Source organism: Thermococcus sp. 21S7 (assembly GCF_012027615.1).
Taxonomy (GTDB): Archaea; Methanobacteriota_B; Thermococci; order Thermococcales; family Thermococcaceae; genus Thermococcus.
Genome location: NZ_SNUT01000009.1, coordinates 1 through 56,053, shown reverse-complemented (window position 1 = coordinate 56,053; position 56,053 = coordinate 1). Strand labels below are relative to the sequence as shown.

The following is a 56,053-nucleotide window of genomic DNA, read 5'->3' as shown; positions in this document are numbered from 1 at the left end:
AAGCTCAGCGGCTTTCTCTTAAAAACTTCTTCATCGACCGGTTCAAAAATATTGGAAGTTGGAGGGGAATCAGTGCCACGTAACGGTTCTGTGGGTGACCTTCCCGGCCAGAGCATCTTTGAGAGCCCGCTCCATTATTTCAAGGCCCCTCTCGGCGAGCTCTTCGGTTATCACGAGCGGCGGCGTTATCCTTATCACGTTTCCAAACATGCCGTAGCTGGGCAGAATGAGGCCGAGCTCGAAGGCGCGCCAGCACACCTTCCCGGTCAGCTCCGGGTCAGGCTTTCCGTCGGGTTTGACTATCTCCGCCCCTATCATCAGACCCTTTCCGCGGACGTCTCCGATTACCTCGTAATCTTCCTGCATCTCCCGCAGGCGTTTCTGAATGAACCCCCCGACGCGCAGGGCGTTTTGGAGGAGGTTCTCCTCCTCGATTATCCTCAGCGTAGCGTATGCTGCTGCTGAAATCACGGGGTTTGCGGCGGGGGTTAGGAGCGCGGAGCCGCTCGTCAGGCCTTTCATCAGCTCTCCCCTCCCGATAACCCCACTCAGCCCCATACCGCTGGCGACGCCCTTGCCGAAGGCCAGGAGATCAGGCTCAACGCCGAACCATTCGCTGGCGAACCACTTCCCGGTTCTTCCAATCCCCGTCTGCACCTCGTCCATCGCCAGGAGTATTCCGTGCTCGTCGAGGAGCCGCTTGAGTTCGATGAAGAAGTTCTCCGGCGGAACGACTATTCCCCCGTCGCCCTGGATGGGTTCAGCTATGAGAACGGCCGTCTCGTCGGGAGGGAGCACGTGGGCGAAGATGTAGCCCTCAAGGTAGTCGAGGAAGCGGTTTATCAGCTCGTCCGGCTCGTCGTAGCCGTTTATTCCCCAGACGTTTCTGTACGGGTTTGGATAGGGCACCCAGACAACGTTGGGAATCAGGGGGGACAGACCGCGCTTCTGGGAGCTCTGGAAGGCCGCTATTGAAGTGGCGCCGTAGGTCTGACCGTGGTAGGCGCCGATGAACGCTATCATCCACGGCCTTCTCGTGGCGAATCTCGCCACCTGCATGGTCAAATCCATCGCGTCGCTCCCGCTCATGCCGAAGAGCATCAGCGGTTCCTCCACGGGAGCCTTCTCCGCGAGTATCTCGGCGACCTCTATCGCGCGCTTGCTGTAGGTGTATCCAATCATCGAGTGCTGTATCTTCTCCACCTGCTCCTGAACCTCCCTCACGAGCTTCGGATGCGCGTAGCCGGTCGAGGCGGCCGCGGCTCCCGCTAAAAAGTCTATGAAGACGTTTCCGTCAACGTCCTCTATCAGCGCACCGTAGCCCCTTTCCGGAACCACGGGGAAGAGCTTGACCCCAAGGCCCGGCGAGATAACTTTTTCTTCCCTCTCAATGAGCTCCCTCGCCTTTGGTCCCGGGGGTTTGACCAGGATTTTCGGGTACTCAGAAGTCATTTTCATCGCCTCGAAGGGGTAAAAAGTTGAAAAAACGAGAGGTCACGGGTTGGCCGAGACGAACTCGTCCGTCTTCTTCTTGACGTACCATGAGAGGACGAGCAGGCCTATCAGGTTCGGTATCGCCATGAGTCCGTTCATCATGTCCGAGAAGTTCCAGACCGTTTCCAGCTTGGTCACCGAACCCACGTAGATGAAGACGACGAAGAGCAGGTTGTAGATTAGGTGCAGCTTCGGATAGAGCTTGGCGAACTTCTCGGGGTCCTGTTCGAGCCACTTGGCGAGGTACATGACGTTCTGCCTGCCGTAGAAGGACCAGGCGAGTATCGTCGAGTAGGCGAAGAGCACGATGCCTATGGCGACCATTATCTCGCCCGCGTGTCCGAAGGCAGCCGCGAAAGCCGCCTGGGTGAGCGGTGCACCGTTGAGGTCGGGGTTGAGGTAGGCCTCCGTGACGACTATCGAGACGCCGGTGAGGGTACAGATGATGAGGGTGTCTATGAACGGACCGAGCATCGCGACGTGGGCCTGCCTGGAGGGGTGGTCGGTCTTGGCCGCGGCGTGGGCGAGCGTTGCGGTACCGAGACCTGCCTCGTTGGAGAACAGACCCCTCTTGACACCCCAGAGGATGACCTGGCCGATCGCACCGCCTGCCACGGCCTTTCCTGTGAAGGCGTCGTTGATGATGAGTGCGATGGCACTTGGGAGCTTCCCTGCGAACTTTATCCAGACGCCTATGGCGAAGAGGAAGTATATTATTGCCATGAACGGCACGAGCATCTCCGCGACTTCACCGATCCTCTTGATACCGCCTATGACGACTACGAACGTCAGCACCGCCAGAACCAGACCCGTAACCCACATCGGGATGTCGAAGGCCGTTTTCAGGGCGTCGGCAACGGAGTTCGACTGCGTCATGTTGCCTATTCCGAAGGCCGCTATGGAGGCGAAGAGCGCAAAGAGTATCGCCAGCACCTTTCCGAGCGTTGGATATGCGTCATCTTTGAGCAGGAAGAGGCCGAGGATGCCGAAGAGTATCGCGACTATTATTGCCCCCACCTGGGTGGCGCCGGCCAGCTTGGTGGCGTCGTAGCCGACGAAGAGGGCAAAGAGCAGTGTGAAAATCGCCGCTATGTATTTACCCGTCTTTGGTATGTTTTCCATGGCAAAGCCCTTTTCGAGGAAGTTGAAGGTTCCTCCTATCATCGTTCCGTCGGGAAGGGTGTCCCTGAAGGCAACTCCAAGGAGTCCCTCCGAGTACCTCGTGGCCATTCCCACGAGTGCCGTTATCCACATCCAGAACAGGGCTCCGGGGCCACCGAAATGGATTGCCGTTGCAACACCGGCTATGTTTCCGATACCGACGGTTCCTGATATAGTTGCCATTAACGCCTGGAACGGGGTGATGTCACCCTCACCGGTCTTTTTCCTGCCCTCGAAGAGGGTGAACTTGATGGACCAGCCCAAGCGCCTGAACTGTATCACTTTCAGAAACGCTGTCAGGAGAATACCGGTGCCCAGCAGCAACACTATCATGGGTATGCCCCAGACTTCCCCATCGAGCCAGTTTATAAAGTCCACGATGGCGCTCATCTTTAACACCTCTAAACCTACACATGTGTACTGGTGGTCTTTTACCGCGTATACTGCACATGGCATTACTAGCCAGTACATTTATGTGCTTTATCCTTTTTAAAGTTTGACTTTGAGATTAATAAAAGAAAAGTGTTTCATTTTTGAAAAACCTTCGCGGGCAAAGGCTTATGAGCTTGAACGCGTTAATGGTTGGGGATGATGAGTCTGGAGCCCCCTGATTGGTGATGACGTTTCGCGGGGCTGACCGAGATGATACGAAAGCGCCTCTGCCGCGAGTACCTGGAGGAAATCGAGCGCCTTGAACGCTCCATACGGGAGCTGGAGGACGAAATAACGGAACTCCGCATGCAGCTGAACCTCAAGGTGGACGAGGCCAACCGTCTGGCGATAGAGAACGCAAGCCTTAGGCACAAAGTTGAGTTGATGGAAAAACGCGAGAAAAGACTCGTTGAGTTCCTTCGAAAGCTCAGGATTCCCTTCGTAATCATTGATGAGGATAGGTTCGAGGACGTTGAGCTCGACCTTGAACGGGATTCGAAGGAATAAGGGAAACTTTAATTAGTCCCGCTTCCGTTTCTACTTCAGTTTAAAGAGGTGAGGATTATGAGCATGGACATGACGACCAGAATGTTTAAGGAGGAAGGATGGATCAGAAAGCAGTGTCCCAAGTGCGGGAAGTTCTTCTGGACGCTCGACCCGGACAGGGAGACCTGCGGCGACCCGCCCTGTGACGAGTACGCCTTCATAGGAAAGCCCGGGATACCGAAGAAGTACACCCTTGAGGAGATGCGCGAGAAGTTCCTGAGCTTCTTCGAGAGACACGGCCACGGAAGGGTGAAGCGCTATCCAGTTCTGCCGCGCTGGAGGGACGACGTTCTCCTCGTTGGTGCAAGCATAATGGACTTCCAGCCCTGGGTCATCAGCGGTGAGGCCGATCCTCCCGCGAATCCGCTCACGATAAGCCAGCCCTCGATAAGGTTCACCGACATAGACAACGTTGGAATAACCGGCAGACACTTCACCATCTTCGAGATGATGGCCCACCACGCCTTCAACTACCCCGGCAAGCCGGTATACTGGATGGACGAGACGGTCGAGCTGGCATTCGAGTTTTTCACGAAAGACCTCGGAATGAAGGCCGAGGACATAACCTTCAAGGAGAACCCGTGGGCAGGCGGAGGAAACGCGGGCCCGGCCTTCGAGGTGCTCTACCGCGGTCTTGAGGTTGCAACCCTCGTCTTCATGCAGTACAAGAAGGCCCCGGAGAACGCCGATCCGAGCCAGGTCGTCGAGATAAAGGGCGACCGCTACGTGCCGATGGAGACGAGGGTAGTTGACACCGGCTACGGCCTTGAGAGACTCGTCTGGATGAGCCAGGGAACGCCAACGGCCTACGACGCAGTTCTCGGCTACGTCGTCGAGCCGCTGAAGAGGGCGGCCGGGATAGAGAAGATAGACGAGAGAATTCTCATGGAGAACTCCCGCCTCGCTGGAATGTTCGACATCGAGGACATGGGCGACCTCAAGGTTCTCCGCCAGGAGGTCGCGAGACGCGTTGGAATCAGCGTTGAGGAGCTTGAGAAGGCCGTGAGACCCTACGAGCTGGTCTACGCGATAGCCGACCACACGAAGGCACTGACGTTCATGCTGGCCGACGGCGTCATTCCGTCCAACGTCAAGGCAGGCTACCTTGCGAGGCTCCTGATAAGGAAGAGCATAAGGCACCTCCGCGAGCTCGGGCTGGAGATGCCGCTGAGCGAGGTAGTTGCGATGCACATCAAGGAGCTTTACAGGACTTTCCCGGAGTTCGGGGAGATGGAGGATGTAATCATCGATATAGTCAACGTCGAGGAGAAGCGCTACCGGGAGACCCTTAAGCGCGGAAGCGACCTCGTGAGGCGCGAGATTTCCAAGCTTAAAAAGTCCGGGGGGGACGAGATACCCCTGGAGAAGCTCATCCTGTTCTACGAGAGCCACGGCTTAACCCCTGAAATAGTCGCGGAAGTCGCCAGGGGCGAGGGGATTAAAGTTCACATTCCCGACAACTTCTACACCCTCGTCGCCAAGGACGCCGAGAAGACCGCGAAGGAAGAGGCCGCCAAATACGTCGTTGACTTTGAGCTCGTCAAGGAACTCCCGGACACGAGGACGCTCTACTACGAAGACCCGTTCATGAGGGAGTTCGATGCCGAGGTTCTCAAGGTCATAGACGGCTGGGTGGTGCTCAACCAGACCGCCTTCTACCCGGAGGGCGGAGGCCAGCCGTGCGACCTCGGTGAACTCGAAGTTGATGGGGAGAGGGTCGAGGTCAGGAACGTTCAGAAGATAGGGAAGGTCATCCTCCACAGGGTCGAGAGGCCTGAGCTATTCAGGCCCGGCGCGAAGGTTCACGGAAGGATCGACTGGAACAGGAGAATCCAGCACATGCGCCACCACACCGGAACCCACGTCCTCATGGGAGCGCTCGTTAGGGTTCTCGGAAAGCACGTCTGGCAGGCCGGTTCACAGCTCCACACCGACTGGGCCAGGCTCGACATAAGCCACTACAAGCGCATAAGTGAGGAGGAACTCAGGGAGATTGAGAGGCTCGCCAACAGGGCAGTCATGGAGAACAGGAAGGTGACCTGGGAGTGGCTTCCGAGAACCGAGGCCGAGATGAAGTACGGGTTCAGGCTGTACCAGGGTGGCGTCGTTCCAGGAAGGACGATTAGAGTCCTCAAGATAGAGGACTGGGACGTCCAGGCCTGCGGTGGAACGCACCTGCCGAACACCGGTTTGGTCGGCCCGATCAAGATTCTGAGAACCGAGCGCATACAGGACGGCGTTGAGCGTATAATCTTCGCCGCCGGAGAGGCCGCGGTTGACTGGATGCAGGAGACCGAGAGGCTCCTCAAGAGAACCGCCGAGACCTTCCGCGTTCCGGTCGAGAAGGTGCCGGAGACGGCTGGGAGGTTCTTCAACGAGTGGAAGGAGGCTAAGAAAGAGGTCGAGAAGCTGAGGAAAGAACTCGCCAAGCTCCTCGTCTACGAGCTTGAGAGCAAGGTCGAGAAGGTTGGCGACGTCGAGTTCATCGGTGCCGTGGTCGAGGGCGCGATGGACGACCTCCGCGAAGCTGCCAACCGGCTCAGGAAGGAGAGGAGGGTTATAGTCCTCGTCAGCAGGGAGGGCCACTTCGTCGTTGCCGTTGGCGACGGCCTCGACTTCAAAGCTGGAGAGCTGGCGAGAATAATAACCTCGGTCGCCGGCGGTGGCGGCGGCGGAAGGAAGGAGCTCGCCCAGGGCAGAATCAAGAACCCGCTGAAGGCAGAGGAGGCGGTAGAGGCGGTCAGGAGAAGGCTCGGCTGAGGGTTAGGTTTTTAAATTTTCCTTTCCTTCTAACTCCCAATGGGAACGAACGGCTGGCTGGTGAGGGTTCACCTGCGCAGGCTTGGAAAAGTCCTCATCGTCCTTTCCGCCATCTCGCTCGCCTACTCCAGGTTGTCTCCCTCAACGACGCCGGCGATGACCCTTGCGCTGTTTATTCTAATCGCGGCGTTTCCCCTCGCCGCTGTGACGTTCCGAAACGCGGTAATCGAGCTGAAAAACCCCGTTTCAAGACTGGACTATGCCATCTCAGTTCTAATCGCGTTTTCAATTGCCCTTTCCATTCCCCTCCTCTTCGCCCTCCCCTCCAGGAACTTCGGGAACGCCGTCCTCCTCGTTCTCTCCGCGGTCCCCGCGGCCCTGCTGTTCGCGGTACTGGGGATGGGGATAAAAGCTTCCCTCGTCCCTCCCCTCTTCTTTGTCCTAACGTCCGTTCACCTGATGGGTTCCGGGCGGTGGTTTCCCGCGCTCTGGAATCCGCTGGCGTCTTCATACTACGGGGTTGGCCCTTCCGCGCTGACGCTGGCTATCTACACTCTCGCATACCTCCACGCAGTCAAAAGGAAGGAATGGAGGTCCTGAGATGTGGCTGTTCGAGCTCAAACTCAAAGAATACACCCACGCGAAGACGCTCTACGGCGTGCTGCTGGTGTCGGTGCTCTACACGGTGACTTTCTTCAGCGACCCGGATAAGGTGCTCACCCCCGAGATGGTCATCGGCAACTACACATTCTTCATGGCCATCTTCGGCGGAATCCTGGTCGCTTTCCATGCCATGGACGTTCCAAGGAACCCGGTGGTTCTGGCAAAGCCCTCGCACAGGGTTTCCCTCCTACTCCAGCACTTTGGGGGGGTTGCTTTCCTCTCCGTTCTCTTCACGCTTCTCCCGCTCCCAGTGGGCTGGCACTACTATCCCCATGCGGGAACGCTCATCCAGTCCTCCCTGCTGACTGTCCTCTTCCTGCTGTCAGTTTCGGCGCTTTGCCTGATTCCGGGGATGTTTCTGCGCGATGAGCTCAGGGTTCCCCTCAGTTTGGGCGCTGTTTTCGCGCTTTTGGCGCTCGCCGTGCGCCTTGACAATCCGGGGCTGGTCGAAAAGCTCCTCCTTCCCCCTCTTCCTCTGGGGAAGGCGCTTTCTGCTGGAAGCGTAGCCGGAATCGATGTTCTCCTCTCCCTGCTCTCCATCTCGCTCTACCTGCTCCTGGCGGTGATGGTCTTCGAGAGGATAGACCTGAGGTGATGGGGTTGCCATTCCTGCGCCTTGAGATACTTCGTTTCCGTGGAAAGCTTGCGCTCCTGCCCGTCCTGGGGCTTGGAACGGCGCTGGCCTTTGGGGAGCTGTCCCCGGTGATTCCATACTTCCTGGTCGGTTTCCTGTTCTCAGCCGTGTTTCCCGGGGGCATGGAAAGCGTGCTCGGGCTCCTCCTGCCAAAACCCTTTAAGCGCTCCCGTCTCTTTCTCCGGCTCCTGCTTTTGGACGTTCTCACAGGCATCGTCATCGTAATCCCCTTCGTCATCATCAGCCGGTCATCAGCCCTCTACTCGCTTTTTGCCCTTCCATTCCTCCCGCTCGGATACCTGCTCGCTCTGGTTCTGAGGAACCCGAGGAAAACCCTCGCGGTCGGGGTAATCCTTTTCCTCCTGCTCACTTTCGTCCCCCCGGGAATCGTTCAGATGGAGGCCCAGGAGAACGCTCAGGAAGCACTCGGCATCCACAGCCTTGGGGACTACGAGGCCAAAAAAGCCGAGTACCACACGCTCGTCGAGAACCTTGAGCGGCGCTACACGACCTACGTCTTCTTCTCCCCCGGCGCCCAGCTTGAGCTCTTCGCGCGCGATCTGGAAGCGGATAACGGCGGGGACGCCCTTTTCAGGCTCTTCATCACCGCCGCCTTCTCCCTTGTCCTCACGTTGATGGCGCTGGCCATCTTCCTACGTGTTGAGCCTGGGGGACTTTTGAGGCCGTCCCCTCCGTCCCTCTACCTTTCCGCCCTCCCCTGGTGGTTCAGGAAGGAGCTGGCCAATCTCTGGGCCTCAAGGACGTTTTTGGCCCTCCTCCCCCTGATGCTCCTTCCAGTTGAGGGAACTCTCAAGGCCTTCGGCCTGCTCTTCCTCATGCCCCTGGCATCGCTTGAGGTGCTCTCCGAGAGCCCGCTCCTGATGCTGAGCAAGCCGGTGGGAAGGGACTACCTTCTCCTGCGGTTCCTTGTGGTCTCGGCAGTTTTTGCCATCTCGGTTCCTTTCGTGGGGGCCTCCTTTGGAGTGGCCCTCTTTTTAGCCTCGCTGGTCTTTCTCATCGGCCTGTTCACGAGAAGGGGGGCTTTGGTGGCTGTTCCCCTCCTCGCACTCCTCTTTGCCCCTGCCATTGGTTCCGTTATGGCCTCCCTAACGTTGACCGCCCTCTCGATGATTCCGCTTTCCGTGTCCCGGTTCAGGCTTTTGAGGATGGACCTCCGCGGTTGGGGCTGACATTTTTCTTTTTCCAAGCCTTACGTTTTTCTTTTGGAAGCCTCGTCGTTCGCGGCAGGGATGCAATAAACAACTCAACAGTCCTCAAGCAGTAAAGTACAGAATATTTAAACCCTGAAACCGGGGTTTGGTTGTGAATGAGGCTTTCACTTCTCAATCCTGCCCTCTCTGTGGCCAACGCCATCCTAATGCTCGTTTTGTTAGAGGTTTGTTTGAGTGCCACAGAGAGGGCGTTGTTATGAATGCAGACCTTGTTGGTGCTTTCAACATTTTGAGGAAGGTTGCGAAAACCATAACCCCTAGCCTTCCTGCTCTTGCGGGAGGTAGGGGTAATTGGCCGAAGGCCCGGCCAGAGGGGTTCGAAGAACCCGAATTTGAGAGGGTTCTTATGAAGACCCCTCAAACCTTCCCGCCCTGAAGGGCGAGGGTTCCAACGAGGAACCCCCTAACCCAGGGGCGGGGAGGAGGTCAGCCTTCAGGGCGGAGATTAGCTTTTATATCGGAATCATCCAACACATTCGGTGGTTCAAAATCAAAGTCAAAACCCTCACCAGGGAATTAGTCACTCTCGCAACGGATCTTGGCCTGGAGGCGGTTCCGGAGTATAGAACCGGTGATGGGACCAGGATAGATGTGGCCGTCCTGAAAGATGGAGAAAAACTCCTGGCCATCGAGCTTGAGAACTCCTACAAGTGGATACGGCAGAGAATAGTCTACAACATTGTTAAGGCGTCAAGGGCAGGGTTTCCGGAGCTATGGATTGTCTATCCTTTCCAAGCACCCTCACTGGGTTGGATAGAAGAATATGCCGAGGAATTGGACGTTTCTATTTCGATATTAAAACCGGAAGAATTGAAAAGAGCTTTAGCATGTTTTTAAGTCACTCTTTCTTCTTGTACCTCACTATTATCGTGTCCTCGGCGTGCCAGATGGGGGTCTTGTCCCCGCGTATCGTGATAACCGCTTCACCGTTTTCATAGATGAGCTTTCTCGTGAGCTCCTTGGGAAGCTGGAAGTGAACGTAAACTTCATCGGGTAGGCTGCCTTTTTCAACGGTTATCTTGAACTCGTCCTTTCCCCTGTAGACCTGATCCCCATAGCGCACCATGTAGCTCGTCCCTTCCGGGAACTCTATACTCAGCTCAAATGAGTTAACCTTGGGATTGATGTCCATCGAGAACAGTCCGAATCCGTCTTTGGTAATGTACGTTACGCTCTGGTTGTTTGTGTAGAACACCTCTTTGTACTCTATGCTCGCGGGTGGTATCTGGGCAGTGGTCAGGGCGTATGCAACAAGGGCTATTGTGATTGTGGCCATTATGAGCAGACCCTTGCTCATTCAGTATCCCCCTTTTCCGCCTTTGCTTTAATTTGGGCGCCAATCTTTATTAATCCTTTGTGTAGGTGTTTACATCTTTCTTTTGAAAGGCTCGCCCTTCAGGGAGGGGAGATGTCAGAGTCCCGTCGGCTCGTCTATAAAGAAAACATCCACCCCGAACTTTTCTTTTACGACAGTCATCAGGGCCCTAACCCCGAGAGTCTCGGTCTTGTAGTGGCCGGCAACGAGGACGCTCTGGGGCAGGTCGATGGCCGTCAGATAATCCGCGTGGGTGAATTCACCCGTTACGAGCAGGTCGATTCCCTTTCTGTGCGCCTCCTCAAGTGCGAAGGCCCCGGCCCCGCTCACGGCACCGACCGTTTTTATCTCCCTCGCCCCGAACTCGTAGGTCTTCACGGTCGTTCCAAGCTTCTCGGCTATTACCTGTGCCACCTTCTCGATGGGCTGCGGCTCAGCGAACTCCCCATAGAATCCCACGCTCAGCCCCCGGTACTCGCCGAAGGGGCCCCTGGGCTCAATACCGAGGAGGCGGAGCAGCTCGACGTTGTTGCCGACCTCGGGGTGCGCATCCAGGGGCAGATGGGCGGCGTAGAGGTTTATCCCGCTCTCCATGAGGGCCTTCAGGCGCCTGTAGTGTATCCCGGTGATGTAGCCGAGGCCGCCCCATATCATGCCGTGGTGGACGATGAGCATGTCTGCCCTGGCCTTTGCGGCCCTCTCGATTGTTCTTAGTGTTGTATCGACCGCAAACGCTACCCTCTCGACCTCCGCCTTCCCCTCCACCTGGAGGCCGTTGCTCGACTTGTCGGGGTAAGCCTGAACGTTGAGGTATTCGTCAAGGAAGGCAACGAGCTCGTTGCGGTTCATAACTTTCCCTCCAGCAGGTTTTTGATGTCTTCCTCGTTAAGGGCTATAACGTTTTCCGGGACGTTCTTTAGCTTTCTCCCGATTACAAGATAGTAACTCTCCCCTCTCCATCCAGTTAGTTCTACCTTTCTTTTCAGCTCTTCAACGAGTTTTTCAGTGTTTATCGCCTTCTTCCTCCATTTGCACTCGCCAAAGAGTGCCCTTTTCCTCTCGGCGTCGAGTGCGACGATATCGATCTCGTATACCCTTCTCTTGCCTTCTTCTCTGTAGTACCCCCAGTGCCTCCCAATCTTTGAGACTTCGAGGGGGATGATGCCTCTTTCTTCGGCGAGTCTCACAAGCTCCCTGCAGGCAAAGTCGAACCTCTGACCAACGTAGTCTGGAAGTTTGTGGAGGACATCTTCCCAAAGCTTTTCCCTGTTCACCTCGTACTCGCTGAGCCTTGGCTGGATGAATCGAAACCAGAAGTTGAGGTAGGGATGTTTTATGTGGAGGACTCCCCCCTTTCCGAGAACTGCCCTGTCGTAGTCAACAAGCTTGAAATAGCCGACAAGTTCGTGTAGTTGCCTCGTTATGGATGTCTCCTTTCTGTTCAGGTAGCCCGCAATTTCACTTGGCGATGTTGAACCGTTGGCTATGGCCTCTAAGATATCGTAATAAATCCCGGAGCGCTTGCCGAACTCAATTGAGAGGATTCTTGGAACTTCCTCCTCAAGCGGTGCTGAGTATGTGAAGATTAACTCTTCAAGGATTCTTTCCGCGCTCTCGCCTTCAAGTTCCTCATCTTCAACCGCCACCCAGTAGCGGGGAAAACCTCCGAAGACGGCGTAGAGCGTTATGAAGCTATCTAGGTTCTCTATTTCAAGCTCTTTGGCCATTAAATAACTTCCCCTGATGTTCAGCGGTTCAAGGCGAAGTTCTCGCTTAATCCTGCCGTAGAGGGGTTCTTTTGAGTCCTTAAAGAGTTTCTCCACCATGCCAATGGTTGAGCCTGTGAAGATCAATAGGATTGACCTATCCTCGTTCTCGTCTATACACCTCTGGAGTGTTGGATAGACGGCAGAATCAACAAACCTGAAGTCCTGGAATTCGTCAAAGGCTACAACCCCTTCAAATCTCTCGAAGAGCACCTCGAAGAAGTCACTCCAGCTCGTTATGGTTTCCCTCTTTGAGAGGATGCCCTTTTCCTTAAGAATCTCTGAGTACTCCCTGAGGAGTGAAACGGAGCTCTTACCCCGGTTCACGAAGAAGTAAATGTCGTTCTTGCCCAGGAATTCCCTTAAAAGCCTTGTTTTGCCTACCCGCCTGAGGCCGTAGATTGCGAGGGTGTAGAGTTTCCTCCGAGAGCGTTTTCTGGCCCTCTCAAGAACTTCCATCTCGCGCTCCCTGTCTACAAAGCGCATTCTATTCACCAACTGAATTATTCACTAAGTGAATATAAACTTTCCGGCAAACCCTTTTAAAACCGAGCCTCAACTCCAGCCGAGAGGTGTTGAGATGGGGGAGGGTGAGTTCAGGAAGGCCGTTGAAGAGCTCGCGAGGGCCGTCATGAACGGCGAGATAAAGGGCCGTGAGGAGCTCAACAGGTATAAGATAGCCGTATCCAGGAAGTATCATCTCTCAAAGATTCCCGGTAACTCGGACATCCTCAAGGCCATCCCGGAGGACAGGCGCGAGGAGTTCAGGGATCTGCTCAGGAGAAAGCCGACGAGAACGATAAGCGGCGTCGCTGTGGTCGCCATGATGACCAAGCCCTTCCCGTGTCCCCATGGGCGCTGCATCTACTGTCCCGGGGGACCGAGCGTCGGCTCCCCCCAGAGCTACACCGGAAAGGAACCCTCCGCCCTGAGGGCCGTTCAGAGCGCCTATCATCCCTACATCATCATGATGCGTAGGTTGAAGCAGCTCACCGACATAGGGCACGACGTGGACAAGGTGGAGGTCATAATCCAGGGCGGAACCTTCCCGGCCGTTGATTTGGACTACCAGGAGTGGTTCGTCAAGTGCGCCTTCAAGGCGATGAACGACTTCCCGCACTTTAAGGATATAGAGAACCTTGAGGAGAAGCTCGTCAGGCTGATAGTGAAGAAGGATAAGTCAGTCTTTGATGAGGACCCGGAGTTCAAGGAAGCCTGGGAGAAAACGCACGCAAAGCCCTACTACTACCTCGAAGACGAGCAGCGGAAGAACGAGAAGGCGAAGGTGAGGATGGTTGGCCTGACCATCGAGACCCGCCCGGACTGGGCCTTCGAGAGGCACATAGACAGGATGCTGAAGCTCGGAACCACGAGGGTTGAACTTGGAGTGCAGACCATATTCAACTTCATCCACGAGAGAACCAGAAGGGGGCACGGCGTCGGGGAGATAGTTAAAGCCACACAGCTCCTCCGCGATGCGGGACTTAAAATCAACTACCACATAATGCCCGGCCTGCCCGGAAGCAACTTTGAGCGCGACCTCTACACCTTCAGGGCGATTTTCGAGGACTCCCGCTTAAGACCGGACATGCTGAAGGTGTATCCCACCCTGGTTACGGCAGATGCGCCGCTCTACCGCTGGTGGAAGGAAGGGAAGTACCGCCCCTACCGCACGGAGGAGGCCGTTGAACTCCTCGTTGAGGCCTACAAGCTCTTCCCGAAGTGGGTCAGGGTGATGAGGATCCAGCGCGACATTCCGGTTCAGCTCATCGTTGACGGCGTCAAGCACTCCAACCTCGGTCAGCTCGTCTTCAACGAACTCGTGAAGAGGGGCATAAGACCGAGGGAGATTCGCTTTAGGGAAGTCGGCCACATGATGGAGAAGTTCGGAATCCAGCCCGAGGTAGAGCACATCAGGCTCCTCCGCGAGGACTACGATGCCGCCGGAGGAAGGGAGATTTTCCTCAGCTTCGAGGACGTTAAGAACGACATCCTAATCGGCTTCCTCCGCCTCAGGATTCCGAGCGAAAAAGCTCATCGGAAGGAGATAAACTGCTGTCCCTCGGCGATAGTCAGGGAGCTCCACATTTACGGGCCGCTCGTGCCGATAGGCGGAAAGCCGAAGTATGAGTGGCAGCACCGCGGTTATGGAAGGGAACTCCTTGCGGAGGCTGAGAGGATAGCGAGGGAGGAGTTTGATGTCAAGAAGATGCTCGTCATCAGCGGTGTCGGCGTCAGGAACTACTACCGGAAGTTCGGCTACCGGAAGAACGGACCGTACGTGGCAAAGCGGCTCGACAGGAAATATGCAAATTATAAAAAGAGTAAAGAGTTTGATGCCCACTTGAACACCTGAACTACCGCCTTCCGTACCTCCAGAGCACCATTCCGAGGATGAGGATGGCCCCTACGATTATTCCGATGCCGATGTACGTCTGACCGCTTCCCTTTTTTACGGTTACTCTAACGCTTGTTTCTTTGCTCCGTTGGTCACTGACGGCCTTTATGTTGAGTACATAGTCCCCGGCATCGACGTTCTCTGGGATTAAGACCTCCACGGTGAACTCGACTTCGTCGTTCCCCTTTAGTGTTGGAACCTTCTTAGGTTCCACCCTGACGCTCCAGCCCTTGGGAGCCTTCACCTCAAGTTTTACGTTAGTTAGGGGACTCGTGCCGGTGCTGTAAACTCTCACATTGGTTTCCGCTCTTCCACCCGCATCCGCCCGGAGGCTGTACTTCTCAAGACTTATCCCTATTCCGTAGCTTCCGGTGAGCGTGGCCGTTAGCCCCGCCCTTTTCTCCTCCCCGCTGCCGCTCGACTTGACGGTTAGAGTCGCCGTGTAGTTTCCGAGTTTAGCGTTGTCGGGTGGTATGAGGATAACGTAGAGCGTCTTCTCCTCCCCTGCCTTGACGTAGACACTTCCAACGCCCGTCCGTGAGTTTTGATCCTCAACTATCATCCCGCCCCAGTTCTCTGGAGTTGTGAGGCTCAGCGAGTAGGAGTCGTCTTCACTTCCGAGGTTTCTGATTACAACGGCGTACGTGAAGGTCTGGCCCAGAGGTTCACTCTTTGAGGGTTCTGGGGTTTCGAGGTCAAAGTAGTAGGGCAATCTGCGCATGTTCACCTTCACCTCGCTCTCCCGTCCGGCCTTGAGTCTGATCGTCTTTTCCACGGTTTTATACGCCTTCTTGGAGACTCTGAGTGTGTATTCTCCCTCCGGGGCTTCGAGGCTTGCGGTTCCGTCGGAAAGGCTCTTTGCCTCCGTCAAAACGCCTTCCGGCCCCACAAGCTCCACTAGGGCACCGGCTATGTAGCTTCCGCCCTCCTCGTCCAGCACCTTCACTGTGAGCGTTCCGTTCTCGCCCGCATGGGTTTTGCTGACGTGAACCCCGAGGGTTTCCTCCGAATCTCCCGCCCGCACCCTAACCTTGTAATCTCCTACCGGTGCATTGCTCGGTACGCTGATGACGAGCGTTACTTGGGCTTCCCCTTCGACGGTAACTGCTTTGATAGGTTCTCCGTTTGCAATGAACCTTGCGCTCCACCCCTCAGGCACTTCCGCCTTCAACTCCAGAACTTTGGCTCCAGGGGATGTCAGGTGGAGGGTAAAATGGACGTCTTCTCCTGCCTCCGTTTCTTTGATTGGATACGGACAGCTTATGGAAACTCCACCGCTCCTGACGATAACGGTAAGGCTCAGCTCGCTTTCCCCCGCTTTAAGAACGATGGGGAATTTACCGGTTCTCTGGCCTGCTGTGACGACAACGCTTATGGTGGCACTCTCTCCGTGCTTCAGGTAGACCCCGTTGATTTCGGAGTCTCCCCCCATTATTTTGACGTTCCATCCGAAAGGCGCCTCCGCGGATAATGGGATGAACGCGTCGTCTCCGGTGTTCCTGACGGTTACGGTGAAGACAACCTTCTTTCCCGGTTCCGTCACCTTACTCGGGAACTGGGTCTCAAGCTGGACGCTGCTGGGGGAGCGTTTGATGTTCAGGTTGGTTCCCCAGAATACAACGTGGACTGCTCCTTCCGATGTTTTCAGGCTCCCAACGGTCATGTTGATTCCACTGGCTATTTTCACGGTTTCACCAAAGGAGAGGATGCGAGTCGTTCCGTTTATTTTGAAGGCAACCTGTCCAGAGCCTGAGAAGTCGGTGAATTCCACGGTTATTCCATTGACGACCACACTCTGCCCTGTATGAAGCGTTATTCCTATCGTCGTTGCTGCTTCCAGGGGTATGGTCAGCAGAAGGAAAAGAAAAGCGAGTCCGGTGAGCTTTCTCATGCCCCTCACCTTATCTCAGCCCTTACGAACCCAAGGTATGCTGCGATGAAGGTTATTACCACGTACGCTATCAGGAAGGCTATCTCCCTCTTGGCGAACGAGAGGCTTTCTGCGAGGGTGTAGTTCGGCTCCTCCTCGGTAGTTCCATATCCCAGTACCGCTGAAAACATGTCCTCCAAGGAGCGTGCGTGCGGATTCAGTACGTACTGCGCTATCTGCTGGAAGCCCGAGGTAGGTGACAGGCTGTTGATTTTATCGATGGTTCCGAAGTACCTCTTGCTCCATTCCTGTATCCGTTCGTCGTACTCCTGCCAGAGCTTTTCCTGCGCCTGCAGTTCCTCCAAGGTTACGTTCCCGGAATAGTCCACGAACGCTTCCTGCGGGGGCTGGGGCTTTGGCCCAGCCACGTGGTCCGCCACTATGGGTGCTATTGCGTTGATGACTAAGGTTAGCACGAGGAAGAGCACCAGGGAGTACATAAGGGCATTTCCACTTGAGGATGACCTGGTGGAGAAAGCCACCGCCATGGCGAAGAACACCATGAGGTATATGTACGCGAAGAGGAAGTAGACCGCCAGCCGGATAACGGCGGTACCGTCCACTGTGATGCCCAGCCCCATGAGGGTTCCAAGGACTATGAGGAACGTCACAATGACCGCCACTGCCAGGGTCATAGCCCCGCCCAGGAGCTTGCCGAGAATCACCTGATCTCGGTAAACTGGATGGCTCATGAGCACCTTCAGCGTTCTGTTCTCCCTCTCCCTCGTTATTGCATCAAAGCCCAGCGCTAGGGCGAAGATACCTCCGATGAGGCTCAGGTAGTAGGTTACGCCCCCCATCACCTGGTATACCTTGAGGTTTTCTTTCCCTATCTCTATCGAAATTCCTTGCCACGTGGTCATCCCTACCTTAACCTGCACGAGGGCGAGCAGCGTAACACCGAGGAGGAACGCAAATAGCACAATAAATCTCTTGCTCGTCAGGTAGTCCCTGAACTCCTTTCCCGCTATTGCCCCTATCATTGCTCCTCACCTCCATAGACGAGCTCAAGAAATACCTCTTCGAGACTCGGCTCGTGCAGATGGATGTCTATGACCGTGTAGCCCTTGTTCGTGAGTTCCGTTATCAGTTCTTCCCTGACGTCTTTTGAGGTGTAAACCGTCAGACCGTTGGGCCCGGTCTTGCGCCACCCTATAAACTCAACGTTCAGGTCTGTGATGTCCAGGGGTTCTTTGGTTTCGACGGTTATCACCATCTTGTCCTCCATGAACTTCTTCTTTATCTCCTCCTGGCTTCCGCTGATCAGGAGCTTTCCCCTTGAGATTATTCCTATCTCGTCGCTGACCTCTTCGACTTCGCTGAGGATATGGGACGAGAAGAAAATCGTTTTTCCCTCTTTCCTGAGCCCCCGCAGGAGGTTCCTTATTTCCACCGCTCCCCGAGGGTCAAGGCCGCTCGTGGGTTCATCCAGGAAGAGCACTTCGGGGTCGTTCAGGAGTGCCTGCGCCAGGAGGAGGCGCTGCTTCATTCCGGTGGAGAAGCCGCCGACCTTCTTACCGGCCGCACTCTCCAGTCCCACGAGTTCAAGGAGCTCCTTCGCTCTCTTTTCGGCTTCGCCCCTTGGAATCCTGTAGAACTTGGCGAAATAGAGCAGGTTGTCCATGGCGCTCAGGTTTGGATAGAGGCCGCCCTCCGCGGGTACAAAACCGCTTATCCTCTTGACTTCAACTGGCTTTTCTTGAACGTTTATCCCTGCAACGTGGGCCGTTCCTTCTGTCGGCTCCAGTAACCCCAGGAGAAGGAGGATTGTTGTTGTTTTGCCGGCACCGTTTGGTCCAAGAAAACCGAAGACCCTTCCCTTCTTTACTGCTAGATTAAGATGATCGACGGCTACGGTACCGTCGTACACTTTGGTGAGGTTCTCAGTTTCAATAATATTCACACTAATCACCTCAAATAGTAGGTGGTGCACTTTAATATAAGCATTATGGTTCAGAATATAAAAAGTAACCAGTACATTCTTGAAGCAGCGCGTGGGTATATATCTAGGGGAGGTCGCTATGAAACTTTTTCTCTTCAGTAAAACTTTTAAGCACTGATGAACAATTATGGGCTGAGGTGAGCCGGAGTGGCGAAAGGCGGTAGGTCAAGGATATCCTACGAGACCACGTTTAGGGTGAAGGTTCTTATACTGGCGGTCATCTTTGGAATCGCTATATTCATGATAGTATATTATCCACTCATCTCCCACCAGGTCGATCCGTTTAAAGTGGAGTCCCCCAGGGGCCAGATACTGCTCGCCCAGAACTTCACCATCGCGGGAGTTACCTATACGAACGCCGTTCCGTTCACTGCCGAGAACAACGCCCTCGTCCTCGGGGGAAGTGATGAGCTGGACGATACCCTGACGATTGCGGTCTCCACACCGCAGTGGTGCGTTGACCTGTGGACCTGGGGAGGTTCGGCCAACGGCTGGGTGAAGAAGTACGATTGTGCGAGGGAGCTTCAGCTGAGTAAGTACGCCTTCAACAGGGTTCCAACCCACGAGGCCAAGGAGATAGCCCGCTGGAGCCTGGAGCCGGGATACGTCCTCGTTTTCCACAAGAACGGCCCGGTTCAGAGGTATGAGCTCGTCAACTTCACCGTGACCTACGGAGAAGAGACGGATTGGGGAGCGTTCAAAGTGTCTGTTAAAAGCTCGTGAGGTGGTTTTTATGAAACTCTCCTACGAAACCTCTTTTCGCCTTAAGGTTCTTCTCATAGCATCGCTCTTCGGGCTGGTTATATTCTACATAGTGTACTATCCGATAATATCCTACAACCCCGTGCCGTACGGCGTTGCCTCGCCCAAGGGACAGCTACTGATAATGAAGAACATAACGTTCGGCAGTATGGAATGGGAGAACGCCGTTGACCTGTACAACAACCTGGTTCTGAAAGGCGACGAGGACTACGGGGACTACGTTGTTCTTGACCTCAAGACCCCAGGCTGGTGCATGGACGTGGTCGTGTGGAGCGGAACTGCGTACATTAAGAAGGCGGAATGCGTTAGGAAGGTCACGATATCCAAGTACACCTTCCGCATACCCCCGGGTTCCTACTGGTACCTCGACGGCTCATATCACCTGATACTCTACAAGCCGGACGATGTTCCACGGAACTACGAGATGGTTAACTTCACCGTCACCTACGGCCCTGAGTCCGACTGGGGTGCCTTTAAGGCCGCGTATCCAAAGGACTGATGTTAAAAGAGGGAAAAAGAGAAGGTTTCGTTTTTCGCTTCTTTCGCTTTTCTGGCTCATGCCTGGGCCTCGGGCTTGTTCTTCATAGACCTTGCCCCGAGGGACAGTGCTACGAAGCTCGCACCTGCGACCATAAGCTCAATCGCCACGAAGAGGCCTATGACCCACGGACTCCACTCGGGCCAGTTGGCGAGTATCATGACCCCTATGAAGAAGTCGATGACGCCCGAGAAGATTACCACGCCCCCACCTTCGGTCTTGAAGCCCATGAGAACCTTGACGATACCGAAGATGAAGTACGCGCCGCCCAGTATGAACGTCAGTATCTGGGCCGATAGGAGGGGTTCCTCCAGCATTGCCGCTCCGGCTATTATGTAGAGCGCCGCCAGCACGAGCTGGAATATCCGCGTCCCCCCGCTCTCACCGCGGGTGAACAGTGCAACGGCTATCAGAATGACACCACCGATTATGAGGAAAACTCCAAAGACCGCGATGCTGGCAAGGGTCACGAACGGCAGTATGCCGAGACCGACGATACCGAGAACGAGCAGGACGATTCCCAGAACCAGATACCACTGCCAGTGCGCCATCAGGCTGGCCACCTGCTTCCTGGCCGTTTCCTCCCTGTACTCATCCGGGGTCATCGGCTTCTTCTCACCCTCGGCCCCGGAAGGTTTCTTAACTTCATCCATAGGTACTACCTCCAAAACGCTTTTTTGCAAATAAAGTATCCACTTCGAACTGATAAAAACCTTTCGTCGAATAGTTTTCGAAAATATTCCGATGCATTTTTAACCTTTCTCCTGAATGAAACTTCATGAGGTTCGAACCAAAACCATTCACCGAGCCGGTGCCCTTCAGGTGTCTCTACTGCCTCGACTGCTGCAGGGGGAGGCACATCTATCTAACTTTGAATGATATAGAGAGAATAGCGAAGACCGGTCACGACCCCCAGGACTTTGTGACGTTCTCGGTTGAGGGGGATAAGATACGCTTCGTCCTCGCGGTGAGGGAGTGGGACTTGGGCTGCGTCTTCCACGACCCGGAGACCGGAAAGTGCCGTGTTCACGATGTGAATCCGGTAATCTGCAGGATTTATCCCTTCATGGTCTCCCGCAAACCCCTCGGTGTCGAGGGCGAGAGGCCGCTCCGATACAAAGGTGAAACCCTCTGGCTCTACTACGATGCATCCTGCCCGGGAATAAACGCGGAGGAGCCGGAGGCGACTATAACCCCCGAGGAGATAGCGGAGCTCGGCCTCCAGTTCGAGGAGGAGTTTGAGAAGACTAACATGGAGGGCTTTGCAAGGCTACTCGATGGGCTCGAAAAGTAGATATACCATAGGCGGTTATTTGAAAACATGAGGAACTGGAAGCTCCCCCTCCTGCTTGGTTGCTTCATCGTTCAACTGGCCATCAATTTGTTTTTCTGTGGATTTCCTGTCGTGGTACTCTCGGCGGTAATTCCCAATTCCGTTTATTCTAGGATTGCTTGGAGCCTGCCCATCCTGATCATCGCGTACTTTCTTCTGGCGATGGCGGCGGTCTACTACCTGGGAATCTCCCCGAGGCCGAAAAGGGGCAGGCTACTCGGCTCGGCTTACTTTGCCCTTGGCGTCATGGGCTCGGCTCTGGCGTTACTTCAGTTCTCAGATACAGAAAATCCTCTGATTTCCGCGGCGTTTGCCCTCTGGCTCGTGTCGTCAATTGCTGGAGTTCCCGTTCTCTGGCTGGTGGAGGAGAAAGTCCCGGAGGGAGTTGCCGCCGCGATAATCGCTTTCCTGGGTATCTCGGCCTTCATCAGCGCAGCAACCGCCCAGTGGATGGTTACCGATTACTACATCCACGTCCACATGAACGACAGCATTCCTGAGAACGCCAGCGTTATAGTCGCGTACCCCGAAAACGCCAGCCCTCCCAGCGGGACGGGCTAAGCTTTTAAGCTCCGCACCAAGCATAGTGACATGAGTCAGGAACTCCGCTACCGCCGCGCCTCCTCATGGGAGTACGATTTAATCCTCCGCGAGGCCGAGAAGTACGGCGAGCTCAGGCACCACTTCTTTGCCGTGGTTGAGGGGAAGTTCCGCGACGTCTACGCGGTAAACGAAACTGTCTGGGCGGAGATTGAGCGAATGAAGGTCAGGCCCTACGCCTACGGGACCTTCGTGGGCACGATAAAGGTGGACAAAAACCTGGTCGAGAAGTTCTATCCCAACGTCGAGTTCTTCTACTTCGTTGACGTTGCGAAGAACTACGCAGTGCTGAGCCCGAAGGCGGGCTTTCTCTTCACGACGGGCAAGGACGTTCCCAGGAGCGGCGTGAGGAGGTACGACTGGAGGGGGACGAAGAAGCTCGTAATCTACGACGAGAACGGGATTATCCTTGGAATCGGAAGGATAAATCCCGAGAGCAGGGGAAAGTTCATCCTGAACGTCACGGACGTTGGGGAGTTCCTAAGGAGGCGGCGGTAGTCCTTCATCCGTCTTTTAGTGGTACTTTAATTGACACTTGGTGAAACTATTTTTGTTTACTGAAAAATCTTATATACCCCGGTATTTTATGGCATTATGAAAACCCTATTTGGGGTGGTACATACGAAGAAACTTGGGCAATTACGCTTGTCCCTCTGCCCCGTGAGTCTGGTTTCCATAGCCAGCGTGTCCGCGTGGACCTCAAAGACCGTCATTTCGTCGTCTGGATGCTGGAGAATGTACGACCACGATACGGATACCCCTCAGTGGAGCCAAGATGAGTGGGTCTGGGCCGGTGTCTCTGGATGGCTGAACATCTGCGACGGAAGGATAACCGTCGATACTTCAACCGTGAAACATGTTGCGTACTGGTCAGGCGTCAGGGTGGACAGGTCCAAGGTGCAGAGATATACTGGGGCTAATTTTTCGTTCACAAAGATACCCTACGAGAGGTATAATGGCGATACGGGGGAGGCTTTCGCGTTAATTCCACACTTCTACAAGCACTGACCTGGGTGACGTCGCGTGCGGGGTAAAATAACGCTTGCCCTCTGGGTTTTAATTTTTTATCTGGGGGCCACTACAGTATCGGCCGCTGCCCCAACCTGGCTCAAACCCGGAACCTACGTTACCTATGCGGTCATCGTTCCGAAGGACGCGAGGTTCGGGACAAACGACATCATGGTTAAGATTAATATGCTCAACGAGCGCTCCTTCGAGGCGCTCTATCCCTACCTCGTCAAGGCTGTAGGAAGAAACGTCTCGCGGGACGAGAACTACGTTACCGCCCTCTGGCCGATGGGGACGTCTTACCTCACCTTTAGGGTCCTCTCCGTGGAGGACGACACGGCCAAAATCCTCGTCAGGCTTGAGCTCCACGACGTGGCCGTTGAAAGGCCCGACCTCGCGAACGCGAGCGTGCTCGTGCTTTCCGAGGTTCTCACCCTCGACCTTAGAACCGGCACCTACGTTATAAACGGCACGCCCGTCGGCGGGCCGAGCTTCTTCGTAGACCCCTCTTCCCCTCCCGGGCCCGGCGCAGTCCTCCTGAACGTCACGGTTCCGGAAGGGGGAAACTGGGTGATGAGGGTCAAAAACCTGAGCTACTCCCGCTACCGGGGCTTTGAAGTCCTGACGCACCTGCGCACCTTCCATCCACCTTTCATCTACCTCGAATCCGACGTGATTAGGTTCAACCTCCACGGCCCGGACTACAGCTTCTCCGGGGGCACTTCTTTCTCGGCCCTCTACGACCCCTCAACCGGCCTGATGATAGCGTCCGACATGTTCTCAACCCCTCCCGAACTCGTTCTCATGGGCGTGGTTAGCTCCACGATGGAGGACGTGAACGCCTCGCGGGCCCTCCGCAAACTCCTCGCCGAGAATTCCCGGAAGCGCTGGCTCCAGGGCTGGAACCTCTACGCGACCAACGTGGAGTTCCGGGATGAGGGCCCCTTCAAGAGGCCCGGCAGTCCCCTCGTGTACTACTTTGCCCTTTCCGTCCTCACAGCCATCGCGGTTGGCATCAGGGACTTTCGGAGGTGGGTTCGATGAAAATCCTCCGCTGGGAGCTCGAAGACCCGCTCAACTTAGCTGTCTTCGCCTTCGGTTTCCTGCTCATCGGAACTTCCCTGTTCCTTAAGGGAATTCGGGTCTCAAATCACTTTATGGTGTCCCCGCCGAGCGAGGACTTCATAAGGGCTTTCTCCTACAGAACCATGGGCGTCAGCGTTCCCCTTCTCTCGGACGAAGTTTACACCGCCTTCATGCTGACGGCGGTTCTCCTGGCGTCGCTCGTCCTGCGGAACGACAGGGACACTCGCTTCGCCCTCTCGCTCTACTCCCTCCCCGTGGGAAGGAAGAGGCTCGTCCTCTCCAAGGTTCTGGCGGTTTTCGTAATGCTCTTCGTCGCATCTTTCGTCCCGTTCCTTCTGACGGTCATCTACATCTTCGGCGACACCGGGAACTTCTTTCTCACGGCCTTCTTCTCAAAGGGCCTGCTCCCTCTCTACCTGCTTTACTGGACACTGGCCGTTCTCTACGCGGTCGCGGTTTCCTCCTTTGTTGCCATGGGTTCCCCCAACACCTTCGTCTCGGTGATGGTCGGGCTCTCGGTTCTCTACCTGCCCCACTCGTTCGGAGTCTCTTCGTTGCCCCCGGCGGTTCTCAACTCGGCGATATTCCACGCGTACACTTCGGGCGTCTCTCTTTCCCACTGGTTCGGGGAACTCCTCTCGTCCGCTTTCCTCTCCTGCGTTCTTCTTCCCTTCCTCCTCATCGCCATGACTCTCTACCTCGCGGAAAGGAGGGACGTCAGATGAGGTTCATCAGGCTCATCCTCTTCCTCGTCGCGGCCTTCACGCTGGTGGCCCTCGCGGTTCAGCACGCCGAGCTCTCCAAGCCCTACTCCGACTTCGCGGTTGGGACCTCCTGCGCGGTCGTCCCGTCGGCGAGGGTTCTCGTCCTCAACATGAACGGCCAGGGAAACTACTCCGTGACGTTCTACGACCCAGTTGAGAACCGGGTCGTTTACTCCTCCACGCTCTCTGGCTACGGGAGAAAGGTCGTGAAGTTCAACCACTCGGGTCCCTACTGCGTCGTGGTCTCCTCCGAGGTGCCGGCTTCCGTGGCAATCTCCGGCCGGGAGAGCTACCCGTCTTCGAGGGCCCTCTCAATTGAGTACCTCGTAGGCGGCACCTCGGCGCTCCTCTTCGCCCTCCTGGGGGTGAGGAGATGATAATCCGCGCAAAACACCTCACGAAGCGCTTCGGCCACGTAACCGCGCTCGACTCGGTGAGCGTTGAAATCGGCGGGGGCGTAACCCTAATCCTCGGGCCCAACGGCGGGGGCAAGAGCACGTTCCTGAACCTCTGCGCCGGAACCTACAGGCCGACGGCCGGGACGGTCAGGGTGTTCGGCGGCGACCCGTGGGCCGATGAAGAAGTCAGGGCGAGGTTCGGCGTCTCCTTCGACCCGCCTGCCCTTCCGAGACATAGAACGGGCCGTGAGTGGCTTGAGTTCCTGGCCGAAATCCGCGGCGGCTCCATCTCGGAGGTCGTTGAGGCGTTCTCCCTCGGGGGCTTTATCGACAGGAGGATTTCAACCTACTCGGCCGGAATGGCGAAGCGCCTGAGCCTAGCCTCGGCATTCATCGGGGAGCCGGAGCTCGTCCTGCTGGATGAGCCGCTCGCGAACCTTGACTTTGACGCGATACCTGAAATCGCCGGTCTGCTGAGGCGGTTTGCCTCGGAAGGCCTGTCCCTCGTTGTGGTCTCCCACATATGGAAGCCCTTCGTCGAGTTCGCCGACAGGGCGGTTGTTATAGCTGGGGGGAAGGTGAAACAAGATGGCGACGTTGGGGAAGTTGTTTCTGCTCTCAATCTTATTTAGCGTGCTGTTCGTACCGCTGGCGTCCCCAACGCCCGTGCTCTTTGAGTTCAGCGGACGGGTAAGGGTTGGGGATTTAAACGCGACCGCTCCGGCCGTGCTGAACCTGAGCAACGGCAGATGGCCGGCTGAGCTGTCCATCGGAAACGTTACCCTCGTCTTCAACCTGAGCGTTGGCGGTACGCCCCTCGTGGTTGAGGTGAACGAGTCACTCCTGAACGAATCCCTGGGCGGCTTCTCGACCGCGACCGTTTTCTTAGAGGGAAGAGAAGTCCCCACCCCGGAATCCGAGGAAACTCCGTGCATGTCAGCTCCCAACTGGACCGAAGGGGAAGGTGTGACCTCAATGATGGGGCCATCAGAACCGGTCCCCATGGAAACGGTTCTCTTCGCCTCGTGCCGCGTGAGGGACTACCTCCTCCTTCCAAGCGGTCTTCCTGTAGCCGCTGAATACGCAGGAGTCACAAAGTACTGCCTCGTCAAAATTTCGGTGAGTAAAAGCGGCTGGAGTTCCTTCGGTGGCTGTTCTAGGGAGCCCATTGAAAACGCCGTGGCCCCAGTTCCAGTGAGGATACTCTCAAGGCCGGCCAACGCCACGGTTTACGTCAACGGCTTCCATCTTTTTGGGGAGTGGTTTACCCCGATGAGGCTCTACCTTCCCTTTACCCCCTGGCTGAACTCGTACAACATCTCTCTTGGCGCCAACGGCTATCCATTCGTCTCCGGCGTCGTGGTTTCCGCCGGGAGGAACATCACAGTCTTCGCGGATCTCCCCGCACTGTTGCGGGCGGTTTCGGTTCATCCTGAGGCCGGAACCCTCGAAGTCTCGACGAGGCCCTCCAACGCAAGTCTGGCGATTTTTGCGGGGAATCGGAAGGTTTTCTCATGTAGGAGTCCGCTCAGGCTGGCCCTTCCTGCGGGCACCTATATCGTCAGCGCTTCCCTCCCCAGCTACGGCGGCATTGTGAAGAATGTGACGGTTCCGGCCAACGGAAGCGTTTTGCTGAACCTGACCCTCAGCCCTCTGCCTGCCGAACTCAACGTGACCACCTCTCCCTCCGGGGCCATGGTGAGGGTTGGGAACTGGACGTGCACGTCCCCATGCTACTTAAACCTGACCTCTGGCGTCTACAACGTTTCGGCGGAATTCCAGGGATACCTTTCGAACTCCACGCTCGTTTCCCTCTCTCCAGGCGGCTCGGTCAGCGTTTTCCTCCGGCTCGTGAGGAAACCGGTACTTGAGGTCGTGACGTCCCCTCCGGGTGCGACCGTATCCGCGGGCGGGGAAACCTGCGTTACCCCCTGCAACCTCTCCCTGATGCCGGGAAACTACAGCGTGAGGGTTGAGAAGGAGGGCTACGAAGGGGCCTACCTAACGGTCTCCCTTCAACCTGGAAAAACGGTTCTCGTGAACCTTTCCCTGGAGGCAAAGCCGCAGTTTGTGTCGACTTTCGGCAGGGAGATAACCTCCACCTCTGAAACGGTGGGAAGGGGTCCAGCTAAAGGCTCCGGAGATATGAGCCGTGCCGCAATCCTGATCCTCTCAATCCTCGCGGTTTTGTTACTGCTGGGCATGTGGAAAAAGAGGTAAGGGTTCTATTTTCCATTCTTCCTTTCGAGCTTCTCCTCCCACGTGAGTATCATGTGGGTGAAGGTCTCGTCCTCCTCCTCTATTCCGCGCTTTATCTCGGAAACGTGGGCGTACTGAGCGCGGAGCTTGTCCAGGATGTAGTCAACGGCCTTTTCCGGGTCTGCGGTGGTTCCGCAGGTGTAGACGTCCAGAGCGGCGTAGCCCTTCTCCGGCCAGGTGTGTATCGAGATGTGGCTCTCTGCGACGATGACCATGCCGCTAACGCCAGTGGGCGAGAACTTAAAGAAATAGCTCGCCTTGACCTCCATTCTACCGACCTTGGCGGCTTCTAGGAATATCTTTCTTATCTTGTCAGCGTTACCGAGGATTTCGGGATCGCAACCTGCGGCCTCAACAACGTAGTGGAACCCGATCGTCTCTATCTCAGCCATGGCTCTCACCTCTTGTTGCTCCTATTACGAACCCTTTTTAAAGTTAAGCCCTGGAGTGGAGAGCTGTGAACGGGCCGTTTTGGCGTTGAACTGCTCTGAATTGGCCTGGAATGCATTGAGTGGCTGTATAATGGCCGTTATTGAAATTTTCTGAAAGTTCGTGGTGGATTCCCCTTAATCCCGATTTGAAGGCTTTTTCATGGATTAAAGCCCTTCTCCGCCTCGTTTAACCCTGCTCACCGATGGCCTTTTTTAAGCGTGAACCACTAATTTTAAAACTCATACCTCCAACTAACGACAAGTTTACGAAAACTCACGAAGGGGTGAAGGTATGTCGAAGTCTAAACCGAAGTCCAAGCCCTCCACTAATTCCGTGAGGGCAAAGAAACAGGAAAAGCTGAGCTTTCTAGCGCGGATGGAATACAAGCAGATGATAATGTACCCCCTTGCTGTCTTCGTGATAGCACTGATACTTCTCGCGGTCAACTTTCCAACGCTTGGAATAGACCTCCAGGGCGGTGTTGTGGTCACCGCCTACGGGGTGAATGCGAATCCTGATGAACTGGGTAAATACATAAGCGATAAAATAGGGGTGGACGTTAGGGTTGAGAGCTTCACCGGTGTGGAGACCAACGGCGTCAGGGTTTATGCCCCAACAGGCACCGATCCCCTTAATATAATCGACGTCATGAAGGAAAAGTATCCCAGCGCGGAATACACGCACAGTGAGGTGCAGCCGACCTTTGGAGAGATAGCCCAGCAGCAGGGAATAAGGGCCCTCGCCTTTGCGTTCCTCGCGATGGCCGTCGTGGTCTTCCTGTTCTTCAGAAACCTCGTGCCGTCACTCACGATAATATTCTCCGCACTCTCCGACATGACGATAGCCGTCGCCCTGATGGGTCTCTTTGGAATTGAACTGACAACTGCCACGATAGCGGCCCTGCTCATGCTCATAGGTTACACCGTCGACAGCAACATCCTCCTGACCACGAAGCTCCTCAGGAGAAAAGAGGACTCCGTGGAGAGGGCTTACCTCGCCGCGGTTTCAACGGGCTTTACGATGAGCACCACGACTCTGGGTGCCCTGCTGATCCTCTGGATAATCTCGACCTCGCAGACCATCGACAACATTGCCATAGTCCTCATCTTCGGTCTGCTCGCGGACTTCATGAACACGTGGGTTCTCAACGCGGGCGTGCTCAAGTGGTACCTCACCAGGGAAGCCCCCAGGGGTGGTAAGGCATGAAGAGAAGAACCAAAAAGCTCCTCCGGAACTGGAGGATAATCCTGCTCACGCTCTTCCTCATAGGCTCGATAGCGACCCTTGCGCTCAAACCGCTCACCTTCGGTATAGACATAAGCGGCGGTGTCGCGCTCGTTGCCCAGACGGAGCATCCCGTCGACACCAAGACCATGCAGCTCGTCGTCGATTCGCTGCAGAAGAGGCTGAACACCCTCGGTCTGAGGGACATAACTGTCGAGGCCCAGGGGAATCAGATAGTCCTCATCAAGGTTGCCAATGTCACGTCCCCGGAGGAGGCGAATCAGATAAAGAGCGTCATCGAGAGTCAGGGTGTCTTCTACATGGAGTTCGCGGGGACGGTCTTCGGAACCGGCAGCGACGTTGAGTACGTGGGCATCTACAAGATAGACCCCACCACCAACGGCTGGAGCGTTCCCTTCAGGATTTCAAAGAGCGCCGCCGAGAAGTTCGCCGAGCTGGCCTACGGCAAGAAGGGCTGGCCCGTTGACATGTTCCTCGACCCGCCCGTTAACTCCCTGATGGTTGTTCCTGAGAGCGTTTACAAGGCCATGAACAGCTCGGAGTTCAACGCCGAGGCTCCCGAGGCGCCGACTCTCCTTGAGAGGATCACCAGGGCGTTCAACATAAGCGTCGTCGCCTACGCCAACCAGAGCGCCGATGAGATAGCCAAGCTCGCCCGGGGCAAGGATAAGATAGTTCTCGTTGACGTTCCGGGGGAGCTTCAGACCGAGCTTGAGGGAATGAACCTCACGGTAAGGTACGTTCCAAGGGCCCAGGGTGAGAACGACCACGCGCTCATAATCAGGGTTCTCGGTCTCTACGGCCCGTACTCTCTCGGTGAAGGCCTCACCGTTGGCCAGCCGCAGCAGGACGTTCAGATAACCGGAAGCGCCCCGGACAGACTCACGGCCGAGCAGGAAGCCAGCACCATATACACCGTCCTCAAGAGCGGTTCGCTCCCCGTCAAGCTCACCGTCGTCGGCATGGAGTTCATCTCCCCGAGGCTCGGTGAGGGCTTCAGAACGCAGGCGCTCTACGCGGGCATAGGTGCTCTGATAACGGTTCTCCTCATCGTCTACTTCCACTACAGGAAGTGGAGGATAGCCATACCCGTTGCCTCCACCAGCCTCTTCGAGGCGATAATCATCCTGGGCTTCGCGGCGCTCATCAGATGGAACCTCGACCTTCCGAGCATAGCGGGCATCATCGCCGCCATAGGTACCGGTGTCGACCAGCAGATAGTCATAACCGACGAGCTCCTCGGTGGGGAGAAGACCACGAAGATAAGCAGGCGTTCCAGCGTGCTCAAGAGGATGGGAAGGGCGTTCTTCGTCATCTTCGCCTCGGCGGCAACGACGATAGCGGCCATGAGCTTCCTGCTGGTCTACTTCGTTGGAACGCTCAAGGGCTTCGCCTTCACGACGATACTGGGCGTGCTCATCGGAATCCTGATAACCAGGCCAGCCTACGCTGAGATAGCCAAATACCTCCTCGGTGAGGACTGATGTTCGTCGTTATCATGGGTGCCGGAAGGGTCGGCTACCTCGTGGCCAAGATGCTTGAGGAGGAGGGACACGACGTCACCATAATAGAGATGGACAAGGAGCGCGCCAAGGAGCTCTCCCTCCTCATCAACGGTCTGGTCATCGAGGGCGACGCCACCGACCCGAAAACGCTTGAGGAGGCCAACATAAAGCAGGCCGATGCCTTCGCCGCACTGACCGGCAAGGACGACGCGAATCTGCTCGCCTGCATCTTAGCGAAGCACCTCAACCCGAAGATTAAGACGTCGCTCAGGATAAGCAACCCGCAGAACAGGCGCATATTCGAGGAGGTCACCGACCTCAAGCGCTACTTCGACTTCGTGATTTCGCCTGAGGAGATAGCCGCGGAGTACATCAGCAGGAACATAGTCACGCCGGGCTTCGACCGCGTTTTATTCCCGAAGGAGGGCGCGGAGATAGTCCGCTTCAGCATAAACGGGGACAGCGAGATAGCCGGCAAGCTGGTCAAGGACCTGAAGCTGCCTAGGGACGCGCTCATGGTGGCGGTTTACGACGAGAAGGGCAACCTAATAATTCCGTCAGGGGATACAAAGCTTCCAGGGAGTGGACAGATAATAATCTTCGCCAAGAACAGCGTTCTCGACGACGTGAAGAAGCTCCTGGAAAAGAAAAAACCCAACAATGAAAGCTAATATGACATTTTTTTCAACTTTCATGTTCATTTTTGTTCTTTCTTCGTCAAATCCTAGGTTCATAGGCCAAAAACTATTTAAACCGACTTAAGGAAGCCAAAGGTGACGTGAGGTTTAACTGTTTTCGGGCTCATTGGGGGGCTAATCATGGAGGACGTCATCAAGCAGATTGTTGATGCAGAGAAGCAGGCCGAGGAGAGGATCGAGAGGGCCAAGGAGCAGGCCAAGGAGATAGTCCTCAAGGCCCGCGAAGAGGCCAAGCTTCTCGAAAAGAACATAGTTGAAGAGGCAGAGAAAAACGCCGAATCCCTCATCGAGAAGGCCCGTCTCAAGGGGGAAGAGGAAGCCAAAAGGATACTTGCTGAGGGGGACTCCGAGATCGAGGAGCTCAAGGTCAAGGCCACTAACAACTTCGAGAAAGCCATCTCTGCGGGAATAGCGCTCGTGAGAGGGAGCTGAAATGTTCAAGCCTGAAGAGATGGTCAAGATAGAGGTCATTACCCTCAACCGCTACAAAGACAGCCTTCTAACGTATCTCCACGAGAACGGTATTGTTGAAATAAGGGAGCTGGACGTCGAAATCGCCCAGAAAGATTCTCCCAACGAGTACCACAGGAAGGCCGCCTCGTACAGTATAACCATCTCAAGGCTCGTTGATTTTCTGAAGGCCTACCGGAAGTCCACCGGGGGCGGCATAAAGGAGTTCATCTTTCCAAAGGAGCGGGCGAGAAAGAAGTACCGGTACGAGGGAATCGAGAGGCTCATAAAGGACGTTGAGAACTTTCTCAGCGCCGTCGAACCGGAGATAAAGGCGGTTGAGGGCAAGATAACCTCCACCCAGACCGAAATCGAGAGAATAAAGGGCGACATAGCGATACTGGAGCTTCTCTCGGTGCTCAACCTCGACGTTTCATACCTCAAATCGACCGACATGCTGGAAATCGTCGTCGGAACCGTTGACAGGAACAAGTTTAAGTCCCTCGTTGAGGAGGTCACCCGGGCCACGGAGAACAGGGCGGTCGTGGTTTCCAAGGAGCTGAAGGACAAGGTTTTGGCGGTGTTCGTCTTCCTCAAAGCCGACTACGACAGGGCCAACCCGATTCTGGCCAAGTACTCCCTTGAGAGGCTGGAGGTTCCCGAGGGGGAGGGGACTCCAAGGGAGCTCATAGCCGTCTACGAGGAGAAGCTCCGGAGAAAGGAGGAGGAGCTTGAGAGCGCCAAGAAGGACGCGGAGATGCTGGCCGAGAAGTACTACGACGACGTCGTCTTCTATCAGGAACTCATGGAGAACGAGCGCGACAAGTCAACCGTGCTGCCGATGCTCGCCAGAACGAACATGACCTTCGCTCTGACCGGCTGGCTTCCAAGGAGCGACGTCCCCAGGGTCCTGGAGGGCATCAAGAGGGTAACCAACGGCACGGCCTACATCAACATCAGGGAGCCCACCGGGGAGGAGCTGGAGGAGATTCCGATAAAGCTCAAAAACCCCGGCTGGGCAAGACCCTTCGAGATGCTCACCGAAATGTACGGTGTCCCCAAGTACAACGAGATAGACCCGACGCCGATAATAACCTTCACCTACTCGTTCTTCTTCGGATTCATGCTCACCGACTTCATGTACGGTCTCATAATAGCGATAATAGCTGCCCTCCTCGTCAAGGGGCACAAGAAGTTCAACGACGGCACCTACAAGTTCGCCTACACCCTGCTGATAAGCTCGTTCTTCACCATGGCGATGGGAGTTATCTTCGGCAGCTACTTCGGCAACGCCCTTGACCTCGCGGGATTCACCGTTCCGCGCGTCTGGGACACCTTCCAGGACGCCCTCGTGGTGCTTCAGCTGGCCCTGGCGATAGGTATAGCCCACCTCTTCACCGGCTACACCGTCGGCTTCATAGTCAAGCTCAAGAACGGCGAGACCAAGGATGCGATACTCGACCAGCTCTCATGGATGCTCATAATACTCGGAATAACCTTCCTGTTCCTCGCCAGCAAGAACCCGTCCCTGGGCATGCCGGGCAAGGCGCTCTTCGGAGTCGGCCTGGTGCTCTTCATACTCAGCGAGCTCAAGAACGGTGCACTGGCGGTCCTCCTGGTCATCTCGGACTTCTTCGGCTTCGTGGGCAGCTGGCTCAGCTACGCGAGGCTCATGGCGCTCGCCCTAGCGACGGCAGGAATAGCAATGGTCGTCAACATACTGGCCCAGATGGTCTGGGGCGTGAGCATCGGCCCCGTTCCCATAGGCATACTCATTGGAATCATACTGTTTGCAGGCGGCCAGCTGTTTTCGGTCGCCATCAACGCCCTCGGAGCGTTCGTTCACTCGCTCCGTCTGCAGTACGTTGAATTTTTCGGAACGTTCTACTCAGGTGAAGGTAAACCCTTCCAGCCCTTTAGGGCAAAAAGAGAAGTTTCCGAGCTGGAGTTTGAAGCTTAAGGAGGTGCATGAAAGATGGACCCGATAGTTTACGTATCCCTCGGTGCGGCCCTTGCCGCAGGAATAGCTGGAGCCGCTTCGGCCTTTGGTGTCGGTATAGCCGGTGCCGCAGCGGCCGGAGTCGTCGCCGAGGATGAGAGGAACTTCAAGAACGCCCTCATCCTTGAGGGTCTGCCAATGACCCAGAGTATATACGGCCTCATTACCCTGTTCCTCATCCTGATGGTTTCAGGAATCCTCGGTGGCGGCTTCAAGTTCACCGACCCAAGCAACATGGACAACATCGTCAAGAGCGCCATCCTCCTCGGTGCAGGTCTCACCGTCGGCCTCACCGGTCTCTCGGCAATACCGCAGGGAATCATCGCCAGCGCGAGCATCGGTGCGGTTGCCAAGAACCCGAAGACCTTCACCCAGGGAATCATATTCTCCGCTATGGCGGAGACCATGGCCATCTTCGGTCTCGTCGGCGCTCTGATCATGATAGTCACCGGAGTCGGCTTCTGACTCCGTCCAAAACTTTCTTTATAGGCCAAGGAGGAAGGAGGATGGATGGAGCAGAGCTGATCATACAGGAGATAAACAGGGAAGCGGAGCAGAAGATACAGTACATACTCAGCGAGGCCCAGAAGGAGGCAGAGAAGATTAAGGAAGAGGCGAGAAAGAGGGCCGAGGCGAAAGCCGAGTGGATACTAAGGAAGGCCCAGACCCAGGCCGAGACTGAAAAACAGCGCATAATTGCCAACGCCAGGCTTGAGGTCAGGAAAAAGCGCCTTGAGGTGCAGGAGAAGCTCATCCAGGAGGTAATAACCGCCCTGAGGGAGAGACTCGCGGAGCTCCCCGAGGAGGAGTACTTCCCGATGCTCATCGACCTCACGGTTAAGGCCCTCGAAGAGCTCGGCGGGGAGGCGTGCCTTATACGCTCCAACGAAAAGACCCTGAGGCTCATTGAGGGCAAGCTCGATGAGTTCAGGGAAACCGTTGCGGCGAAACTCGGAAGGGACGTGGAGATAAGCCTCGGCGAGCCGATATCAACCATAGGCGGCGTCCTGGTTGAGACCCCCGACGGGGCGGTAAGGGTGGACAACACCTTCGAGTCAAGGATAGAGAGGTTTGAGGGCGAGCTCAGGGCAGAGATAGCCAAGGCTCTCTTCGGGTGAGGTTAATGGAAGCAGGAGCCGTAAGCGGAATCCTCAACACGACACTGGCTGTAGTATTCGTATGGGTGGGATACAAGACGGCCAGGATAGTCTGGAAATACACGCCCTACTCCTACCCCAACGCCAGGATAAAGGCGATGGAGGCGAAGCTCCTCACCGAGCAGCGCTTCAACGAGCTGGCCGAGAGCAGAACGCTGCAGAACTTCGTCGTCAGCCTGGAGGACACCGACTACAAGGACTACCTCACCGACGTTTCAACCTACACCGTCGAGGAGATAGAGAGAGCCTTAGAGAGGGCCCTCGCCGGAACCTACGAACTCATGATTAAGATTCTCCCGAAGAGGGTCAGCCCCTTCTTCAGGTTCATGCTTGAGGAGTGGGACGTCAGGAACATAGCCAGCGTGGTCAAGGCCAAGTTCGCCGGCGAGGTTGCGGGCGACTACGTCATGGATATCGGTCCAATGCTCCCCAAGGTAAAGGCAATGGCAGAGGCAAAGACCATGGAGGAGATACTCGTAATCCTTGAGGGCACCCCCTACGAGGAACCCTACCAGAGACTGCTCCTCGGGGAGATATCGCTCCAGGAGTTCGAAACCGAACTCTACAGGATGCACTACGGAAAGCTCCTCAGCTACGCCCTCTCGCGGAAGGAGGACGAGCGCGTTATCCTTGAGGAGTTCGTCAGACTCAAAATCGACAAGACCAACATACTCACCGTTCTCAGGGCAAAGGCCGCTGGAATGACCGCGGAAGAGATAAGGCCGCTGATAATCCCTGGCGGAAGCGTAAAGCTCGACCCGCTCCTCCACGTCGACGACCTGAGCATGGCTTTGGCCGAGCTGGACTCAACGAAGTACGGAAAGGTCATCAGGGACGTCAGGGAGGAAGTCGAGAGGGACCTCAGCGTCCTTGAGAGGGCCCTTGAGAGGCACATCCTTGAGAGGATGAACGAGCTCAACAGGTTCTACCCGCTCAGCGTCGCCGCACCGCTGAGCTACATCCTCCAGAGGGAGAGGGAACTCAGGAAGCTCAGGGCGATAGCGAAGCTCATCGAGGACGGCGTTCACCCTGAGAGGATAAAGGAACTCGCGGGTGATGTTGCATGAAGATAGCCGTGCTTGGCGATAAGGACACCGCGCTCGGCTTCAAGCTGGCCGGTGCCCATGAGGTTTATTCCTTCGACGACACCCCGCTTGATATGGAGAGGCTCCGGAACAAGCTGAAGGAGCTCGTCGAGAGGGACGACATCGGAATAATCCTGATAACCGAGAGATTCGTTGGGAAGGTTGAACTTCCGGAGGTTACCGTTCCAATCATCCTTCAGGTGCCGGACAAATCCGGCTCCAGGCTTGGTGAAGAGGCGATCAAGGAGATAGTTAGAAGGGCAATTGGTGTTGAGCTGAAGAGGTGAACCGAAATGGGAAGGATAATTCGTGTTACGGGTCCGCTCGTCGTTGCCGACGGAATGAAAGGCTCCAAGATGTACGAGGTCGTTCGTGTCGGCGAAATGGGGCTCATAGGAGAAATCATCCGCCTTGAGGGCGACAAGGCGGTCATCCAGGTCTACGAGGAAACCGCCGGCATAAGGCCCGGGGAGCCTGTTGAAGGAACCGGCGCCTCTCTGAGCGTTGAGCTCGGCCCCGGACTGCTCACCGCAATGTACGACGGTATCCAGAGGCCTCTTGAGGTTCTCAGGGAGCTGAGCGGCGACTTCATCGCGAGGGGTCTCACCGCCCCGGCCCTTCCGAGGGACAAGAAGTGGCACTTCACGCCCAAGGTCAAGGTCGGCGACAAGGTCGTTGGCGGCGACGTTCTCGGCGTCGTTCCCGAGACCAGCATCATCGAGCACCGCGTTCTCGTCCCGCCCTGGGTGGAGGGCGAGGTAGTAGAGATTGCTGAAGAGGGCGACTACACCATCGAGGAGGTCATAGCCAAGGTGAAGAAGCCGGACGGGAGCATCGAGGAGCTCAGGATGTACCACCGCTGGCCGGTTCGTGTCAAGAGGCCCTACAAGAGGAAGCTTCCGCCGGAGGTTCCGCTCATCACCGGCCAGAGGACGATAGACACCTTCTTCAGCCAGGCAAAGGGTGGAACCGCCGCAATCCCCGGCCCGTTCGGTTCAGGAAAGACCGTTACCCAGCACCAGCTGGCAAAGTGGAGTGACGCCCAGGTCGTCGTTTACATAGGCTGCGGCGAGCGCGGAAACGAGATGACCGACGTCCTTGAGGAGTTCCCCAAGCTCAAGGACCCGAAGACCGGAAAGCCGCTCATGGAGAGAACGGTTCTCATAGCCAACACCTCGAACATGCCGGTCGCGGCCCGTGAGGCCTCAATCTACACAGGAATCACCATCGCCGAGTACTTCAGGGACATGGGTTACGACGTGGCTCTGATGGCCGACTCGACGAGCAGGTGGGCGGAAGCGCTCCGTGAGATTTCCGGCCGTCTTGAGGAGATGCCCGGTGAGGAAGGTTACCCGGCCTACCTCGCGAGCAAGATAGCGGAGTTCTACGAGCGTGCTGGAAGAGTCGTTACCCTCGGAAGCGACGAGAGGATTGGAAGCGTCTCCGTCATCGGTGCCGTTTCGCCGCCCGGTGGAGACTTCAGCGAGCCGGTCGTTCAGAACACCCTCCGTGTCGTCAAGGTCTTCTGGGCGCTCGATGCAGACCTGGCTAGGAGGAGGCACTTCCCGGCCATCAACTGGCTGAGGAGCTACTCCCTCTACATCGACGCCATCCAGGACTGGTGGCACAAGAACGTCGACCCCGAGTGGAGGAAGATGCGCGACCAGGCCATGGCGCTCCTCCAGAAGGAGGCCGAACTTCAGGAAATCGTCCGTATCGTCGGTCCGGATGCACTGCCCGACAGGGAGAAGGCGGTGCTCATCGTCACCAGGATGATACGTGAGGACTTCCTCCAGCAGGACGCCTTCGACGAGGTCGACACCTACTGCCCGCCGAAGAAGCAGGTAACCATGATGCGCGTTATACTCAACTTCTACGACAGGACCATGGAGGCCGTTGAGAGGGGAGTTCCCGTCGACGAGATAGCCAAGCTCCCGGTCAAGGAGAAGATAGGACGTATGAAGTTCGAGCCCGACATCGAGAAAGTTGCCGCGCTCATAGACGAGACCAACGCTCAGTTTGAAGAGCTCTTTAAGAGGTACGGGGCGTGATAGCATGCCGGGAATGGAGTACTCAACCGTTAGCAAGATTTACGGGCCGCTCATGATCGTCCAGGGCGTCAAGGGCGTAGCCTACGGTGAGGTCGTTGAGATTGAGACCGAGAGCGGTGAGAAAAGGAAGGGACAGGTTCTTGAGGCCAGGGAAGACATGGCAATCGTCCAGGTCTTCGAGGGAACGCGCGATCTCGACATCAAAACGACACGCGTCCGCTTCACCGGCGAGACCCTCAAGGTCCCGGTCAGCATGGACATGCTCGGCAGAATCTTCAACGGTATTGGAAAGCCGATCGACGGGGGCCCGGACATAATCCCCGAGGACAGGCGCGACGTCCACGGTGCTCCCCTCAACCCGGTCGCCCGTGCTTATCCTAGGGACTTCATCCAGACCGGTGTCTCGGCCATAGACGGAATGAACACCCTCATCCGCGGTCAGAAGCTGCCCATCTTCAGCGGTTCCGGATTGCCGCACAACATGCTCGCGGCCCAGATAGCTAGGCAGGCCAAGGTCCTCGGTGAGGAGGAGCAGTTCGCCGTCGTCTTCGCGGCGATGGGTATCACCTACGAGGAAGCCAACTTCTTCAAGAAGAGCTTCGAGGAGACCGGTGCGATAGAGAGGGCAGTCCTTTTCCTCAACCTCGCCGACGACCCGGCCATTGAGCGTATCATCACCCCGCGCATGGCGCTGACGGTTGCCGAGTACCTCGCCTACGACTACGACATGCAGGTTCTGGTTATACTCACGGACATGACCAACTACGCGGAAGCTCTGCGTGAGATTTCCGCGGCGAGGGAAGAGGTTCCAGGAAGGCGCGGTTATCCCGGTTACATGTACACTGACTTGGCGACCATCTACGAGCGTGCCGGTCGTGTCAGGGGCAGGAAGGGTTCCATCACCCAGGTGCCCATCCTGACGATGCCCGACGACGACATCACCCACCCGATTCCGGATTTGACCGGCTACATCACCGAGGGCCAGATAGTCCTCAGCAGGGAGCTGCACAGGAAGGGTATCTACCCGCCGATAGACGTCCTTCCGTCGCTCAGCCGTCTGATGAAGGACGGTATCGGTAAGGGAATGACCAGGGACGACCACCCGCAGCTCAGCCAGCAGCTCTACGCGGCCTACGCCGAAGGAAGGTCTCTCAGGGACCTCGTTGCAGTCGTCGGTGAAGAAGCTTTGAGCGAGACCGACAGGAAGTACCTCAAGTTCGCGGACAGGTTCGAGAGGGAGTTCATCGCCCAGAGGTATGACGAAGACAGGAGCATCTTCGAGACCCTCGACCTCGGCTGGGAGCTCCTCGCCGAGCTGCCGGAGAGCGAGCTCAAGCGTGTCAGGAAGGAGTACATCCTCAAGTACCACCCCAAGTACAGGAAGAGGGAGGGCTGACCTCCCCTCAATCTTTAGGTGGTCGAGATGGCAGAGCTTCTCAACGTCAAGCCCACCCGTATGGAACTCCTGAACCTCAAGAGGCGCATTAAGCTGGCCAAGAAGGGCCACAAACTCCTCAAGGACAAGCAGGACGCCCTCGTCATGGAGTTCTTCACGATATACGACGAGGCCCTGAGCCTCCGCGAGGAGCTGGGCAGGAAGATGGCCGAGGCCTTTGCGGCCCTTCAGGCGGCGGAGATAGACGTCGGGACGCTGCGCCTCAGGGAGATAGGCCTCTCCGTGAAGCCCAACAGGGAGGTCGAGATAAGAAGGAGGAACGTGATGGGCGTTCCGGTTCCGCTCATCGAGGCCGAGTCCTTCAGGAGGAGCACAAACGAGCGCGGCTACGCATTCGTATCGAGCTCGGCCAAGGTGGACCTCGCCGCCGAAAAGTTCGAAGAGGTTCTCGACCTAGCGGTCCGCCTGGCGGAGGTGGAAGAGACCCTCAAGAGGCTCGCGAAGGAGATAGAGGTCACCAAGAGGCGCGTCAATGCCCTTGAGTACATAATCATTCCGCGCATGGAGGCGACGGTGAAGTTCATCAAGGGGCGCCTCGACGAGATGGAGCGCGAGAACTTCTTCAGGCTCAAGAGGGTCAAGGCTTTAATCGAGGCCAGGGGCGGTTCCTGAGCCCTTTGCATTCCATTTTTCCAGTCAGGCGTTTATGTAGGTGCTTGTGTAGGCAAATCGCTTAAATATTACCTCTTCGTAGTCTTCTCTCGGTGGTGGGGATGGGGGAGTACCTGATACAGCCCGGGCTCGACCCGTGGAAGGATCACGTCCTCTACCGCGATGATGAGCACCTCGTCGTCTACCTCGGAACCCAGGAGGGCGGAGAGGACGTTGACGTCAACAGCTACCTGATAGTCAGCAGGGGAAAGGGAATCCTAATAGACCCCGGTGGGTACAAAATCTTCTCAAAGGTCCTTGCCAATGTCTCAAAGTACGTCGATCCGAGGGATATCGAGTATGTCTACATCTGCCACCAGGACCCGGATGTGGCTGGAAGTTTACCCCTCTGGAGGGAGGTCAGCAATGCAAAAATAATAGTCCACTGGCTCTGGACACGATTCCTGCCCCACTTCGGTTTTGAGGACGCAAAGGCAATAACCCACGAACTGCCTGACGAAGGGGAGACGATGGCCTTCGGGGCAACGACGCTTGAGTTCATCCCGGCCCATTTCCTCCACAGTCCCGGGCACTTCACTATATACGACCACAGGAGCAAGTTCCTCTTCACTGGGGACATAGGAATAGCGCTCCTTGATGACCCATATATAGTGGTCGAGAACATTGAAAAGCACATACAGGCCATGAGACCGGTCCATGAGAGACTCATGCCGACGGGCAAGGCCATAAAGGCATGGCTCGACAGGGTCAGGTTTCTCGAAGTTGAGGCTATACTGCCCCAGCACGGGGCTATAATACCCAAGAGGTTCATACAGCGCTTCTATGACTTTCTTGAGAACCTCAAGTGCGGTGTTGACCTCTACCGCTGAGGTGATAGTATGAACGTCAGGAGCATCGAGAAAGCATCGAACGCCTTGGCGCAGTCAGTCCGTATAAAGACTTCCAGCAGAGAGTCCAGCAAAATCATAGACGAGCTGGCGGAGCAGATCAGCGGGCAGTTTCTTGATAACAACATGGTGATTATCGAGAACATCGAGAAGCTGTCCCAGGTGATGAAAGAACTTGAGAAGTTCCAGGAGGAGTTCCTCCCGTTCTTCCAGCGCTTTGAGGTTTTCGCTCAGGAATTCAACACCCTCGTTGAAAACTTGGAGTATGTTTCGCGAATAAGCGACTCGATAGCGAGTGTGGCCAAGCAAACAAACCTTGTTGCCCTGAACGCTTCGATAGAGGCCGCCCGTGCCGGTGAGGCGGGCAGAGGCTTCGCGGTAGTCGCGGACGAGATTCGAAAGATGGCCGTCCAGACGATGAACCTCGCCAAGGAAATCAAGGACTTCAATACCCGCGTCATGGGCCAGCTTGAAACCCTTCGCGATGCCCTGGCTGTGATGGACAGGATTAAGGAGGGAACCGATATACTTGGCAGGGACATTGAGGCAATGGTTGAGATAAGCTCGGTCCTCGATGAGATTTCGCGTGAGCAGGAGGATATAGTCAACGACATAAAGAGGCTCAAAGGAATCGCCCTGGCCTTGAGGAAATTCGCTGACATGCAGGATAAGTACAACAAGGAGCTGGCTTCCCTCCTTAGGATGATGGTCAGCGAGTATGCGAAGGAACAGATGGAATCCGAGTCGTGAGGTGTTTTCCATGACCAAGAGGTTGTATTACTCTGACCCATACATTAAGGAGACCACCGCGCGGGTGGTTGATGTTAAGAACCTCGGTAACGGTCTGGTCGAGGTGCTATTGGACAGGACGATTTTCTATCCGGAGGGCGGAGGTCAGCCTTCGGACAGGGGCCTGATAGAAGGAGACGGCTTCACGATAGAGGTCACGAAGGTCAAGGAGAGGGAGGAAATCTGGCACGAGGGAGTAATCGCGGGCAGGCTCCCGGAGAGGGGAGAGAAGGTCACACTTAAGATCGACTGGGACTGGAGATACGAGAACATGAAAAACCACACCGGCCAGCACATTCTCTCTGCCGTCCTTAAGGAACTCTACGACCTTGACACGACGGGCTTCCAGATTTTCGAGCACTACAACAAGATTGAAGTTAACGGCGGGCTCGACTGGGAGATGATTACTAAAGCTGAAATCGAGGCCAACAGAATAGTCTCCGAGGGAATCCCCGTAACCATCGAGGAGTTCAAGTACCTGCCGGATGACCTCGTCAAGACACTGAGGAAGCACGTGAGCAAGGTAACGGACAGGGTCAGGATAGTGAGCATAGGTAACGTTGACAAAACTCCCTGCGGAGGAACTCACGTGGGGAACACCTCCGAGATAGGCACAATAAAGATCCTCCGCTTCTACAAGAAGTCCAAGAACCTCTGGAGAATAGAGTTCGTGGCTGGCAATAGGGCATTAAAAACGCTTAACGAACTTTTGGAGGACTACTGGAAAGCTCTGGATGAAATGCCCAACAAGAACAGGCCCCTATTTGAGCGCGTTGGAGAGCTCAAGGCGGAGATGGATTCCCTTGAGGGAAGGCTTGACGAACTCAGGCGCGAACTCTGGCGCTGGAAGAAATTGGCTTTGATTGACAAGGCGGAGGAGGTAGGTCACTACAACGTCATCTCCCTAGTTGAGAAGTGGCCGATGAAGGATGCCCAGGCCTTTGCCGTCAACTTTGTGGAAGAGAACCCCGGATTGATACTCCTCCTAGCGAGCGAGGACTACGTTCTCTTCGCAAGGAACGAAGAGGTGGATGTGTCGATGAGGGACCTTCTCTCTAAAGTTATCGAGGAATTCGGCGGCAAAGGCGGTGGAACCGACAACCTTGCGAGGGGAAGAATCGAGGCCGAGCCAGAGGATGTACTAGATGTTGCAAGGGAAATTCTTCGCGAGATTATTGGGGCATGACATTGAGCGTCGAAACTTTTTATATCTTTCAGTTGTTAAATCTCCGGTGCTCCATGAGCCTGAAGAGGATAGTGCTCAGGTACATCATCGTAACCCTGTTCGTTGCCTCGTCCTCGGCTATGCAATTACTGAGGGCCGTCGTCCCCTACGCGCTCTCATACTCTACCCTGCTCTTCGCTCAGATGATAGCCGTGGTCTCGATACTCGGCCTTTTCCAGATAATTCCAGGCGTTAACTGGGCTCCTTCGTGGCCGAGGCCTTCACCCAGAACGCCATCTATTCCCTCTGGTGGTGGCCGATTTCACCCTCCATCGTCATAATCCTCGTCAGCATCGGACTAACGCTGCTCTCCAACGGCTCATCTGGTTCATCTGGTTAGGAACATCTCTTCCATGCTCAGGTTTATCAGCACGAAGGCCATGGCGAAGAGCGCCAGCGCCACCCCGATGGGTACCACTATCCACCACGCCATACTGAAGAGCTGGTTTTCGGTTATCATGCTCCCCAGCAGGGTTCCCCAGTTGAAGCCGGGTATCGCCTCGAAGAAGCCCAGCAGCGAAACGAGCGCGACGACCTTCGGCATAACTATTGAGAACTGGTAGACGCTGTAGGGCAGAACCGCCCTGGATACGTGGTGTTTCAGTATCCACCACCTCGAACCCCCGAGGCTCACCGCTGACTCCACGTACTCCTTGCTCAGTTCAGTCTCAACAAGCGCCCTGACGTTTCTCGCTATCTTTCCGAAGAGGAGAAATCCCATCAGGAGAACAAAGCTCCAGAAGGGCACCTCCAGGTGGCCGCCGTACGTGACTTCGGCGGTGACGGGAATCATCATGACCATCACGGGAACCAGTGGCAGTATGGTCGAGAGCTTCGTCAGACCGTCCGTTATCGCACCTGCAATGCCCGAGAGGGCGCTCAGGACTCCGAGCGTGGCCCCTATGGCAACCGTCGTCAGGCCGACGGCCACCACCATCTCCATGGTTTCTCTCAGCCCCCATATGAAGCCCTGCCAGATGTCCCTCCCGGTTGAATCCGTTCCCATGAGTCCGTAGACCTTCCCGAGCACCCGAACCTCCGGTTCGTCATCAGCGGTTATCTCAAGAACGTACGTGCCCTTTTCCAGACCCTCCTTGTCGGTGAATATCGGGGTGAGCCCTCCCCCAAAGATAAGGTCCGAGTCCGTATAGTTCAGTCCCTTTTCCCGGGCTATCCTCTGCATGGTTAAAAACATCATGCCCAGCCGTATACGCTCACCCGATAGCCCCCGGTACAGTGTGTACTCCCTGCCGTCCGGCAGGGTCAGGTTCACCGTGATTTCCTCGGGGAACTCCGTGTATATCATTATATCCTGGGGGGCATCGGAATAGTGGAAGTTGTACTCGTAGGTGTAAACGTTTCCGTCTATCCTTGAAGGGGTCAGGTTTTCGGTTGGGGGCAGGTTCTTCCCAAAGAGATTGACCCATTCGGGCGGCACGAGCTTGGGATTGTCCGCCCAGTACATCTTATTGTTCCAGTTGTCTATCGCCTCCTTGTTGGCCAGTTTTGGCCCCAGTGCCGCGGCCAAGAGGTAGAATATGAGTATTGCGGCGGCGATTCTTATTTTAATGGGCACCCTTCTCATCTGCGTCCCTCCCTTCCCACTCTGGGGTCGAGGTGTATGTAGAGCGACTCCATAACGACTGCGTTTATGAAGTAGAAGAGCAGCATCACGAATGCTGCGAAGAAAACCCCGTAGCTGCTGTAGTAGAACGTCACACCCTCCACACTGTGCCCTATCCTGAAGGAGTGCGCGAGTATCCAGCCCACGCCGTGGATGTTGAAGATAATCTCCACAACAAACGCGCTCATCAGAATCTCCAGAAAGTTGTACGTGGTGAACGTAAGGAACGCAGGCAGCGCCGTTCTCAGGAGTTTCCTCATTATCTTCCCGTCGGGCAGTCCCCTCGCCCTGTCGTACAGAACGTGTCCCTCCGTGCTCTCGAACTTGATGAGGTTCCTCACGTTAAAGGCGTACTCCCATATCATCGCCACCACGAGGGTTAGAACCGGGAGGAGAAGCCCCACGATATATGCCAGTGGAAGGGAGCCCCCGTTTATCAAGGCATCCCGCAGATGGCCTTCAAAGTCCATGGGAAGAAGCGACATCCTCCAGTACAGAGTGTAGAGGAGCACCACCGCTATGAACCAGGAGGGAATGGCCGAGAAGAGGGGCGTGAGCACGGATAACAGCCTGTCGGTCCATCCACCTCTGTAGCCCGCCCTCAGCCCGAGGTAGAGGCCGAAGGTCAGTATGAACAGCTCGGTAAAGATGACCAGCAGGAGGCTCTTCAGGATGTAGGTGTAGTACTCGTATCCGCCCCGGGTTTTAGCGTGAAGGTTGGTGAAAAAGTTGTAAACGACCCGAAGATGGTCCTTCATAAGCTCCTTTTTGCTGGATATTCCGAGGGCGTCCATCGCCATCTCTCTCGCCAGCTGTTCGAGGCTGACGTGCTTCTCTATGACTTTTTTGACGCTCTCCGGAAGGTGGTTAACCATATCTAGGTAGTCCCCATAGACATCGCTGTTGTAGAGGGTTGCGTTTATGTTGCCGATGACCGCCATGTAATCCAGGATTAGGACACCGATTATAAACAGAACCAAGTTCTTAACGATCACCTGAAGGTATAAATGCCATCTTCCGTGCATTGGTACCCCCCGTTTTACGTTGATGTAAACCTTTAAAAATCTAATGCAGGAGAGTGTTAACATTCCAACAATGGCACTGTGGAGAAGAACTCGGAAGAAAATCGTAACGATTAGTTCTGGATGAAACCGTAAAGTTTGGAGTTACGGGTCCTTATCAATGCCCAAACGTTCCATCACGAGCTTCCTCTGCCACTCAGGAACGCGCGGTTTCGCCGCTTCCCTCTCGGCTTTCTCCCTTTCCATGAGACCGTAGCGAACGAGGGCGGCTATTCTTCTGTGCTCGAAGCTGTGACCGTGCCTCTCCCAGTAGCGCTCCAGCGCCGGCCCGAGGACGAGGCAGTTGGTTGTGTAGCCGGGTAGCTCTGGGAACTCGAAGGGGAGCCCCTTGAGGATTTTAATCCTCTCGCTCTCCGGCATCAGAGAGAGGAGCCTTATCTGAATTATCCCTCCCTTCATAGGTCTGTAGGGATGATGGCCGAAGGGAAGCTCGTGGCCGGTTATGATGTGCTTATAGCCGTTTTTGAGTGCGTACTTTCTGAGCTTCTCCATGGTTCTCTTCGAGCAGCGCCTGCACGGGGATTCCGCCTTCAGAAGGGCCTCGCGGAATATGTCGGAGTAGTCGTAGCGCAGGACTTTGAACTGGACGCCGAGGTGCTCCGCTATTCGTCTCGCGTTCTCTACCGCTTCCCCCGCCATTAGCCCGTGGTCTATCATGACCGCCTCAAGCTCCGGAACCCTGTAGGCCTCTTTAGCCAGATAGAGGGCAACTACGCTGTCTTTGCCTCCGGAATAGGCAACGATTGCCCTATCAACACCCTCCATGAGTTCTTCAAGCTCCCTCCTTATCCTCCCGCGGTCGGGGGGATGCCTCCGATAGATTTGGCACTCCCTGCAGACTGGCTTTCCGTCTATGATGTCTATCTTTGCCGTTCTCTCGTCGTGGATGCAGAACGAGCACTTGAGCATGGTCAAAGGAACGGGTTGCCCCTTAAAAATGCTACCGTCCAAGTCTGGGCATCTTGGATTTGGCCTTCACCACTGTCTCGTCCGTCTTCGCCTTGCCCTTTTTCGTTGCAAAGAAGCCGATCGTCGCTATAGCGTTCTGGAGGAGTATTCCGCGGTTGTTTCTGGCTATTAACCAGCCGAAGAGAAGACCGAACGCCAGTCCCGCGAGCCAGAGCGAGAGAATGAACGTGTTGGCGCTCATACCGTTCGGGCTGAGTGTTACGGAGAAGGCCTTGTACGCCAGGGCGAAAGCCACTACGAAAACCGTTTCCAGCAGTATCGAAAGCTTGGTAGCCGTTCCAACGATGCCGAGTAGTCTGCTATCCTCGGTGTGCTCGTCTATGAGCCTCTGGTCGTGGAGGCCGTAGACGAGAGTTTTGGTTATGTTCGCCCCGCTTCTGAAGGCCAGGAATCCGAACAGCGCCGCCGTCCATGCGGCCCCCCAGAGCTTCCAGAATGCCCAGATACCTACGGCTATCCAGATCGGTGTGTAGAGTTTCGCAAGGCTCTTCTTTTCGTTTTCCGGGATATCCAGCTTCAGAACCTTTCTCCAGGTCATTCCGGCGAGGCTTCCGAAGGCCCTCATGAGCATCAGGGATAGGTTGATGAAGAGGAAAACCGCTAGGAAGAAGAGGGCAAACAGTTCCCTCAGCATGCCTACCCCTCAAAGACGTTAAAGATGTTCAAGAATAAAAAAGTTTATTCGGTTTTCTTCCTCTTCATCGCCGGTGCCACGTCCCTGGCGACGCGCCTCGCGCTGAAGAGCGTCAGCGGATCCATCGTCCTGTACACCGCCAGCTGGCAGCCGCTTATCCGGACGTCTATGTACTCCTTCGCCGCCATAGCTGCCTTCAGGTATTCCTTTACGCTCTCCGCCCGCTCGAAGTCGAGGCCGGCCTTTTTCAGCCTCTCCACGTTGAGTTCGTGAATCGTGAGCGGCTGGAGCATCATTTCGTCCACACCAAGCGAGGCGGCGAGTTCCGCTATCTTTGGTATGTCATCGTCGTTGATGCCGGGCATGAAGATGGTTCTAACGACGGAGCGGACGCCTTTGTCCCTGCCCACTATCCTCAGGGCGTTGACGACGGCATCGAAGGTGTCCGCGTTGGTTATTCTGAGGTGCTTCTCCCTGCTCGCCGCGTCGAGGCTTATCATGACCAGGTCGAAGTCGAGTTTGCCCCACAGTTTCTCCGTCAGCAGTGAGCCGTTGGTCTGGAGGTCGAGTCTCGCCTTTGGAAACCTCTCCCTAAGCATTCTGTTCACTTCAACTATACGGGGGCTTATCAGCGGCTCGCCGTACTGGGAAACGGTTATCGCGTATGGGTCATCCCAGCCGTAGTAGCCGGGCTTTGGGGCCTTCCCGAGCTTTACCGCGACGTTCGAGTAGCAGAAGATGCAGTCGTGGTTGCAGGCAGGCGTTAACTCGTAGCTCGGGTGGTGAACGGGATTCGGGTTGCTCAAATCAAGCCCCTGACAGCCCTGACAGTGGGTGGGGAACTCCAAATCCATGACGAACTTCTTCAGCAGTCTGGCCTCCCTGTTCTCAAGAATCTGGGGCTCAACGCCCATGCTTCTCGCGAACTCCTCCCAGCTGTACTTCATCCTCTCACCGGCCGAAGCGGAGAAAAGGGGTTTAAAAAGGTGATTGGTCAGAGCAGTCCCCTCAGCTGGAAGCCGTCGAAGACCGGTCCATCCCTGCAGACGAGATACTTTCCGAGGTTGCAGGAGCCGCAGACGCCGATTCCGCACTTCATGTAGCGCTCGGCCGATACCTGGACGTTTTCGTAGTCCATGACCCTGAGAACGGCCCTCAGCATCGGCTCCGGGCCGCAGGCGTAGACCCTGTCAAACTCCCCCTTTCTCCCGGCGAGAACCTCCGTTGGAAAGCCCTTTCTCCCCGCGGAGCCGTCGTCGGTCGTGATTACTACTTCATCCACGTAGTTCTCGATGTCCATCAGCGCAAGCTCATCCTTCGAACGGGCGCCGTAGATGAGGGTCACCGCCTCAAGCTTACCCCGATGCTGCCTCGCGAAGGCGTAGAGTGGTGGGATCCCTATGCCGCCGCCGAGGAGGGCGACGTTCTTTCCTTTCGGTTCGAAGCCCCTGCCGTAGGGTCCCCTGATCCAGATGTAATCACCCTCAGCCAGCTCGAAGAGCCGGGAGGTGAATGGGCCTACCCTCTTGACGACTATCAAATCGTTCCAGGCCAGGCTGAAGGGCTTCTCCCCAACCCCCGGGAGCCATGTCATTATGAACTGCCCCGCGGTGAATTCGAGCTTTTTATCGAAGCGGAACGCTTTAACGTCCCTGGCGACTTCCCAAACTTCCCTAAGCCCTACCCTTTCCAGCATTTATCCTAACCCCCTGAGGCTTTCCTAGGATTTCATCGTCCTCCATAACGAGTTCTCCACGGAGAATCGTCATTATGACCTTCCCCTCCAGTTTTCTGCCCTCCCACGGGCTCCACTTTGCCTTCGTGTAGAACTCCTCCGGCTTAACCGTCCACTCCCTTTTCAAGTCCACCACGGTGAAATCGGCATCCCTGCCAACTTCGAATCCCTTGTTTCTTATCCCGAATACCCTAATCGGATTCGTGTGCATCTTCTCAACGATGTCGGAAAGCTCAAGCATCCCCCTGTTCACCGCGTCAAGAAGGAGTGCCACCTCCGTTTCCAGTCCTGGAATTCCCGCCGCTCCGGATTCCTTATCCTCCTGCGTGTGGGGTGCGTGGTCGCTGGCTATGAGTGGAACCCTGGAAAAGTTCCTCCAGAGCGCCCTCCTGTGTTCCTCGTCCCTCAGCGGGGGATAAACTTTGAGGAGCGGGTTCCTCTCATAGTCCTCCCTCGTCAGAAAGAGATGGTGTGGTGTAACCTCGAAGCTTACCCATTGGAGGTTCGCATTCAGTATTGCCTCCATTCCCCCTGCGGTGGAGACGTGACAGATGTTGAGGGGCTTTTTGAACCGCTTCGCGGCATTCAGGACGCGTTTTATGGCGGTTATCTCGGCCTCCGGCGGCCGTTCAGGTTTCTCATGGATTATTCTGGCGTCTTCGGCATGGACGCTTACAACCCCCGGAGCGCAGAGGTAGTCGCGTTCAAAATCCTCAGAAAAGATTCCGCCCGTCGAAGCGCCCATGAAAATCTTGTAGAAATCCGCATTCGTTTTCTCTGCTTCCGTGCAGTTGTCTCTGATGAGAAAGCTTAGGGCGTAGTCCGAGTACGCTCTCCCCATAAACCGCTTCTCTCTCCTCCGAAAAGTCCCGTAATCGATTATGGGTGGGTTGGTGTTCGGCATGTCAAAAACCGTCGTTATTCCTCCGTGTACAGCGGCCATCGTCCCGGTTTTCACGGTTTCCTTTTTTCCCTGCTCGAAATCCCTCAGATGGACGTGAACGTCTATAAGCCCCGGGAGGATGACCTTTCCGCGGTCGATTTTAATCTTTTCTTCTCCCTGCAATTCACCGAGGTATATTCGGGAAATTTTTCCCTCAAGAATCCCTATGCTCCCTTCCATCAGTTTCCTATCCTTTAAGAACTTCCCTTTGATGACAAGGTCGTACATAGCGCCCGCACTGGAATGGATGCTAGCCCATTTTAAGTTTTTTGCATGTTCATCCATGCTTGGGAGTATGAAACTGGGCGCTAACGATTTTTGGGGCTTTCCCCAACTGTTTGACCCCCCGATGTTGCCATATCTGCTTTGTGTATTCTCCTACAAATTTTTGTGTAGTTTTTAACAACGCAATGCCCATACGGTGTGTTTAAACGCCCTCATATGGATAACTAAGGTCTGTGGTTACTCTATTAAAGCAGATACTTTTACAAGAACGTAACCCTTAAATAGGCTTTCAATGTATATCTCCATGCCATTATACACCATATGTGGCAATATTGCCAAAAAGTGAAGGAGGCAGTGGAGTATGAAGAAGGCTTTGGGATTGTTTATTATGGGTTTGATGTTGTTTAGTTTGTTTGCTATCCACCCAGTTAGCGCGGCGAACTACACTCCGAAGGACATTCCGCTGAATAGCGACGAGGCCAAGGCCCGTTTCAAGGCCGACCTCCAGTGGTACCTCAAGTACGGCCACTTCGTCATCAGCAACGGTCCGTACATCCTCTCAATGTACTCTCCCGAGAATCTTTACCTCAAACTTGAGAAGTTTAATGGAAAGAGGAACGTTTTCAATGATGATCCCAAGCTCCCGAAGGAGGGCTACGCCGACGTTATTGAGTACCAGGGTGTCCAGAACGAGGAGACCATAATTCTCCAGGTCGCCAAAGGTGAGTTCGACATTGGTCTCTTCGCCTTTGGTGCCAACAAGTATCAGGGTCTTGGAAGCGATGTTCTAGCCAACCTCAACCTCTACAAGAGCGCCAGCTCCTCCGTTGAGCTGAGCATCAACCCGTACAAGGACCCTGACCAGGACGCCCCGATCGTCACCGTTGGTGACAAGGTTTACTTCAACCCGTTTGCCATCAGGAAGGTCAGGTTCGCCATGAACTGGCTCATCAGCAGGAACTACATCATCCAGAACATCTACCAGGGAAGCGGTGCCCCGGCCCTCAGCGGTATCACTCCGAGCGACCCGGCTGCCAAGTACTTCACTCCGGTTTACGATGCTCTCCACCTCACCGCCGACGGTAACGAGGATCTCGCCCTTAAGATGATAAGCGACGCCATGCAGGAGGCCGCCAAGCAGGTCGCCGCTGCCGGTCACACCCTTGAGAAGAAGGATGATGGCTACTGGTACTTTGACGGTCAGCCGGTTACCATCAAGTTCGTCATCCGTACCGAGGACGAGAGGAAGGACATAGGCCTTTACATCTCTGACCTCCTTGAGAAGAAGGTTGGATTCAAGGTTGACAGGATGCTCCTTGACAGGCAGAAGGCGAGCGAGATTGTCTTCAGGAAGCCAATCAGCACCTACGAGTGGAACCTCTACACCGGTGGTTGGGGTGCCGGTGGTCTCGGAAGCATGTACCCGGACTGGCAGATCTACTACTGGTACTCCCCGCTTGGCTACTACCCGAACTTCAACGACCCGAGGCACCAGCCCGACGTCACCGTTGAGGACGCCCTCAAGTTCATAGGCGACGGCAGCGTCACCGCCGGCCTGCAGAAGCTTGAGACCAAGTACTACACCAGCGAGGAGAGCCTCGGCCCGATACTCAAGTGGACCACCAAAGAGATTGGCTACCTCCTGCTTATGACCCAGTACACTGACCCGGCCACCAACACCACCATCGTCCTCAACAACGCCGACCAGTACTGGGACCTCCAGAAGATAGGTATCACCATCGGTATCATGGACAGCGTCAGGATCTTCCTCGTTGAGAACTGGGAGTTCTACCCGGTTAACAAGCAGAGGGTCACCGACATCATCAGCGACCCGAGTGTTGGTATCGCCAGCAGGTGGAGCATAATGAGCGCCAAGACCCCGGACAAGCACCTCAAGGTCGCCCAGTTCGCTTCAACCGGTGCCCTCTTCATGAGTGCCATCAACCCTGTTGCAGGTATTACAGACGTTTACAGCACCAGGCTCTGGCGCCTCATCCGCGACGCCGGCTATACTGTCAACTTCGACGGTATCTATGTCCCGTACAGGTGCAAGTGGACCCTTGAGAGGGGTGAGTTCACCGTTCCGGATGATGCCGTCATCTACAACCAGACCCAGGGCTGGATTGCCGCCCACGCCGGCGAGACCGCTAAGGTCAAGGTCACCGTCACCTGCGACATGGGTGAGTGGCAGAACGGTGTGAAGATGACCGTTGATGACATCAAGTACTACATCGCCTTCGTCTACACCTGGGCCTACAAGGACACCCCGGACGACCCGTACTACGACAGCTCCCTCAGTGACACTGCCGCCACCTACCAGACCTACCTCGGCTTCCAGTTCACCGACAACGGCTACGTCGTTTACGGCAACTACGTCCACCCGTTCGCCGACGACGTCACCGCTGCCAACTACGTCATCTACCCGAGCATGCCGTGGGAGCTGTACTGGGCCATGGGTGAGCTCGTCGCCAACGGCGACGCCTACGACGCCAGCAGCAAGTACTCCTTCAGCAGCAGCGGTGAGGGACTCCTCCAGCTCGACCTCCTCACTAAGCAGCACGTCGATGACCTCGCCAAGGTCATGCTGAAGATTTCGGGTCTCAGCTGGGACGACATAACCAAGACCCCGACCACCACCCAGCCGCCCAGCACGAGCACCACGAGCAGCCCCGGTGAGACCACGACCACGAGCACCACTCCGTCAGGCGGAGGCAACACGACCACCTACGTCGTCGTCGGCCTGGTAATAATCATCATCGCCGCGGCCGCTTGGTACTTCACCAAGAAGAAGTGAAGCTGTTTTCGTTCTTTTCCCCTCTTTTTGAAATTTTACTCGTGTTTCTGGCCGTCCTTCCTAAGTTTCATAGTGTACTCCAATGAAAATGTGCACATCTATGCAGTAAGATATATAAAGTCAGTTTTACAATGTTGAAAAAGATACATTAAACACGAGCAACCTACGTGGGGGTGAAAAAATGGGGTATCTAAAGTACCTGGTGTTTAGAATTCTGAACGCCATCCTTGTTCTGCTGATTGTGACGTTTATTATCTCGGCACTCTTTGTCAAGGTTGCGGAACAGAGCAACCTGGCAAAGATGAATGATGAAATGATGCAATGGGATAGAACCACGGGTCAGAATATTTTGAGAACACAGGGCCAGGACGCCTATGAAAAGGCGAAAGCCGAGCACGAGCAGTTCCTCAGGGAGAAGTACGAGCTCAACCTCCCGTACTGGCAGAAGGTCTACAATAAAGCCCTGCGCACTCTGAGGCTTGATTTTGGAACCACCACCACGCCCATCTTCGGAACCAACAATGTCTCCGACATCATCAAGGTTGCCGTTCCAAGGAGCATTCTGCTCTTCACGACCGCGACGATAATAGTTATTATCCTGGGTATCTTCCTTGGAGTCAGGGCCGCTAGGCACGCGGGCAGTGCCTTTGACAGGGGACTCTCCATCTTTGCGCTGCTCACCTACAGTCTGCCGATGTGGTGGACTGGAATGATGTTCCTTCTAATCTTCGCCTTCAAGCTCGGCTGGTTCCCGCTCAGCTCGATGTTTGACCCGCAGCTCACCGGCTGGGAGCATGTTAAGGATGTTTTGTACAAGCTCGCCCTTCCGGTTCTCACCTACGTCTTCGTTGCCTTCGGTGGCTGGGCCTGGACGACTAGGAACATCATGATCGGCACCCTTCAGGAGGACTTTATCATGGCGGCTAAGGCCAAGGGTGTTCCCGAGCACAAAATCATCTACGGTCACGCCCTCCGCGCCGCCGCGCCGCCGATAGTTACCATGATCATCTTCGCCCTCCTCGGTTCGCTCGGCGGTGCCATCATCAGTGAGCTCGTCTTCAACTACCCCGGAATGGGCAGGCTCTACTGGGTTGCCCTTCAGCAGAACGAGACCAACCTTCTCATAGGTCTGACGTACTTCTTCACGGTGCTCTACCTCGCAGGAGTTGTTATCGCGGACATGGTCTATGGATTCCTCGACCCGCGTGTTAAGGTCGGTGCTTCCTCTAAGATGTGAGGTGATTCACGATGAGATGGGTCGACGTCAAAGAAGGATTTAAGGAGTTCCTTGAAGAGTTTAAGAGGGAGAAGACCGGTATAGCCGGTGTTCTCCTCCTCATCCTCCTCGTCCTTGTCGCGCTTACAGCCCCTTACACCACAATACCGGACCTTCCCGATAAGTGGAGGAGCTCTGCCTACTGGGAGGACAACCCCAAGAACGTTCCGCCGACTTGGTACAACATGTTCACCTCCCAGAAGCTCGTCCCGCAGGTGGCTTACTACAGCGATGAGCTTTCCATCACTCACCCGAGCAGCACCGAAACTCTGATTGAGGCCCCCTACAGCTTTTCCAAGGGCTACTACCTCGGTCCTCAGGGAATCATCATAAGGAACATAAACGTGACCCTGAACGCTCCGTCAAAAGCTCCAACGTACAGCCTGTACCTTGAGAGGCCCGACGGAAAAACCGTTCCCCTCGTGAACAACAAGCCCCTCACTAGTTCCACCACCATAGCCGTCGGTAGGGACGCGTCGATCTCCGCCAACATCTATGTGTGGCTCGTCAACGTTACTGAGGGTAAAGAACTCGACCCGTTCCAGGCTCAGATGGACCCAATAGTCATCATGAACATCAACACCCTCGTGTCCGCGGCCTTCGCCAAGGTTGAGCCCGGGATGAAGGCTGAGGACATTATAAACAACCCCGAGCCGCTCTGGGGGGACTACAAACTCGTCCTAAAGATTGACAACCCTACTCCTGACCAGAACAAGGTCATCCTCGATGACATAAAGGTCACCTTCCTCGGAAGGAGCTACGGAACCATGGGCACCGACTACCTTGGAAGGGACCTCTGGGCAGGCATCATCTGGGGTAGCAGGGTCTCGCTCACCATCGGTATACTCGTCTCCGTCCTCAGCACCGTCATAGGTCTCGTCTACGGAGTTACCAGCGCGTACCTCGGTGGAAACGCCGACGAGTTCATGATGCGTATCAACGAAATCTTCGCCTCAATACCGAGCCTGCCGATACTCATCCTCATCGGTGCCACGGTGGGACACGTGACCCTAATGTTCATAGTCCTGCTGTTGGTCATCTTTGGATGGATGGGAATAGCGAGGATTGCGAGAAGTATGGCCCTCCAGATCAAGGAGCAGACGTACATCGAGGCCGCCAAGGCCCTTGGTGCCGGCAACGGAAGAATCATCTTCAAGCACATCCTTCCGCAGCTGCTCCCGTACGCCTTTGCGGTCATAGCCCTCAGCGTTCCGGGTGCGGTTATCGCCGAGGCTTCACTGAGCTTCCTCGGTATCGGAGACCCGACGGCTGTTACATGGGGACAGATACTCAACGCGGCTCAGGCGCAGGCGGCGACGACCAAGGGCTACTGGTGGTGGGTTCTCCCGCCTGGGCTCGGTATAGCTGTCGTTGGCCTGACCTTCGTTCTCATAGGTACGGCCCTCGATAAGATACTCAACCCGAGGCTCAGGAAGCTGTGAGGTGGTATGAATGGTCAAGAACGTACTCGAAGTTAAAGACCTCAAGATGTATTACTTCACCAACAAGGGCGTCGTCAAGGCCGTCGATAACCTCACCTTCAACCTCAGGAAGGGTGAAGTGCTGGGACTTGCCGGTGAGAGCGGATGCGGCAAGTCCTCCCTTGGTTTTACCCTTATGGGAATGCCGACTCCGCCGGGCAAGATTGTCAGTGGAAGCGTGAAGATCGACGGAAGGGAGATAGTCGGCCTTCCAGAGGACGTTCTCAGAAAGGAGATTCGCTGGCAGAAGATTTCGATGATATTCCAGGGTGCAATGAACGCCCTCAACCCGGTCTACACGGTTGGCTACCAGATGACCGAGCCGCTCATGCTCCACAAGGGTATGAGCAAGGATGAAGCCATCGATAGGGCACAGAAGTATCTCGAACTTGTCGGTCTTGATCCCGAAATCGTCTACCGCTACCCGCACGAACTTTCGGGTGGTATGAAACAGCGTGTCATCATCGCAACGGCCCTTCTGCTTGAGCCCGACGTGGTTATAGCCGACGAGCCGACAACGGCACTCGACGTTGTTGTCCAGGCTCAGATCATCAACCTCATGAAGAAGCTGAAGAAGGAACTCGGCCTCTCGATGATATTCATCACCCACGACCTCAGCATCCTCGCTGAGATCAGCGACAGGGTTGCTGTGATGTACGCCGGTAAGATAGTCGAGAT

The 56,053-nt window shown here is 55.6% G+C and carries 55 protein-coding genes and 1 pseudogene; 39 read left to right on the top strand and 17 right to left on the bottom strand.

The window, feature by feature from the left end; genetic code table 11:
* Positions 1-69: 69 nt before the first annotated feature.
* Complete coding sequence (locus E3E51_RS12525) at positions 70-1,452, bottom strand: acetyl ornithine aminotransferase family protein (protein ID WP_167913457.1); 1,383 nt, start codon at positions 1,450-1,452, stop codon at positions 70-72.
* A 42-nt stretch (positions 1,453-1,494) separates the two neighbouring features.
* Positions 1,495-3,045, bottom strand: coding sequence for a sodium:alanine symporter family protein (locus tag E3E51_RS12520; protein ID WP_167913445.1), 1,551 nt, complete (start codon positions 3,043-3,045; stop codon positions 1,495-1,497).
* Positions 3,046-3,297: 252 nt separating this feature from the next.
* On the opposite strand from E3E51_RS12520, the gene E3E51_RS12515 reads away from it, so the two are divergent.
* The 7 genes and pseudogenes from E3E51_RS12515 (at position 3,298) to E3E51_RS12485 (ending at position 9,759) form a co-directional block, all read left to right on the top strand.
* The gene (locus E3E51_RS12515; protein WP_167913444.1) at positions 3,298-3,594 is read left to right on the top strand and encodes a hypothetical protein; all 297 of its coding nucleotides are present in this window, start codon (positions 3,298-3,300) and stop codon (positions 3,592-3,594) included.
* Between the two features lie 57 nt (positions 3,595-3,651).
* Positions 3,652-6,393: an alanine--tRNA ligase gene (gene alaS, locus E3E51_RS12510; RefSeq protein ID WP_167913443.1), complete on the top strand. Its 2,742-nt coding sequence runs from the start codon at positions 3,652-3,654 to the stop codon at positions 6,391-6,393.
* A 39-nt stretch (positions 6,394-6,432) separates the two neighbouring features.
* Entirely contained in the window at positions 6,433-6,993 is a 561-nt protein-coding gene (locus E3E51_RS12505) for a hypothetical protein (RefSeq protein ID WP_167913442.1), read from the top strand.
* A gap of 1 nt (position 6,994) precedes the next feature.
* Entirely contained in the window at positions 6,995-7,651 is a 657-nt protein-coding gene (locus E3E51_RS12500) for a hypothetical protein (RefSeq protein WP_167913441.1), read from the top strand.
* Complete coding sequence (locus E3E51_RS12495; protein WP_167913440.1) at positions 7,651-8,880, top strand: hypothetical protein; 1,230 nt, start codon at positions 7,651-7,653, stop codon at positions 8,878-8,880. The genes E3E51_RS12500 and E3E51_RS12495 overlap by 1 nt, the downstream gene beginning before the upstream one ends.
* Before the next feature lie 127 nt (positions 8,881-9,007).
* Positions 9,008-9,298: pseudogene (locus E3E51_RS12490) on the top strand (zinc ribbon domain-containing protein); the annotation flags it as partial.
* A gap of 215 nt (positions 9,299-9,513) precedes the next feature.
* The gene (locus tag E3E51_RS12485) at positions 9,514-9,759 is read left to right on the top strand and encodes a hypothetical protein (protein WP_346765972.1); all 246 of its coding nucleotides are present in this window, start codon (positions 9,514-9,516) and stop codon (positions 9,757-9,759) included.
* 1 nt (position 9,760) lies between these two features.
* On the opposite strand, the gene E3E51_RS12480 is transcribed toward E3E51_RS12485, so the two are convergent.
* The 3 genes from E3E51_RS12480 to E3E51_RS12470 all read right to left on the bottom strand — a co-directional run bounded on the left by E3E51_RS12480 (position 9,761) and on the right by E3E51_RS12470 (position 12,489).
* Positions 9,761-10,219, bottom strand: a complete 459-nt coding sequence (locus E3E51_RS12480) for a hypothetical protein (protein WP_167913439.1) — start codon at positions 10,217-10,219, stop codon at positions 9,761-9,763.
* A gap of 114 nt (positions 10,220-10,333) precedes the next feature.
* Positions 10,334-11,086 carry a Nif3-like dinuclear metal center hexameric protein gene (locus E3E51_RS12475; RefSeq protein ID WP_167913438.1) on the bottom strand — a complete coding sequence of 251 codons (753 nt, stop codon included), beginning with the start codon at positions 11,084-11,086 and terminating at the stop codon, positions 10,334-10,336.
* Entirely contained in the window at positions 11,083-12,489 is a 1,407-nt protein-coding gene (locus E3E51_RS12470; protein ID WP_167913455.1) for an ATP-binding protein, read from the bottom strand. The genes E3E51_RS12475 and E3E51_RS12470 overlap by 4 nt, the downstream gene beginning before the upstream one ends.
* A 94-nt stretch (positions 12,490-12,583) precedes the next feature.
* Between E3E51_RS12470 and E3E51_RS12465 the strand changes: the two genes are divergently transcribed.
* Positions 12,584-14,359: a tRNA uridine(34) 5-carboxymethylaminomethyl modification radical SAM/GNAT enzyme Elp3 gene (locus tag E3E51_RS12465; RefSeq protein ID WP_167913437.1), complete on the top strand. Its 1,776-nt coding sequence runs from the start codon at positions 12,584-12,586 to the stop codon at positions 14,357-14,359.
* Position 14,360: 1 nt separating this feature from the next.
* Here E3E51_RS12465 and E3E51_RS12460 read toward each other — a convergent pair whose 3' ends face one another.
* From E3E51_RS12460 to E3E51_RS12450, 3 genes are read right to left on the bottom strand one after another with little or no spacing between them, the layout of a single operon-like run.
* The gene (locus E3E51_RS12460) at positions 14,361-16,292 is read right to left on the bottom strand and encodes an NEW3 domain-containing protein (RefSeq protein WP_167913436.1); all 1,932 of its coding nucleotides are present in this window, start codon (positions 16,290-16,292) and stop codon (positions 14,361-14,363) included.
* Positions 16,293-16,297: 5 nt separating this feature from the next.
* Positions 16,298-17,314 carry an ABC transporter permease subunit gene (locus E3E51_RS12455; RefSeq protein ID WP_167913435.1) on the bottom strand — a complete coding sequence of 339 codons (1,017 nt, stop codon included), beginning with the start codon at positions 17,312-17,314 and terminating at the stop codon, positions 16,298-16,300.
* The gene (locus tag E3E51_RS12450; RefSeq protein WP_167913434.1) at positions 17,311-18,234 is read right to left on the bottom strand and encodes an ABC transporter ATP-binding protein; all 924 of its coding nucleotides are present in this window, start codon (positions 18,232-18,234) and stop codon (positions 17,311-17,313) included. Before E3E51_RS12450 ends, E3E51_RS12455 begins: the two co-directional genes overlap by 4 nt.
* Before the next feature lie 186 nt (positions 18,235-18,420).
* On the opposite strand from E3E51_RS12450, the gene E3E51_RS12445 reads away from it, so the two are divergent.
* Both E3E51_RS12445 and E3E51_RS12440 read left to right on the top strand, forming a co-directional pair.
* Positions 18,421-18,996 carry a hypothetical protein gene (locus E3E51_RS12445; protein ID WP_346765971.1) on the top strand — a complete coding sequence of 192 codons (576 nt, stop codon included), beginning with the start codon at positions 18,421-18,423 and terminating at the stop codon, positions 18,994-18,996.
* A gap of 10 nt (positions 18,997-19,006) precedes the next feature.
* Positions 19,007-19,534 carry a hypothetical protein gene (locus E3E51_RS12440; protein ID WP_167913433.1) on the top strand — a complete coding sequence of 176 codons (528 nt, stop codon included), beginning with the start codon at positions 19,007-19,009 and terminating at the stop codon, positions 19,532-19,534.
* A 56-nt stretch (positions 19,535-19,590) separates the two neighbouring features.
* Here the strand turns inward: E3E51_RS12440 and E3E51_RS12435 are convergent, their stop codons facing one another.
* The gene (locus E3E51_RS12435) at positions 19,591-20,226 is read right to left on the bottom strand and encodes a DUF308 domain-containing protein (RefSeq protein WP_167913432.1); all 636 of its coding nucleotides are present in this window, start codon (positions 20,224-20,226) and stop codon (positions 19,591-19,593) included.
* A gap of 125 nt (positions 20,227-20,351) precedes the next feature.
* On the opposite strand from E3E51_RS12435, the gene E3E51_RS12430 reads away from it, so the two are divergent.
* From E3E51_RS12430 to E3E51_RS12390, 9 genes are all read left to right on the top strand, one after another.
* Complete coding sequence (locus E3E51_RS12430; protein ID WP_167913431.1) at positions 20,352-20,867, top strand: YkgJ family cysteine cluster protein; 516 nt, start codon at positions 20,352-20,354, stop codon at positions 20,865-20,867.
* Positions 20,868-20,894: 27 nt separating this feature from the next.
* Positions 20,895-21,467, top strand: a complete 573-nt coding sequence (locus tag E3E51_RS12425) for a hypothetical protein (protein WP_167913430.1) — start codon at positions 20,895-20,897, stop codon at positions 21,465-21,467.
* Positions 21,468-21,497: 30 nt separating this feature from the next.
* Positions 21,498-22,004, top strand: a complete 507-nt coding sequence (locus E3E51_RS12420) for a hypothetical protein (protein WP_167913429.1) — start codon at positions 21,498-21,500, stop codon at positions 22,002-22,004.
* A 237-nt stretch (positions 22,005-22,241) separates the two neighbouring features.
* Entirely contained in the window at positions 22,242-22,514 is a 273-nt protein-coding gene (locus E3E51_RS12415) for a hypothetical protein (RefSeq protein ID WP_167913428.1), read from the top strand.
* Positions 22,515-22,529: 15 nt separating this feature from the next.
* The gene (locus E3E51_RS12410; RefSeq protein WP_167913427.1) at positions 22,530-23,558 is read left to right on the top strand and encodes a hypothetical protein; all 1,029 of its coding nucleotides are present in this window, start codon (positions 22,530-22,532) and stop codon (positions 23,556-23,558) included.
* Complete coding sequence (locus E3E51_RS12405) at positions 23,555-24,325, top strand: ABC transporter permease (protein ID WP_167913426.1); 771 nt, start codon at positions 23,555-23,557, stop codon at positions 24,323-24,325. Before E3E51_RS12410 ends, E3E51_RS12405 begins: the two co-directional genes overlap by 4 nt.
* The gene (locus E3E51_RS12400; RefSeq protein ID WP_167913425.1) at positions 24,322-24,741 is read left to right on the top strand and encodes a hypothetical protein; all 420 of its coding nucleotides are present in this window, start codon (positions 24,322-24,324) and stop codon (positions 24,739-24,741) included. Before E3E51_RS12405 ends, E3E51_RS12400 begins: the two co-directional genes overlap by 4 nt.
* Entirely contained in the window at positions 24,738-25,394 is a 657-nt protein-coding gene (locus E3E51_RS12395; RefSeq protein WP_206204580.1) for an ABC transporter ATP-binding protein, read from the top strand. Before E3E51_RS12400 ends, E3E51_RS12395 begins: the two co-directional genes overlap by 4 nt.
* A complete protein-coding gene (locus E3E51_RS12390) occupies positions 25,351-26,982 on the top strand; it encodes a PEGA domain-containing protein (RefSeq protein WP_167913424.1) in 1,632 nt (543 codons plus the stop codon). The genes E3E51_RS12395 and E3E51_RS12390 overlap by 44 nt, the downstream gene beginning before the upstream one ends.
* A 5-nt stretch (positions 26,983-26,987) precedes the next feature.
* On the opposite strand, the gene speD is transcribed toward E3E51_RS12390, so the two are convergent.
* Entirely contained in the window at positions 26,988-27,413 is a 426-nt protein-coding gene (gene speD / locus E3E51_RS12385) for an adenosylmethionine decarboxylase (RefSeq protein WP_167913452.1), read from the bottom strand.
* Positions 27,414-27,744: 331 nt separating this feature from the next.
* Here speD and E3E51_RS12380 point away from each other — a divergent pair, with 331 nt between their 5' ends.
* From E3E51_RS12380 to E3E51_RS12305, 16 genes are all read left to right on the top strand, one after another.
* Entirely contained in the window at positions 27,745-28,659 is a 915-nt protein-coding gene (locus E3E51_RS12380) for a protein translocase subunit SecF (RefSeq protein WP_167913423.1), read from the top strand.
* Positions 28,656-30,182, top strand: coding sequence for a preprotein translocase subunit SecD (locus E3E51_RS12375; protein ID WP_167913422.1), 1,527 nt, complete (start codon positions 28,656-28,658; stop codon positions 30,180-30,182). Before E3E51_RS12380 ends, E3E51_RS12375 begins: the two co-directional genes overlap by 4 nt.
* Positions 30,182-30,874, top strand: coding sequence for a TrkA family potassium uptake protein (locus E3E51_RS12370; RefSeq protein ID WP_167913421.1), 693 nt, complete (start codon positions 30,182-30,184; stop codon positions 30,872-30,874). Before E3E51_RS12375 ends, E3E51_RS12370 begins: the two co-directional genes overlap by 1 nt.
* 147 nt (positions 30,875-31,021) lie before the next feature.
* A complete protein-coding gene (locus E3E51_RS12365; RefSeq protein WP_167913420.1) occupies positions 31,022-31,333 on the top strand; it encodes a V-type ATP synthase subunit H in 312 nt (103 codons plus the stop codon).
* Position 31,334: 1 nt separating this feature from the next.
* Positions 31,335-33,311, top strand: a complete 1,977-nt coding sequence (locus E3E51_RS12360; protein ID WP_167913419.1) for a V-type ATP synthase subunit I — start codon at positions 31,335-31,337, stop codon at positions 33,309-33,311.
* Between the two features lie 15 nt (positions 33,312-33,326).
* Positions 33,327-33,815, top strand: coding sequence for a V-type ATP synthase subunit K (locus E3E51_RS12355; RefSeq protein WP_167913418.1), 489 nt, complete (start codon positions 33,327-33,329; stop codon positions 33,813-33,815).
* A 41-nt stretch (positions 33,816-33,856) separates the two neighbouring features.
* Complete coding sequence (locus E3E51_RS12350; protein ID WP_167913417.1) at positions 33,857-34,468, top strand: V-type ATP synthase subunit E; 612 nt, start codon at positions 33,857-33,859, stop codon at positions 34,466-34,468.
* A gap of 5 nt (positions 34,469-34,473) precedes the next feature.
* Positions 34,474-35,574, top strand: coding sequence for a V-type ATP synthase subunit C (locus E3E51_RS12345; RefSeq protein ID WP_167913416.1), 1,101 nt, complete (start codon positions 34,474-34,476; stop codon positions 35,572-35,574).
* Positions 35,571-35,879: a V-type ATP synthase subunit F gene (locus E3E51_RS12340; protein ID WP_167913415.1), complete on the top strand. Its 309-nt coding sequence runs from the start codon at positions 35,571-35,573 to the stop codon at positions 35,877-35,879. Before E3E51_RS12345 ends, E3E51_RS12340 begins: the two co-directional genes overlap by 4 nt.
* 6 nt (positions 35,880-35,885) lie before the next feature.
* Positions 35,886-37,643 (top strand): ATP synthase subunit A, encoded by a 1,758-nt coding sequence (locus E3E51_RS12335; RefSeq protein ID WP_167913414.1) that lies wholly within the window; start codon positions 35,886-35,888, stop codon positions 37,641-37,643.
* A gap of 4 nt (positions 37,644-37,647) precedes the next feature.
* The gene (locus tag E3E51_RS12330) at positions 37,648-39,039 is read left to right on the top strand and encodes an ATP synthase subunit B (protein ID WP_167913413.1); all 1,392 of its coding nucleotides are present in this window, start codon (positions 37,648-37,650) and stop codon (positions 39,037-39,039) included.
* A 27-nt stretch (positions 39,040-39,066) separates the two neighbouring features.
* Positions 39,067-39,711, top strand: a complete 645-nt coding sequence (locus E3E51_RS12325; protein ID WP_167913412.1) for a V-type ATP synthase subunit D — start codon at positions 39,067-39,069, stop codon at positions 39,709-39,711.
* 101 nt (positions 39,712-39,812) lie between these two features.
* On the top strand, positions 39,813-40,580 hold the full coding sequence (locus tag E3E51_RS12320; protein ID WP_167913411.1) for an MBL fold metallo-hydrolase: 768 nt from the start codon (positions 39,813-39,815) through the stop codon (positions 40,578-40,580).
* 9 nt (positions 40,581-40,589) lie between these two features.
* Positions 40,590-41,348, top strand: a complete 759-nt coding sequence (locus E3E51_RS12315; protein ID WP_167913410.1) for a methyl-accepting chemotaxis protein — start codon at positions 40,590-40,592, stop codon at positions 41,346-41,348.
* A gap of 10 nt (positions 41,349-41,358) precedes the next feature.
* Complete coding sequence (locus E3E51_RS12310; protein WP_167913409.1) at positions 41,359-42,573, top strand: DHHA1 domain-containing protein; 1,215 nt, start codon at positions 41,359-41,361, stop codon at positions 42,571-42,573.
* A gap of 53 nt (positions 42,574-42,626) precedes the next feature.
* Positions 42,627-42,893 (top strand): hypothetical protein, encoded by a 267-nt coding sequence (locus tag E3E51_RS12305; RefSeq protein ID WP_167913408.1) that lies wholly within the window; start codon positions 42,627-42,629, stop codon positions 42,891-42,893.
* A gap of 47 nt (positions 42,894-42,940) precedes the next feature.
* On the opposite strand, the gene E3E51_RS12300 is transcribed toward E3E51_RS12305, so the two are convergent.
* From E3E51_RS12300 to E3E51_RS12270, 7 genes are all read right to left on the bottom strand, one after another.
* Positions 42,941-44,197: an ABC transporter permease subunit gene (locus E3E51_RS12300; protein WP_167913407.1), complete on the bottom strand. Its 1,257-nt coding sequence runs from the start codon at positions 44,195-44,197 to the stop codon at positions 42,941-42,943.
* Positions 44,194-45,216: an ABC transporter permease subunit gene (locus E3E51_RS12295; protein ID WP_167913406.1), complete on the bottom strand. Its 1,023-nt coding sequence runs from the start codon at positions 45,214-45,216 to the stop codon at positions 44,194-44,196. Before E3E51_RS12295 ends, E3E51_RS12300 begins: the two co-directional genes overlap by 4 nt.
* 186 nt (positions 45,217-45,402) lie before the next feature.
* The gene (locus E3E51_RS12290; RefSeq protein ID WP_167913405.1) at positions 45,403-46,227 is read right to left on the bottom strand and encodes an ATP-binding protein; all 825 of its coding nucleotides are present in this window, start codon (positions 46,225-46,227) and stop codon (positions 45,403-45,405) included.
* A gap of 31 nt (positions 46,228-46,258) precedes the next feature.
* Complete coding sequence (locus E3E51_RS12285; protein WP_167913404.1) at positions 46,259-46,921, bottom strand: hypothetical protein; 663 nt, start codon at positions 46,919-46,921, stop codon at positions 46,259-46,261.
* A 44-nt stretch (positions 46,922-46,965) separates the two neighbouring features.
* The gene (locus E3E51_RS12280; protein WP_167913403.1) at positions 46,966-47,868 is read right to left on the bottom strand and encodes a radical SAM protein; all 903 of its coding nucleotides are present in this window, start codon (positions 47,866-47,868) and stop codon (positions 46,966-46,968) included.
* A 47-nt stretch (positions 47,869-47,915) separates the two neighbouring features.
* Positions 47,916-48,617, bottom strand: a complete 702-nt coding sequence (locus E3E51_RS12275) for a dihydroorotate dehydrogenase electron transfer subunit (RefSeq protein WP_167913402.1) — start codon at positions 48,615-48,617, stop codon at positions 47,916-47,918.
* Positions 48,595-49,827, bottom strand: coding sequence for a dihydroorotase (locus E3E51_RS12270; protein ID WP_167913401.1), 1,233 nt, complete (start codon positions 49,825-49,827; stop codon positions 48,595-48,597). The genes E3E51_RS12275 and E3E51_RS12270 overlap by 23 nt, the downstream gene beginning before the upstream one ends.
* 394 nt (positions 49,828-50,221) lie before the next feature.
* Here E3E51_RS12270 and E3E51_RS12265 point away from each other — a divergent pair, with 394 nt between their 5' ends.
* The 4 genes from E3E51_RS12265 to E3E51_RS12250 all read left to right on the top strand — a co-directional run.
* Positions 50,222-52,618, top strand: a complete 2,397-nt coding sequence (locus tag E3E51_RS12265) for an ABC transporter substrate-binding protein (protein ID WP_240924339.1) — start codon at positions 50,222-50,224, stop codon at positions 52,616-52,618.
* A gap of 181 nt (positions 52,619-52,799) precedes the next feature.
* Positions 52,800-53,855 (top strand): ABC transporter permease, encoded by a 1,056-nt coding sequence (locus tag E3E51_RS12260; RefSeq protein ID WP_167913399.1) that lies wholly within the window; start codon positions 52,800-52,802, stop codon positions 53,853-53,855.
* 11 nt (positions 53,856-53,866) lie between these two features.
* Positions 53,867-55,336: an ABC transporter permease gene (locus E3E51_RS12255; protein WP_167913398.1), complete on the top strand. Its 1,470-nt coding sequence runs from the start codon at positions 53,867-53,869 to the stop codon at positions 55,334-55,336.
* A 10-nt stretch (positions 55,337-55,346) separates the two neighbouring features.
* On the top strand, positions 55,347-56,053 hold a 707-nt coding region (locus E3E51_RS12250; RefSeq protein ID WP_167913397.1), incomplete at its 3' end, for an ABC transporter ATP-binding protein.

Bases quoted from the DNA above. Each gene is read 5' to 3' on its own strand.
- E3E51_RS12430 (WP_167913431.1), top strand. From the start codon at position 20,352: ATGAGGTTCGAACCAAAACCATTCACCGAGCCGGTGCCCTTCAGGTGT.
- E3E51_RS12345 (WP_167913416.1), top strand. From the start codon at position 34,474: ATGGAAGCAGGAGCCGTAAGCGGAATCCTCAACACGACACTGGCTGTA.
- E3E51_RS12400 (WP_167913425.1), top strand. From the start codon at position 24,322: ATGAGGTTCATCAGGCTCATCCTCTTCCTCGTCGCGGCCTTCACGCTG.
- E3E51_RS12475 (WP_167913438.1), bottom strand. From the start codon at position 11,086: ATGAACCGCAACGAGCTCGTTGCCTTCCTTGACGAATACCTCAACGTT.
- E3E51_RS12340 (WP_167913415.1), top strand. From the start codon at position 35,571: ATGAAGATAGCCGTGCTTGGCGATAAGGACACCGCGCTCGGCTTCAAG.
- E3E51_RS12260 (WP_167913399.1), top strand. From the start codon at position 52,800: ATGGGGTATCTAAAGTACCTGGTGTTTAGAATTCTGAACGCCATCCTT.
- E3E51_RS12350 (WP_167913417.1), top strand. From the start codon at position 33,857: ATGGATGGAGCAGAGCTGATCATACAGGAGATAAACAGGGAAGCGGAG.
- E3E51_RS12380 (WP_167913423.1), top strand. From the start codon at position 27,745: ATGTCGAAGTCTAAACCGAAGTCCAAGCCCTCCACTAATTCCGTGAGG.
- E3E51_RS12455 (WP_167913435.1), bottom strand. From the start codon at position 17,314: ATGATAGGGGCAATAGCGGGAAAGGAGTTCAGGGACTACCTGACGAGC.
- E3E51_RS12290 (WP_167913405.1), bottom strand. From the start codon at position 46,227: ATGCTCAAGTGCTCGTTCTGCATCCACGACGAGAGAACGGCAAAGATA.
- E3E51_RS12505 (WP_167913442.1), top strand. From the start codon at position 6,433: ATGGGAACGAACGGCTGGCTGGTGAGGGTTCACCTGCGCAGGCTTGGA.
- E3E51_RS12360 (WP_167913419.1), top strand. From the start codon at position 31,335: ATGTTCAAGCCTGAAGAGATGGTCAAGATAGAGGTCATTACCCTCAAC.
- E3E51_RS12465 (WP_167913437.1), top strand. From the start codon at position 12,584: ATGGGGGAGGGTGAGTTCAGGAAGGCCGTTGAAGAGCTCGCGAGGGCC.
- E3E51_RS12495 (WP_167913440.1), top strand. From the start codon at position 7,651: ATGGGGTTGCCATTCCTGCGCCTTGAGATACTTCGTTTCCGTGGAAAG.
- speD (WP_167913452.1), bottom strand. From the start codon at position 27,413: ATGGCTGAGATAGAGACGATCGGGTTCCACTACGTTGTTGAGGCCGCA.
- E3E51_RS12270 (WP_167913401.1), bottom strand. From the start codon at position 49,827: ATGTACGACCTTGTCATCAAAGGGAAGTTCTTAAAGGATAGGAAACTG.
- E3E51_RS12500 (WP_167913441.1), top strand. From the start codon at position 6,995: ATGTGGCTGTTCGAGCTCAAACTCAAAGAATACACCCACGCGAAGACG.
- E3E51_RS12335 (WP_167913414.1), top strand. From the start codon at position 35,886: ATGGGAAGGATAATTCGTGTTACGGGTCCGCTCGTCGTTGCCGACGGA.
- E3E51_RS12320 (WP_167913411.1), top strand. From the start codon at position 39,813: ATGGGGGAGTACCTGATACAGCCCGGGCTCGACCCGTGGAAGGATCAC.
- E3E51_RS12275 (WP_167913402.1), bottom strand. From the start codon at position 48,617: ATGCTGGAAAGGGTAGGGCTTAGGGAAGTTTGGGAAGTCGCCAGGGAC.
- E3E51_RS12300 (WP_167913407.1), bottom strand. From the start codon at position 44,197: ATGAGAAGGGTGCCCATTAAAATAAGAATCGCCGCCGCAATACTCATA.
- E3E51_RS12435 (WP_167913432.1), bottom strand. From the start codon at position 20,226: ATGGATGAAGTTAAGAAACCTTCCGGGGCCGAGGGTGAGAAGAAGCCG.
- E3E51_RS12325 (WP_167913412.1), top strand. From the start codon at position 39,067: ATGGCAGAGCTTCTCAACGTCAAGCCCACCCGTATGGAACTCCTGAAC.
- E3E51_RS12525 (WP_167913457.1), bottom strand. From the start codon at position 1,452: ATGACTTCTGAGTACCCGAAAATCCTGGTCAAACCCCCGGGACCAAAG.
- E3E51_RS12355 (WP_167913418.1), top strand. From the start codon at position 33,327: ATGGACCCGATAGTTTACGTATCCCTCGGTGCGGCCCTTGCCGCAGGA.
- E3E51_RS12405 (WP_167913426.1), top strand. From the start codon at position 23,555: ATGAAAATCCTCCGCTGGGAGCTCGAAGACCCGCTCAACTTAGCTGTC.
- E3E51_RS12255 (WP_167913398.1), top strand. From the start codon at position 53,867: ATGAGATGGGTCGACGTCAAAGAAGGATTTAAGGAGTTCCTTGAAGAG.
- E3E51_RS12390 (WP_167913424.1), top strand. From the start codon at position 25,351: ATGGCGACGTTGGGGAAGTTGTTTCTGCTCTCAATCTTATTTAGCGTG.
- E3E51_RS12330 (WP_167913413.1), top strand. From the start codon at position 37,648: ATGCCGGGAATGGAGTACTCAACCGTTAGCAAGATTTACGGGCCGCTC.
- E3E51_RS12480 (WP_167913439.1), bottom strand. From the start codon at position 10,219: ATGAGCAAGGGTCTGCTCATAATGGCCACAATCACAATAGCCCTTGTT.
- E3E51_RS12280 (WP_167913403.1), bottom strand. From the start codon at position 47,868: ATGAAGTACAGCTGGGAGGAGTTCGCGAGAAGCATGGGCGTTGAGCCC.
- E3E51_RS12370 (WP_167913421.1), top strand. From the start codon at position 30,182: ATGTTCGTCGTTATCATGGGTGCCGGAAGGGTCGGCTACCTCGTGGCC.
- E3E51_RS12440 (WP_167913433.1), top strand. From the start codon at position 19,007: ATGAAACTCTCCTACGAAACCTCTTTTCGCCTTAAGGTTCTTCTCATA.
- E3E51_RS12265 (WP_240924339.1), top strand. From the start codon at position 50,222: ATGTTGTTTAGTTTGTTTGCTATCCACCCAGTTAGCGCGGCGAACTAC.
- E3E51_RS12470 (WP_167913455.1), bottom strand. From the start codon at position 12,489: ATGCGCTTTGTAGACAGGGAGCGCGAGATGGAAGTTCTTGAGAGGGCC.
- E3E51_RS12520 (WP_167913445.1), bottom strand. From the start codon at position 3,045: ATGAGCGCCATCGTGGACTTTATAAACTGGCTCGATGGGGAAGTCTGG.
- E3E51_RS12375 (WP_167913422.1), top strand. From the start codon at position 28,656: ATGAAGAGAAGAACCAAAAAGCTCCTCCGGAACTGGAGGATAATCCTG.
- E3E51_RS12285 (WP_167913404.1), bottom strand. From the start codon at position 46,921: ATGCTGAGGGAACTGTTTGCCCTCTTCTTCCTAGCGGTTTTCCTCTTC.
- E3E51_RS12460 (WP_167913436.1), bottom strand. From the start codon at position 16,292: ATGAGAAAGCTCACCGGACTCGCTTTTCTTTTCCTTCTGCTGACCATA.
- E3E51_RS12305 (WP_167913408.1), top strand. From the start codon at position 42,627: ATGAGCCTGAAGAGGATAGTGCTCAGGTACATCATCGTAACCCTGTTC.
- E3E51_RS12515 (WP_167913444.1), top strand. From the start codon at position 3,298: ATGATACGAAAGCGCCTCTGCCGCGAGTACCTGGAGGAAATCGAGCGC.
- E3E51_RS12310 (WP_167913409.1), top strand. From the start codon at position 41,359: ATGACCAAGAGGTTGTATTACTCTGACCCATACATTAAGGAGACCACC.
- E3E51_RS12315 (WP_167913410.1), top strand. From the start codon at position 40,590: ATGAACGTCAGGAGCATCGAGAAAGCATCGAACGCCTTGGCGCAGTCA.
- E3E51_RS12420 (WP_167913429.1), top strand. From the start codon at position 21,498: ATGAGTCAGGAACTCCGCTACCGCCGCGCCTCCTCATGGGAGTACGAT.
- E3E51_RS12425 (WP_167913430.1), top strand. From the start codon at position 20,895: ATGAGGAACTGGAAGCTCCCCCTCCTGCTTGGTTGCTTCATCGTTCAA.
- E3E51_RS12365 (WP_167913420.1), top strand. From the start codon at position 31,022: ATGGAGGACGTCATCAAGCAGATTGTTGATGCAGAGAAGCAGGCCGAG.
- E3E51_RS12415 (WP_167913428.1), top strand. From the start codon at position 22,242: ATGTACGACCACGATACGGATACCCCTCAGTGGAGCCAAGATGAGTGG.
- alaS (WP_167913443.1), top strand. From the start codon at position 3,652: ATGAGCATGGACATGACGACCAGAATGTTTAAGGAGGAAGGATGGATC.
- E3E51_RS12395 (WP_206204580.1), top strand. From the start codon at position 24,738: ATGATAATCCGCGCAAAACACCTCACGAAGCGCTTCGGCCACGTAACC.